Annotated in this window: 51 protein-coding genes, 3 pseudogenes and 1 riboswitch (2 of these 55 cut by a window edge); of the genes and pseudogenes, 21 read left to right on the top strand and 33 right to left on the bottom strand. The window is 52.0% G+C overall.

Annotated features, from left to right (window positions below):
- Window positions 1–567: the start of an ABC transporter substrate-binding protein gene (locus A8F97_RS04005; protein WP_033071725.1), read on the bottom strand. It extends 1,029 nt beyond the left edge of the window; 567 of the gene's 1,596 nt are visible here — the first part of the coding sequence; its start codon is at window positions 565–567; its stop codon lies off the left edge, out of view.
- 140 nt (window positions 568–707) lie between these two features.
- Here A8F97_RS04005 and pepT point away from each other — a divergent pair, with 140 nt between their 5' ends.
- Entirely contained in the window at window positions 708–1,937 is a 1,230-nt protein-coding gene (pepT, locus tag A8F97_RS04000; protein WP_014700535.1) for a peptidase T, read from the top strand.
- A 59-nt stretch (window positions 1,938–1,996) separates the two neighbouring features.
- On the opposite strand, the gene A8F97_RS03995 is transcribed toward pepT, so the two are convergent.
- The gene (locus A8F97_RS03995; RefSeq protein ID WP_014700536.1) at window positions 1,997–2,878 is read right to left on the bottom strand and encodes a helix-turn-helix domain-containing protein; all 882 of its coding nucleotides are present in this window, start codon (window positions 2,876–2,878) and stop codon (window positions 1,997–1,999) included.
- Between the two features lie 115 nt (window positions 2,879–2,993).
- On the opposite strand from A8F97_RS03995, the gene A8F97_RS03990 reads away from it, so the two are divergent.
- Together A8F97_RS03990 and A8F97_RS03985 are read left to right on the top strand one after the other, a co-directional pair.
- Window positions 2,994–3,893, top strand: a complete 900-nt coding sequence (locus tag A8F97_RS03990) for a DMT family transporter (RefSeq protein ID WP_014700537.1) — start codon at window positions 2,994–2,996, stop codon at window positions 3,891–3,893.
- Between the two features lie 107 nt (window positions 3,894–4,000).
- Window positions 4,001–5,324: pseudogene (locus A8F97_RS03985) on the top strand (IS4 family transposase).
- A 31-nt stretch (window positions 5,325–5,355) separates the two neighbouring features.
- Here the strand turns inward: A8F97_RS03985 and rhlE are convergent.
- The 7 genes from rhlE to A8F97_RS03950 form a co-directional block, all read right to left on the bottom strand.
- Window positions 5,356–6,786: an ATP-dependent RNA helicase RhlE gene (gene rhlE / locus A8F97_RS03980; protein ID WP_014700540.1), complete on the bottom strand. Its 1,431-nt coding sequence runs from the start codon at window positions 6,784–6,786 to the stop codon at window positions 5,356–5,358.
- 221 nt (window positions 6,787–7,007) lie between these two features.
- Window positions 7,008–7,820, bottom strand: a complete 813-nt coding sequence (locus tag A8F97_RS03975) for an IucA/IucC family C-terminal-domain containing protein (RefSeq protein WP_014700541.1) — start codon at window positions 7,818–7,820, stop codon at window positions 7,008–7,010.
- Window positions 7,810–8,673, bottom strand: coding sequence for an ABC transporter ATP-binding protein (locus tag A8F97_RS03970; protein ID WP_014700542.1), 864 nt, complete (start codon window positions 8,671–8,673; stop codon window positions 7,810–7,812). The genes A8F97_RS03975 and A8F97_RS03970 overlap by 11 nt, the downstream gene beginning before the upstream one ends.
- A 12-nt stretch (window positions 8,674–8,685) precedes the next feature.
- Window positions 8,686–9,717 carry a FecCD family ABC transporter permease gene (locus tag A8F97_RS03965; protein ID WP_033071726.1) on the bottom strand — a complete coding sequence of 344 codons (1,032 nt, stop codon included), beginning with the start codon at window positions 9,715–9,717 and terminating at the stop codon, window positions 8,686–8,688.
- The gene (locus A8F97_RS03960; protein WP_033071727.1) at window positions 9,710–10,699 is read right to left on the bottom strand and encodes a FecCD family ABC transporter permease; all 990 of its coding nucleotides are present in this window, start codon (window positions 10,697–10,699) and stop codon (window positions 9,710–9,712) included. The genes A8F97_RS03965 and A8F97_RS03960 overlap by 8 nt, the downstream gene beginning before the upstream one ends.
- Window positions 10,696–11,706, bottom strand: coding sequence for an ABC transporter substrate-binding protein (locus tag A8F97_RS03955; protein ID WP_033071728.1), 1,011 nt, complete (start codon window positions 11,704–11,706; stop codon window positions 10,696–10,698). Before A8F97_RS03955 ends, A8F97_RS03960 begins: the two co-directional genes overlap by 4 nt.
- Complete coding sequence (locus A8F97_RS03950) at window positions 11,696–13,801, bottom strand: TonB-dependent receptor (protein WP_033072066.1); 2,106 nt, start codon at window positions 13,799–13,801, stop codon at window positions 11,696–11,698. The genes A8F97_RS03955 and A8F97_RS03950 overlap by 11 nt, the downstream gene beginning before the upstream one ends.
- A 519-nt stretch (window positions 13,802–14,320) precedes the next feature.
- On the opposite strand from A8F97_RS03950, the gene hlyD reads away from it, so the two are divergent.
- The 4 genes from hlyD to A8F97_RS03930 are packed head-to-tail and all read left to right on the top strand — an operon-like array spanning window position 14,321 to window position 19,398.
- Window positions 14,321–15,349 carry a secretion protein HlyD gene (gene hlyD, locus A8F97_RS03945; RefSeq protein WP_033071729.1) on the top strand — a complete coding sequence of 343 codons (1,029 nt, stop codon included), beginning with the start codon at window positions 14,321–14,323 and terminating at the stop codon, window positions 15,347–15,349.
- Entirely contained in the window at window positions 15,342–17,084 is a 1,743-nt protein-coding gene (locus A8F97_RS03940) for an ATP-binding cassette domain-containing protein (protein ID WP_033071730.1), read from the top strand. The genes hlyD and A8F97_RS03940 overlap by 8 nt, the downstream gene beginning before the upstream one ends.
- A complete protein-coding gene (locus tag A8F97_RS03935; protein WP_033071731.1) occupies window positions 17,077–18,252 on the top strand; it encodes an ABC transporter permease in 1,176 nt (391 codons plus the stop codon). The genes A8F97_RS03940 and A8F97_RS03935 overlap by 8 nt, the downstream gene beginning before the upstream one ends.
- Before the next feature lie 9 nt (window positions 18,253–18,261).
- Window positions 18,262–19,398, top strand: a complete 1,137-nt coding sequence (locus A8F97_RS03930; protein ID WP_015730821.1) for an ABC transporter permease — start codon at window positions 18,262–18,264, stop codon at window positions 19,396–19,398.
- A 233-nt stretch (window positions 19,399–19,631) separates the two neighbouring features.
- Here the strand turns inward: A8F97_RS03930 and A8F97_RS03925 are convergent, their stop codons facing one another.
- From A8F97_RS03925 to moaA, 6 genes are all read right to left on the bottom strand, one after another.
- Window positions 19,632–20,339, bottom strand: a complete 708-nt coding sequence (locus A8F97_RS03925) for a Bax inhibitor-1/YccA family protein (protein ID WP_015730823.1) — start codon at window positions 20,337–20,339, stop codon at window positions 19,632–19,634.
- A gap of 112 nt (window positions 20,340–20,451) precedes the next feature.
- Entirely contained in the window at window positions 20,452–20,904 is a 453-nt protein-coding gene (moaE, locus tag A8F97_RS03920; RefSeq protein ID WP_014700552.1) for a molybdopterin synthase catalytic subunit MoaE, read from the bottom strand.
- A 2-nt stretch (window positions 20,905–20,906) separates the two neighbouring features.
- Window positions 20,907–21,152 carry a molybdopterin synthase sulfur carrier subunit gene (moaD, locus tag A8F97_RS03915; RefSeq protein ID WP_033071732.1) on the bottom strand — a complete coding sequence of 82 codons (246 nt, stop codon included), beginning with the start codon at window positions 21,150–21,152 and terminating at the stop codon, window positions 20,907–20,909.
- Window positions 21,149–21,643: a cyclic pyranopterin monophosphate synthase MoaC gene (gene moaC / locus A8F97_RS03910; protein ID WP_005972828.1), complete on the bottom strand. Its 495-nt coding sequence runs from the start codon at window positions 21,641–21,643 to the stop codon at window positions 21,149–21,151. The genes moaD and moaC overlap by 4 nt, the downstream gene beginning before the upstream one ends.
- A gap of 18 nt (window positions 21,644–21,661) precedes the next feature.
- On the bottom strand, window positions 21,662–22,180 hold the full coding sequence (gene moaB / locus A8F97_RS03905) for a molybdenum cofactor biosynthesis protein B (RefSeq protein ID WP_014700554.1): 519 nt from the start codon (window positions 22,178–22,180) through the stop codon (window positions 21,662–21,664).
- Window positions 22,181–22,214: 34 nt separating this feature from the next.
- On the bottom strand, window positions 22,215–23,204 hold the full coding sequence (gene moaA, locus A8F97_RS03900) for a GTP 3',8-cyclase MoaA (protein WP_033071733.1): 990 nt from the start codon (window positions 23,202–23,204) through the stop codon (window positions 22,215–22,217).
- Window positions 23,192–23,340: riboswitch (molybdenum cofactor riboswitch) on the bottom strand. It overlaps the preceding gene by 13 nt.
- Before the next feature lie 273 nt (window positions 23,341–23,613).
- Between moaA and yvcK the strand changes: the two genes are divergently transcribed.
- Window positions 23,614–24,522 (top strand): uridine diphosphate-N-acetylglucosamine-binding protein YvcK, encoded by a 909-nt coding sequence (yvcK, locus tag A8F97_RS03895; protein ID WP_014700556.1) that lies wholly within the window; start codon window positions 23,614–23,616, stop codon window positions 24,520–24,522.
- 5 nt (window positions 24,523–24,527) lie between these two features.
- On the opposite strand, the gene A8F97_RS03890 is transcribed toward yvcK, so the two are convergent.
- From A8F97_RS03890 to A8F97_RS24320, 4 genes are all read right to left on the bottom strand, one after another.
- Window positions 24,528–25,103 carry a hypothetical protein gene (locus A8F97_RS03890; RefSeq protein WP_015730824.1) on the bottom strand — a complete coding sequence of 192 codons (576 nt, stop codon included), beginning with the start codon at window positions 25,101–25,103 and terminating at the stop codon, window positions 24,528–24,530.
- A gap of 129 nt (window positions 25,104–25,232) precedes the next feature.
- The gene (locus A8F97_RS03885; RefSeq protein WP_014700559.1) at window positions 25,233–25,664 is read right to left on the bottom strand and encodes a VOC family protein; all 432 of its coding nucleotides are present in this window, start codon (window positions 25,662–25,664) and stop codon (window positions 25,233–25,235) included.
- 62 nt (window positions 25,665–25,726) lie between these two features.
- Window positions 25,727–27,739, bottom strand: coding sequence for an excinuclease ABC subunit UvrB (uvrB, locus tag A8F97_RS03880; RefSeq protein WP_014700560.1), 2,013 nt, complete (start codon window positions 27,737–27,739; stop codon window positions 25,727–25,729).
- 24 nt (window positions 27,740–27,763) lie between these two features.
- Window positions 27,764–27,931 carry a hypothetical protein gene (locus A8F97_RS24320; RefSeq protein WP_154665132.1) on the bottom strand — a complete coding sequence of 56 codons (168 nt, stop codon included), beginning with the start codon at window positions 27,929–27,931 and terminating at the stop codon, window positions 27,764–27,766.
- A 604-nt stretch (window positions 27,932–28,535) separates the two neighbouring features.
- Here A8F97_RS24320 and A8F97_RS25105 point away from each other — a divergent pair.
- Window positions 28,536–28,705: pseudogene (locus A8F97_RS25105) on the top strand (IS1 family transposase); the annotation flags it as partial.
- 21 nt (window positions 28,706–28,726) lie between these two features.
- Here A8F97_RS25105 and A8F97_RS03875 read toward each other — a convergent pair.
- From A8F97_RS03875 to bioB, 6 genes and pseudogenes are all read right to left on the bottom strand, one after another.
- Window positions 28,727–29,803 (bottom strand): hypothetical protein, encoded by a 1,077-nt coding sequence (locus A8F97_RS03875; protein WP_025918648.1) that lies wholly within the window; start codon window positions 29,801–29,803, stop codon window positions 28,727–28,729.
- A gap of 35 nt (window positions 29,804–29,838) precedes the next feature.
- Window positions 29,839–29,916, bottom strand: a pseudogene (locus tag A8F97_RS25100) (IS1 family transposase); the annotation flags it as partial.
- Between the two features lie 263 nt (window positions 29,917–30,179).
- Window positions 30,180–30,863, bottom strand: coding sequence for a dethiobiotin synthase (bioD, locus tag A8F97_RS03870; protein WP_015730826.1), 684 nt, complete (start codon window positions 30,861–30,863; stop codon window positions 30,180–30,182).
- Window positions 30,856–31,617: a malonyl-ACP O-methyltransferase BioC gene (gene bioC / locus A8F97_RS03865; RefSeq protein WP_014700563.1), complete on the bottom strand. Its 762-nt coding sequence runs from the start codon at window positions 31,615–31,617 to the stop codon at window positions 30,856–30,858. The genes bioD and bioC overlap by 8 nt, the downstream gene beginning before the upstream one ends.
- A complete protein-coding gene (bioF, locus tag A8F97_RS03860) occupies window positions 31,598–32,755 on the bottom strand; it encodes an 8-amino-7-oxononanoate synthase (protein ID WP_033071734.1) in 1,158 nt (385 codons plus the stop codon). Before bioF ends, bioC begins: the two co-directional genes overlap by 20 nt.
- A gap of 39 nt (window positions 32,756–32,794) precedes the next feature.
- Complete coding sequence (gene bioB / locus A8F97_RS03855; protein WP_014700565.1) at window positions 32,795–33,832, bottom strand: biotin synthase BioB; 1,038 nt, start codon at window positions 33,830–33,832, stop codon at window positions 32,795–32,797.
- 95 nt (window positions 33,833–33,927) lie between these two features.
- Here bioB and bioA point away from each other — a divergent pair, with 95 nt between their 5' ends.
- The 7 genes from bioA (at window position 33,928) to A8F97_RS03820 (ending at window position 42,004) form a co-directional block, all read left to right on the top strand.
- Window positions 33,928–35,232, top strand: coding sequence for an adenosylmethionine--8-amino-7-oxononanoate transaminase (bioA, locus tag A8F97_RS03850; protein ID WP_033071735.1), 1,305 nt, complete (start codon window positions 33,928–33,930; stop codon window positions 35,230–35,232).
- Between the two features lie 239 nt (window positions 35,233–35,471).
- A complete protein-coding gene (locus A8F97_RS03845) occupies window positions 35,472–36,266 on the top strand; it encodes a GH12 family glycosyl hydrolase domain-containing protein (RefSeq protein WP_033071736.1) in 795 nt (264 codons plus the stop codon).
- Window positions 36,267–36,489: 223 nt separating this feature from the next.
- Window positions 36,490–36,897 (top strand): CidA/LrgA family protein, encoded by a 408-nt coding sequence (locus tag A8F97_RS03840; RefSeq protein ID WP_014700568.1) that lies wholly within the window; start codon window positions 36,490–36,492, stop codon window positions 36,895–36,897.
- Window positions 36,897–37,595: a CidB/LrgB family autolysis modulator gene (locus A8F97_RS03835; protein WP_014700569.1), complete on the top strand. Its 699-nt coding sequence runs from the start codon at window positions 36,897–36,899 to the stop codon at window positions 37,593–37,595. Before A8F97_RS03840 ends, A8F97_RS03835 begins: the two co-directional genes overlap by 1 nt.
- Before the next feature lie 32 nt (window positions 37,596–37,627).
- Window positions 37,628–38,947 carry a PDDEXK-like family protein gene (locus A8F97_RS03830; protein ID WP_033071737.1) on the top strand — a complete coding sequence of 440 codons (1,320 nt, stop codon included), beginning with the start codon at window positions 37,628–37,630 and terminating at the stop codon, window positions 38,945–38,947.
- 258 nt (window positions 38,948–39,205) lie between these two features.
- Window positions 39,206–40,096: a cytidine deaminase gene (gene cdd, locus A8F97_RS03825; protein ID WP_014700572.1), complete on the top strand. Its 891-nt coding sequence runs from the start codon at window positions 39,206–39,208 to the stop codon at window positions 40,094–40,096.
- Between the two features lie 210 nt (window positions 40,097–40,306).
- A complete protein-coding gene (locus A8F97_RS03820; protein ID WP_014700573.1) occupies window positions 40,307–42,004 on the top strand; it encodes an NAD-dependent malic enzyme in 1,698 nt (565 codons plus the stop codon).
- A 55-nt stretch (window positions 42,005–42,059) separates the two neighbouring features.
- On the opposite strand, the gene gsiD is transcribed toward A8F97_RS03820, so the two are convergent.
- From gsiD to A8F97_RS03800, 4 genes are all read right to left on the bottom strand, one after another.
- Window positions 42,060–42,965: a glutathione ABC transporter permease GsiD gene (gsiD, locus tag A8F97_RS03815; RefSeq protein ID WP_033071738.1), complete on the bottom strand. Its 906-nt coding sequence runs from the start codon at window positions 42,963–42,965 to the stop codon at window positions 42,060–42,062.
- Between the two features lie 9 nt (window positions 42,966–42,974).
- Window positions 42,975–43,895 carry a glutathione ABC transporter permease GsiC gene (gene gsiC, locus A8F97_RS03810; RefSeq protein WP_014700575.1) on the bottom strand — a complete coding sequence of 307 codons (921 nt, stop codon included), beginning with the start codon at window positions 43,893–43,895 and terminating at the stop codon, window positions 42,975–42,977.
- Between the two features lie 109 nt (window positions 43,896–44,004).
- Complete coding sequence (gene gsiB / locus A8F97_RS03805; protein ID WP_183042262.1) at window positions 44,005–45,549, bottom strand: glutathione ABC transporter substrate-binding protein GsiB; 1,545 nt, start codon at window positions 45,547–45,549, stop codon at window positions 44,005–44,007.
- 25 nt (window positions 45,550–45,574) lie between these two features.
- On the bottom strand, window positions 45,575–47,476 hold the full coding sequence (locus tag A8F97_RS03800) for a dipeptide ABC transporter ATP-binding protein (protein WP_033071739.1): 1,902 nt from the start codon (window positions 47,474–47,476) through the stop codon (window positions 45,575–45,577).
- A gap of 475 nt (window positions 47,477–47,951) precedes the next feature.
- Between A8F97_RS03800 and moeA the strand changes: the two genes are divergently transcribed.
- The 4 genes from moeA (at window position 47,952) to A8F97_RS03780 (ending at window position 52,433) form a co-directional block, all read left to right on the top strand.
- Window positions 47,952–49,187, top strand: coding sequence for a molybdopterin molybdotransferase MoeA (gene moeA / locus A8F97_RS03795; RefSeq protein ID WP_033071740.1), 1,236 nt, complete (start codon window positions 47,952–47,954; stop codon window positions 49,185–49,187).
- A 2-nt stretch (window positions 49,188–49,189) separates the two neighbouring features.
- Entirely contained in the window at window positions 49,190–49,942 is a 753-nt protein-coding gene (moeB, locus tag A8F97_RS03790; protein ID WP_014700579.1) for a molybdopterin-synthase adenylyltransferase MoeB, read from the top strand.
- Window positions 49,943–50,047: 105 nt separating this feature from the next.
- Window positions 50,048–50,647, top strand: coding sequence for a nitroreductase family protein (locus tag A8F97_RS03785; RefSeq protein ID WP_014700580.1), 600 nt, complete (start codon window positions 50,048–50,050; stop codon window positions 50,645–50,647).
- A gap of 313 nt (window positions 50,648–50,960) precedes the next feature.
- The gene (locus A8F97_RS03780; RefSeq protein ID WP_015730833.1) at window positions 50,961–52,433 is read left to right on the top strand and encodes a sensor domain-containing diguanylate cyclase; all 1,473 of its coding nucleotides are present in this window, start codon (window positions 50,961–50,963) and stop codon (window positions 52,431–52,433) included.
- Between the two features lie 98 nt (window positions 52,434–52,531).
- On the opposite strand, the gene A8F97_RS03775 is transcribed toward A8F97_RS03780, so the two are convergent.
- From A8F97_RS03775 to A8F97_RS03760, 4 genes are all read right to left on the bottom strand, one after another.
- Complete coding sequence (locus A8F97_RS03775) at window positions 52,532–52,699, bottom strand: YqaE/Pmp3 family membrane protein (RefSeq protein ID WP_005972902.1); 168 nt, start codon at window positions 52,697–52,699, stop codon at window positions 52,532–52,534.
- A 194-nt stretch (window positions 52,700–52,893) separates the two neighbouring features.
- Window positions 52,894–54,903 carry a TonB-dependent copper receptor gene (locus A8F97_RS03770; protein WP_015730834.1) on the bottom strand — a complete coding sequence of 670 codons (2,010 nt, stop codon included), beginning with the start codon at window positions 54,901–54,903 and terminating at the stop codon, window positions 52,894–52,896.
- 108 nt (window positions 54,904–55,011) lie between these two features.
- Complete coding sequence (locus tag A8F97_RS03765; protein ID WP_227001580.1) at window positions 55,012–55,431, bottom strand: DUF2946 domain-containing protein; 420 nt, start codon at window positions 55,429–55,431, stop codon at window positions 55,012–55,014.
- An 87-nt stretch (window positions 55,432–55,518) separates the two neighbouring features.
- On the bottom strand, window positions 55,519–55,998 hold the full coding sequence (locus A8F97_RS03760) for a hypothetical protein (RefSeq protein WP_015730836.1): 480 nt from the start codon (window positions 55,996–55,998) through the stop codon (window positions 55,519–55,521).
- 355 nt (window positions 55,999–56,353) lie between these two features.
- Between A8F97_RS03760 and A8F97_RS03755 the strand changes: the two genes are divergently transcribed.
- Window positions 56,354–57,671, top strand: the 5' portion of a protein-coding gene (locus A8F97_RS03755; RefSeq protein WP_033071741.1) for a hypothetical protein. 104 nt of this gene lie beyond the right edge of the window; the window shows 1,318 of its 1,422 coding nt (coding positions 1–1,318); it begins with the start codon at window positions 56,354–56,356; the stop codon falls past the right edge of the window.

Below are 57,671 nucleotides of genomic sequence, written 5' to 3'. Positions count from 1 at the left end.
CATGGCGTCAGCATATTCCGCAGAGAGAATGGAAGCAAAGTACCAGGCTAAATCGGCAAGAAACGGGGCTTCCGCATGGGAAAGCGTAAAGCGCACCGTGTGGTCATCCACTTTCTCGATATTCTGAATCAGTGAACTAAAAGACAAGCTTTCAAAATTGGCATAAGTCCCTTTCGAGACATTGTGGTAGGGATGCTGCGGGTCTTTTTGCCGCATGAAGGAGAAAATGACGTCATCGGCGGTAAAATCACGCGAGGGTTTGAAGAATTTATTGCTCTGGAACTTCACCCCTTTGCGTAAATGGAAGGTATACACGCGGCCATCCGCACTGATATCCCAACTTTCCGCCAGACTCGGCACCAGTTCCGTGGTGCCGACTTTGAAATCCACCAGACGGTTATAAATCGGCACCGCACTGGCATCCACGCTGGTTCCGGAGGTATAAAGCTGCGGGTTAAAATTTTCCGGCGATCCTTCAGAGCAATACACCAAGGTATTCGCCGATGCCGCAGAGGCAACCGCCAGCGTCAACGCAGCCAATGTGAATCGTATTCCTGCTTTTTTCATCCCAGTCCTCGCTTGTTATTTATGTTCCACCACACCGCTATAAAAATCATGACGATAAAATGACAAATAAAACCCTCAAATGAAATAATTTCTACGTTAGGATAGCCATCATCGGTATTGCAGAACAAAAAGGATTCGTTATGACAGACAGTCTGGCTCATCAACTCAGCAACCGTTTTTACCGTTATCTCGCCGTCACCAGCCAAAGCGATGCCAGCTCGACAACGTTACCCAGCACACCGGAACAGCATGAAATGGCACGTCTGCTGGCGGACGAACTACGAGCACTGGGTTTGCAAGATGTCGTCATTGATGAGCACGCCACCGTGACAGCCGTGAAACCCGGCAACTGTCCGTCCGCACCGCGCATCGGTTTTATTACCCATATCGATACGGTTGACGTCGGTCTGTCACCGCATATTCACCCGCAAACGCTGCGCTTTACCGGTGAAGACCTGTGCCTGAATGCCGAACAGGACATCTGGCTGCGCACGGCGGAACACCCGGAAATTCTGCCGTATGTTGGGCAGGACATTATTTTCAGCGACGGTACCAGCGTACTCGGCGCAGACAACAAAGCCGCCGTTACCGTAGTGATGACGCTGATGGAGAATCTGACCGATGCGACACCACACGGTGATATCGTGGTGGCTTTCGTGCCAGATGAAGAAATTGGGCTACGCGGTGCGAAAGCGCTCGATCTCAAACGCTTCGATGTTGATTTCGCCTACACCATTGACTGCTGCGAGCTGGGTGAAGTGGTGTATGAGAACTTCAATGCGGCCTCGGCGGAAATCCGTTTTACCGGCGTGCCGGCACATCCGATGTCGGCGAAAGGCGTGCTGGTCAACCCGTTGCTGATGGCACACGATTTTATCAGCCAGTTCGATCGCCAGCAGACGCCAGAGCACACGGAGGGACGCGAGGGCTATGTCTGGTTTAACGATCTGACGGCAAATGCCAATGAAGCGAAGCTTAAAGCGTCTATCCGCGATTTCGACTTAGCGACGTTTGAACAGCGGAAGCAGCAGATCGCTGCGATCGCAGAGAAGATTGCCGCGCAGTACCCGACCGGCGGCGTGACCTACAGTCTCACCGATATTTACAGCAATATTAGCAATGCGATTACCGACGATCGGCGGGCTATCGACCTACTGTTTGCTGCACTGGACACGCTGGGCATTGAACCCAAGGTGACACCAATGCGTGGCGGCACGGACGGCGCGGCGCTGTCGGCCAAGGGGTTGCTGACGCCAAATTTCTTCACCGGTGCACACAATTTCCACTCGCGCTTTGAGTTTCTTCCTGTGCCATCGTTTGTGAAATCGTATGAAGTGGCATTGAATTTATGCCTACTGGCGGCGAAATAATCGCTTTTAGAAAAGAATGAGGCGGACGGTCGTCCGCCACTACAGGATAAAACCCACGTTTACTTCACCAACTTTCCCGCCAGCCTCAGCGCCGATGGCGTCAGGCCGTATTCCTTTTTGAATTGGTGGCTCAGGTGGCTGGAGGAGCTAAATCCACAGGCCAGCGCGATGTCCGTGATCGGCAACGCCCCTTGCCGTACCAGCCACTCAGCCCGGATCAACCGCTGCTTGAGAACATACTGATGCGGTGCCATCCCCACACTCTGACGGAACATGCGCGCAAAGTGAAACTCGCTAAGTCCTGCTTCTACCGCCAGCGCCTGTAGCGTTAGCGGTTGATCGAGATTCGCGTCAATTTGCATCTTGCTGCGCCGCAGCACCGCGGGTGCCAACCCGCCGCGCACCGTCGGCAGTTCCCATTGCAATTGGGTGTAACTGCGCAACACCTGAATCATCAACAGCGTTGCTGCGCTGCCCAAAACAAGCTGATTTGCTGGATCGTCCCAGCGGTTGCTAAGCAGAAACTGTCGATACAGCGACGTAATCAGCGGATCGTTACCAAATATACGCTCTTCTGTGCAGAACGATGCCGGGCTGCGATCCCAGGTTTGCTCAGCCAACTGTCGCAGATGAGCATCGTCAAAATACAGATGCACGAAATCAAGATCGCCACGGATATCCCAGGTCGATGCACTCTGTTTCGGCATCAGGCAGAAACGATCCGGCCCCCCGCCGTTATGCCAGCCGTCCGCCGTTTGATGGTAGCTCTCATAGCCACCGGCAATATAAAGGCTGAGCGTATGGTGTTCGGTATTTTCCATCGTGACGCGGTCGTGGCGGTTAAACCATGCAGCCAGCCGCACACCGGATGTCAATTCGACGGTGTCACGCAACTCGGTTTTGTGATGCAGCATGGTATCAAACGCTTTATAACGATGCATGGCTGCCTCCATTTTTCATTTAGCCGCAAGATTCTGTTATTCACCGCAAGGTGCTGAAAGCCCGCAACAAACGCATGCGCCATACTGCCGACATGAACTCATGCGGAATCACTCAATGAATACCCTACTCTACTTTTCTATCGTCCTGATTTGGGGGACGACCTGGATCGCGATTAGCCTGCAACAAGGCGACGTCGCGGCAGAAGTCTCCGTTTTCTGGCGCTTTGCGCTAGCATCGGCTGTTCTATTGGCGTTCCTGACCCTGACGCGCCGCCTGCGCCCGCTTTCTCCACGCGCCCACCTGCTGTGTATGGTACAAGGACTATGCGTATTCGGCGTCAACTTTCTCTGTTTTTACCACGCCATCGCCTGGATTTCGAGCGGGTTGGAATCCATCATTTTCTCGATGGCTGTGCTGTTTAATGCCTTTAACAGCCGTCTTTTCTTCGGACAGCCGCTAACACGCAACGTGGCGATCGCCACACCGCTAGGGCTTATCGGCATCATCGCGCTGTTCTGGCATGACCTGACGCTAATCGACGCACAGCCCTATCTGCTGTGGGGGGTGGGATTGAGCATTCTGGGCACATACTGCTTCTCGCTCGGCAATATGATCAGCGCTCAGCATCAGCGACAAGGGCGAGATGTATTGACAACCAACGGTTGGGGCATGGGATATGGGGCGCTCTGGATGGGGCTGTTTAGCCTGATTCAGGGGTATCACTTCGCCCCGGAGTACAGTACCAGCTATCTGGGATCACTGTTCTATCTGGCTATCTTTGGTTCAGTCATCGGCTTCGGCGCTTATTTCACCCTGATCGGCCGCATCGGTGCCAGTCAGGCAGCTTACACCACGCTGCTCTTTCCGCTGGTGGCACTGTCGATTTCGACGCTATTTGAAGACTACCACTGGCGACCCAACGCGCTTATCGGCCTGCTGCTGATTCTGGCGGGCAACGCGGTGATGTTCTATCGCCCACGCCATCCAACTACGCAACCTGCCACGGTAAAATAACGTGATAAAAAAGGGAGCCAGTGGCTAATGCCGATCGTTTAAGGATCGGTTGAACGATCCAGTGGCTAGTGTAAAAGGGTTCATGTCTCTACATGGACCCTTTTAAAATGGAACTTTCTCAGGCTCTCGGCATTATTAATCTTACCGCACCAGATGACGTTCAAACTCTTGCCGACCTGCTTTCCCCTGACCTCATCCAGCAAGCTTTTTCTCTCACTGATACCGTGACACTGCGCAAGCGCAAGCTTTCTCTTGAGTCCATGGTCTGGTTGGTTATTGGCATGGCGATTTTCAACAATAAGTCGCTTTCCCACATTGTTAATCTGATGGATATCGCTGACCGCACCGGAAGACCTTTTACAGCGCCCAGTTCCGTTGTCTCACGCCGAAAAACGCTGAGTGAGGATGCCGTTCGGGTGCTCTTCGAGCTCACGCAGCAACATTGGCATGAAGAGGCCAGACATCCGCTCTGGCACGGACTGACCCTGAATGCGGTTGATGGTGTCGTTTGGCGCACGCCGGATACGCCAGATAACGCGCATACTTTCGGTAAAGCGAGTAATCAGCATGGTGAACGAGGATATCCGCAGGCGCACATGGTCTGCCTGATGGAACTGAGTAGTCACCTGCTGCGTGCCAGCGTCATGGATAGCTACGATGTCAACGAGATGCGCCTGGCTGCCAGATTGGCAGCGCAAGCCCCAGATAACAGTGTCACGCTGTTCGACAGGGGATTTTGGTCAATAGGGCTGCTGAATAACTGGCACAACGCGGGAGAAAACCGGCACTGGCTGCTTCCACTTAGGAAGGGAACCCAATATGAGGTAATCCGCAGATTAGGTAAGCAGGACGAGTTGATCATGCTGAAAACGACGGTACAAGCCCGCAAACAATGGGCCGGACTGCCAGATGAGTTAATAGTTGCGGTTAATCAGACGTAAAGTAAACGGCGTAGAGCGGCAGGTAGTGACTTCCATGACTGATGCGATGCGTTACCCGGCAGTAAGCGTGGCAGAATTGTATAAACACCGATGGGAAATCGAACTGGGTTACCGTGAAACTAAACAGTTTTTAATGGGTAATAGGTGGACGCTACGAAGCAAACTGCCGGAAATGGTGAAACAGGAGCTACGGGGAATACTGCTGACATACAATCTGGTTCGCTATCAAATGGTAAAAATGGCGTTCAGTCTTAAGGGGGAATACCGGCCCTATCAGTTGAGCTTCAGCGGAGCTATATCAGAAATATTAAGACTCTTGATCAGCCTCCCATGGGTATCACCGGGAGCCATCCCGGGCCAACTGAAACAGTTTTACAGCAATGCCGCAATGCTGATATTGCCACCGAGACAAGAACGGGAATATCCTCGGGAGGTCAGAGAAAAACGGTCAAAATATCCGTTAAAAAACAATGCCAGTCACCTTAAGTGACTGGCATTAAGCCAATGGCTCCCTTTCGATGTTATTTGTTCACTGGCTTGCTGCGGTTTTGCGGACGCGGCGCGCGGCGCTGGCCTTCGCTATTGCCTTTTCCGCCAGTACCCCACGGGCTATCGCTATTACCGCCCGCTTTACGCGGCTGGCGATTACCCTCGGCTGAACGGCGTTCGCCCTGACCTTGGCTACGTTCGCCACGCTCGGACTGACCGCGCGGCGCGCCAGACTGCGCACGAGGTGCCGCGTTACGCGCACCGCCACCGCCACGGTTACCTTGACGGCCATTCACAATCGGTTCTGCCTTGATGGACGGATCCGGCTCGTAGCCTTCGACAGCAATACGCGGAATCTCACGTTTCAGCAGACGTTCGATGTCACGCAGCAGTTTGTGTTCATCGACACACACCAAAGACAGCGCTTCGCCCGTTGCTTCCGCACGACCGGTACGACCAATACGGTGAACGTAATCTTCCGGCACGTTTGGCAGTTCATAGTTCACCACGTGCGGCAGTTGGTCGATATCCAGACCACGCGCAGCAATATCCGTCGCGACCAGCACCCGAATGCTGCCGTCTTTGAAGTTTGCCAACGCACGAGTACGCGCGCCCTGGCTTTTATTGCCGTGGATAGCCGCAGCGGTGATACCGTCTTTTTCCAGCAGTTCAGCCAGGTGGTTAGCCCCGTGCTTGGTACGGGTAAAGACCAGCACCTGCTGCCAGTTATTTTCACCAATCAACTGAGATAGCAGTTCACGCTTGCGGCGCTTATCGACAAAATGTACGTGCTGCGTAACCAGTTCAGACGGTGTATTACGACGCACGACTTCAACCGAGGCTGGATTAGTCAGCAATTTGTTCGCCAGCGCTTTGATCTCATCCGAGAAGGTCGCGGAGAACAGCAGGTTTTGGCGTTTAGCTGGCAGCTTCGCCAGTACACGACGAATATCGTGAATGAAGCCCATATCCAGCATACGGTCCGCTTCATCCAGCACCAGAATTTCGATCTGTGACAGGTCAACGGCGCGCTGATGTTCCAGATCGAGCAGACGCCCAGGCGTCGCCACCAGAATATCCACACCGCCGCGCAGCTTCATCATCTGCGGGTTAATACTCACGCCGCCGAATACGACCAGTGAACGCAGGGGTAAATATTTACTATACGCCTTCACGTTCTCATCAATCTGCGCTGCCAATTCGCGGGTTGGCGTCAGGATCAGCGCGCGTACTGGACGACGACCTTTCCCTTTATGCTGCGCTTCACGACTGGTCAACAGTTGCAATAGTGGCAGCGTAAAACCTGCCGTTTTGCCCGTTCCCGTTTGGGCGCTGGCCATTAAATCGCGCCCTTCCAGCACGACAGGGATCGCCTGACGCTGAACAGGTGTAGGATCGCGATAACCCTGCTCTTCAATCGCACGCAGAATATCGGCACTCAGGCCGAGAGAATCAAATGACATAAAAAGAACAACTCCAGATCCGCTCTGACCGGACAGCAGCCGGTGTAGTTTTCAGAGGGTCAATAAGACGGGTTTGGCGGGCCACTATTAACGTAACAACTTACGTAACACTTCACGTAACAACGACATACGCAACAACCACGGTGAACGAGCACAACTACGGTGCATGACTGCCGACGATTGTAGCAGAGATTCTGACCACTAAGGGATTTTTATCTGTGTCAGCCCGTTTTTCTGGTAGGGCGCAATAAGGGGCAGTTATTGCAATATTCCTGCGGCTGCGATGCCTTGTAATAAAAACAGCAGGTGCGGCGAAAGCGCACTTCACGAAAGCTCACCGAACGCCCCGCGACAGGAACCCGTGTTTTCGCACGAAAGAACGGTTTCAGCGGATTATCATCACAGCCAAAACATTCGCCGGGCGCAGCCAGCAAGGCGTCAAAGTCCTGTTGCACCTGTTGTGCCAGCGTCATTCCCGGTGAGCACACCGCCGCCGGATCGTCCCACTCAATGCGCTGTTCGTATAATGAAAATACCCGTACCGCGACGTTTTCCCACAGAATGCGCAGTGGCGCGCCCGACACCGCAGATAGCGAATGCAAGATCGGCGACAGGTGTTGAGCAAATAGCGTGTCGAACAGACTATCGCGCCACGCCTCCCGCCGCCCTATTTCTGGTTGAGACACCGTAAGATCGTAAAGTGGCATGGTCGATGTCCATAGACGCTGGTGTCCGAATTCCAACACGCTGTTATCCAGCGTCATGTTCAGCCCTTTGTTATACACCGACATCGTGTACAGGCTGGCGGCTGTGGTTAAGAACCCTATCCGCTTCGCCAGTAGTGACGCGGTAATCTTGATCGACGGTGACAACAACGGCGGCGTCAACGTTTCCAGCAGCCAGCGGCAATAATCAGGTTCCAACACCCTACGGCTCGGGCAACTGTCATAGCCTGCCCGCAGCGAAGCATCCGTTAATTGCAGCGTGCCGGAGAGCATCGCCCACTGCGGTGCCGTCAGGCGGTTAGCCGACATCAGTCGCAGCCTCCACCGCCTCGCGCCCAAATGGAATGCACAACGGTGTACCGAAAAATGGATCGTCGATGATGCGACAGTTCAGGTTAAACACCGTTTTTACCGTAGCTTCGGTGAGAATGTCGCGTGGATTGCCCTGCGCAAACACCGTCCGGTTATGCACGGCCACCATGTGATGCGCGTAGCGGCACGCCAAATTCAGATCGTGCAGCACCATGACGATGGTTTTCTGCTGCTGAGCGTTCAGTTCCCGTAGCAAATCCAGCACCTCCATCTGATGCGCAAGATCGAGATAGGTCGTCGGCTCATCCAGCAACACGATATCGGTATCCTGCGCCAGCGTCATGGCGATCCAGACGCGCTGGCGCTGCCCGCCGGACAGAGAATCCACCGCGCGATCCTTTAATGCCAACACGCCCGTGCTGCGCAGCGCTTGAAGCACTTTTTCCTCGTCGGTTTCCGACCACTGTTTCAGCCACGATTGGTGCGGATAGCGCCCCATTTTCACCAGTTGATAGACCGTCAAGCCTTCCGGTGCTGTTGGCGTTTGCGGCAAAATCGCCAGCGATTTCGCCACTTCAACGGTAGATTGCCGATGGATATCCGCCCCGTTGACAATAATCGTCCCGCTGGTCGGTTTCAGCAGGCGGGCGAATGACTTCAATAATGTACTCTTGCCGCAGCCGTTACTCCCCACCAGCACTGAAATTTTCTGGGCTGGCAGCGCAATATCCAGTGCGTCAATCACGATCTGCTTATCGTAACGTAGCGTCAGCGAGTGGCTGGCAATTGCGTCGCGGGAACGACTGTTCGCGGGAAGCGTACTCTTTGAAGACACATTATCTGAAAACATAACCAGGCGATCTCAATAGCGTTGCCGAAGCAATAGATAGATAAAGAAAGGCGTTCCTAGGACGGAGATAAAGATGCCAGCAGGTAGATCCAGCGGCAGGAACGCGGTGCGGCCAAGTAAATCGGCCACCATCACCAATAAACCGCCCGTCAGCGCTGACACCAGCGCCAAGCCGGGGAATGAACGGCTTGCCAGCTTTTTCGCAATATGCGGTGCCAACAGGCCGACAAATGCCATCGCACCGGCATAAGCAATCGCTGCCCCTGCCAGCGCGACGCTTAGTGTTAACAACGCAAGCCGGATACGCCCGACAGACTGACCGACGCCGCAGGCCAGCGCATCATCCAACTCATGCACGTTGACATGCCGCGCCAGCCCCGCCAAAAACGGTGCGCCAAGCAGCAACCAACCCGCCAGCGCCGACACATGCTGCCACTGTGCGCCGTAAATACTGCCCGTCAGCCACACATAGGCCGTCAATGTCGTTCCGATCGGGCTAAACACCAGCATCATCGTGACCGCCGCGCCCATGATGGCGGACAGCCCAACCCCAACCAACACCAAGCGCAGCGGCGATGCGCCCTGCTTCCAGGCCAGTAGGTAAATGGCAATCGCGGTAACCCACGCCCCACCCATTGCCGCCAGTGGAAGCCAACGCTGGCTTATCGCCGTCGCCAGAAACGAGAGGAAGAATACCGCTGCCGCCGATGCGCCGCTGGTAATCCCGAGAATATCCGGCGAGGCCAGCGGATTGCGCACGATGCTTTGCAGAATCAAGCCGGATATCGCTAGCGCGCCGCCGACCAGCAGTGCCAGCAGCGCACGCGGCAAACGCAGATCGTTGACGATAAAACGCACGCCGCTGTCTGCTTTTCCCAGCAGCGCTGACATCACCTGCGTGGGAGACAGCACCACCTGCCCTAATGACAGCGACAGGAACACGACGGCTAGCAACACCAGCAGGAGCGACAGCGCCACCGCAGACGTGCGGCGATCAATCTGACGCGAGACCATTCCCACGCGCACGGTATACACCTTATCCATACCGCATCCCCCTTCTCGCCAGATAAATGAAGAAAGGCGCGCCCAGCAGCGCAGTCATTGCGCCAACCGGCACTTCCTGCGGCACGATCAGCAGACGCGAAGCGACATCCGCCAGCAGCAACAGCGTGGCACCGAAAATCGCGCAGCCGGGCAACAGCCAGCGGTGATCGGCAGACAGCACGCGACGCACAATATGCGGCACGATCAGCCCGACAAAACCGATATTTCCGGCTATCGCCACCGCGCCGCCCGCCAGCCCGATCACGCACAGCCCGGACAACGCACGCACCAGCGCGGTACGCTGTCCCAGCCCTTTGGCGATCTCGTCGCCCGCCACCAGAATATTCAAGTGACGTGCCAGCAGCAGCGCGAGGAAGAGTGCGATAACAAAGTATGGCAGCAGCGGCAACAACATCGACAGATTGCGCCCAGACACCGAACCGGCCAGCCAGAACAGCATGCTGTCCAACCCGTCCTGATTGATCACCAGCAGCGCCTGCGTAAACGAGATAAACAGTGCGCTAATCGCGGCACCAGCCAGCACGATGCGTAAGTGACTGGAACGCGCATTGCCGAGCGTTCCCAGCGCATACACCATGACGCCAGCCACAGCCGCGCCCAGATAGGCCGTCCAGGCCAGCGCTACCTGCGAGGAAAAGGTCAACAGCGAGGACAGCAGCACGACAGAAAACATGGCTCCAGCATTAATGCCGAATATCCCCGGCGATGCCAGCGGATTACGCGTCAACGCCTGCATTAAAGCACCGGCAACAGCAAGACTGGCACCAACAACGACGGCAATCACCGTCCGTGACAGGCGAGTCGTCAACACCAGTATCTGATCGATCTGCTGCGGATCGTAATGGAATAGCGCGTTGAACACCGCACCAAATGAAATCGTGGTCTGTCCCAGCATCAGGCTGGCGACGATACTCAGCAGCAATAATGCGATACCCGCTGCCGTCACGATGCTCTGTCTCATCGTGTCGTGCTCTCCCTTGCAATATTGCTTTTTTTACCCGCAGGAGCGGCAAACTGTCGTTCGATATCATCCAGCATATGATTCGCCCCCAAAATACCGCCAGACAGGCTCCAGGCCACGTTATCCACCGGATACACCTGTTGCTGCCGAGACGCCCGCAGCCGCTGCCAGAGCGGGTGAGCCTGCCAATCCCGGTAGTTCTGTGCCACCGCCGGCTTGTCTGAGCGTAGTAAAACAAAGAACAGATCGGCGTCCACCACCGGAATGCTCTCCTTGCTGGTGAGTTTTTGCATCACGCCCGACGTATAGCTTTCGGGCCGCGACCAGACAAAACCGATTTCCGCCAGTACCGATCCGGCAAAGCTGGCGGGCAAATAGCTGCGCATATGATCTTCACGAAATTCGAGAATGGACACGCTGAGCGGCCAGCGCGCGCCGAACCGGGTTTTCAACCGATCACGCAGCGCATTCACACGCCGATCCCAGTGGGATAAAATCTCGTTCGCCTTATCTTCTCTGTTCAGCGCGACGCCCATCATCCGGACCGTATCCTTAAATTCCGACACCCTATCCAGCGCAATCGTCGGCGCGATCTGCGACAGCAGACCGTAAATTTTCTCATGCCGAAAGGTAGACGCCACGATGAGATCGGGCTTGAGTAACGCGATAGTTTCCAGACTAGGCTGCGTTTCCAGCCCAACCAGCGCCACGTCCTGCAAAGCCGGACGCAAATAGCGGTAAATCGGCTTCTCCGTCCACGATTCCACCACGCCAATCGGCTTGATACCCAATGCGACAGCGGAGTCGGTCGCACCCTGAAACAGCGTCACGATGCGCAGCGGTGTCCCTGTCACAGTGGTCACGCCCAGCGCATGCTGAATCTGACGCGATGGTTCTGCCGCCTGCACTAACGTCACCAGCAGAAAAGGCAACAACACGGCCAGCGTAAAACGCTGCCGTGTTGCTGAATTGAGAACGGAATTAAATCGGTTAAGCTTAGAAATCAATCGAATAACCCAGCGTTACCGCGCGGCCGCGCCCGGAGAAATAGCGCGTATCGTTAACAAGCCCCGCCTGCGAATAGTAGGTGATGTACTGTTTATCCAGCAGGTTCGCCACCGCCACGTTGAGGCGACCATACGGCAGCTTGTAACCCACGGCAGCATCCATCAATAGGTAACCATCAAACGCCATACCCGCATCGTCAAAACTGCGGCCAAAGGCATAATTCGCCTGCACGAACGAACTCCACTTATCATTCCAGTTCGCCGACCAACTGGTAATCAAGCGATCCGGTGCAATATTCAGGCCGTTGAATTTTTTATCCACTTTGCCATCTTTATTGTCGTCATACTTTCCTTCGCTGTGCGCATAGGAAGCATTAACTTTGTGCTGCTCGTTGATCTGATAGCCCGCGGTCACTTCAACACCGCGAATCTGTGTGCGCCGGCGTTCGGACAAAAATACGCCACCACTCTCCGTCACGTTTTCGCCCAGTTTCGATTTGGACTCATAATAGCTGGCTTCAAAATCAAACTTATCCCGCTTAAAACGGAACCCTGTCTCTACGTTATCCGTCACAACAGGCTTAAAACCGTCAAAGTTTTTCAGACTAACGCCTGAACGTTTGATGGTCCGCAACGCACGCCCCACATCCGGCATACCGAACCCTTCCGAGTAGTTGGCAAACAGACTCAGCGAATCCGTCGCCGCATAGACGATACCCGCGTTATACAGCGTTTCATTAAATTTCGGACTACCGCCTTGTACTGTCACGCCATTGTTAGACGCCAGCGTTTGATAGTCGCCGACCTTCAGCTTGGCGATTTCATGACGAATTCCCGCGTGCAACGTGACGTTATCCAGCAGTTGATATTCACCCTGAATAAACGGGGAATAGTTGGTGTATTCCGTTTCCGGCACATAGGTACGCTTGGTCAGGTAGAGGTCTTGTTTACCCTTATCGTACAGGGTATCGAAACCGACCGTGACTTTCAGGGTGTCGTCCAGTAAATCGTCCTTGGTCAGCGCCAGCTTGGTGCCGTATTTATTGGCTACTGAGCGAGATTGATCGTAAAGCGTTTTGTCTGGAGCAATCGACGTATCCTGAAAAGAAGATGAATTCGTCGCGCCAAATAATGCTTCATAGCGCTGGTTAAAAAGCAGAGCCGACAGTTTCATTCCTGCAAGATCATGGTTTTCGTAAGTAAAGCCGGTCGTCCATATGCTGTTATGGGGTGCTTCACCCCGTGGTGTACCCCGTACTGACGTCGTCGGGATCCCCTGGCTACGGATACCATCCACGCTCAGATAGTTATTCTCATTTTTAATGTTATAGCGGTTCACGCTCAGTTGAATGCGCTGATAGTCATCCAGCCAATACCCGACTTTTGCTAATAAGTCGTAAGCGCGGGAATCCATGGTATCGCCCTGGGTATTATCCACACCGACAGGCCGATTGTTGCCGTCCAGATACAGCCCCTGATTCTCATAGCCAATCGCGAACAGATAATCGAGATAATCCTCGCGTCCATCCACCCGATAGGTGGTTTTATAGCTGGCGGTTTCGCCGCGAATCTTTTCCGTCGGGATCGTGGTTTGCACGTTGACGTGCTGATTAAATGAGCCATTTTCCGGTCGACGAGTAATGATATTAATCACGCCCCCCGTCGCACCCATGCCGTTGGTGGCATTCGCGCCGTGGATGACTTCGATGCGCTCGACCATCGAGTAGTCTATCGTGTGCATCTCACGCCCGGTCGGACGTAACGGGTTGGACTGAGGAATGCCGTCGATCATCACCAGAGCAGCACGACCGCGGAAGGTTTCACCGCCGCCGCTCATTTTCTGACGGCTAGGGGAGAACGAAGGCAGCAGATTGCTTAGAATTTGCGACGAGTCGGAGGTGACCTGCATCTGCTGCTCGATTTGCTCTTTGGTAATCACCGTGACCACCTGCGGCGCTTTCTGCTGCTGGATATTCGAGCGTGAGGCGGTAATCACCATCTCATCACCGCTCGAATCACCCTTTTTGGTCGTGTCATCCTGTGCATACGCCGGAGCAATCAGCACGCATGGCATCAATGCAAGTAAAGTGCGCATCTGGTTCACTGTCCTTCCCCTTTGGTTAAATATCCAACCGTGAATAAAAGCCATTGCCTATGACAGACCACTCACCGCAGCACAGACAAAAAAATGCCAAAATGCTTCGCCTTACGCGAAACACTTTGGCGGGTTGCTATCGGTTCTGACAGTGAATGCTGGGGTTATCCCCCTGTGGCATAACCTCAATGCTGCCAAACCACGATATCAGTACCAATAAAAATGTAATTGCTAATAACAATTATTATCATTCAATTGAATTAATTACAATAGCTACAGTTAATTTTCAACTCCTTAACAAAAATAAGGTGTTATGCCGGATACGAGCGGTCATACGTGAGAACCATCGATTGGAGACCTGTATTTTTGTGAGGCAGATCGCTATAAATCGCCATAAACCTCTGTAACCCGTCATATGATTAAGATCTTATAGAAATAAGAGACGACGCGTCCTTTGAACGGCCGGCGGGATCGCTACCGTTGACAAGCTCACCGCTGATAAACAAGGAATTATGCGTGATGAACAAGAGAAAACTGGCGCTCGCCGCCCTCGTTCTTGTCCTGCTCGGTGCAGGTTACGGTTTCTATCACCACCAACAGCAGCAGGAAAAACCACTCACGCTCTACGGTAATGTGGATATCCGCACCGTCAATCTGGCCTTCCGCGTCGGCGGCAGAGTCGCTGAATTGAAGGTTGACGAGGGAGATACCGTACAAGCAGGCCAGCCGCTGGCAACGCTCGACGCCGCGCCTTACATGAATGCACAGCATCAGGCACAGGCGAATCTCGCCAGCGCGCAGGCACAGCTTCAACTGGCACAGGAAGGCTACCGACAGGAAGAGATCGCGCAGGTACGCTCTCAGGTTGCCCAAAGCCAGGCTGCCTATGACTATGCCAACAGTTTCTATCAACGTCAGCAGGGACTGTGGGATAAACGCGCCATTTCCGCCGACATGCTGGATGATGCCAGAACGGCACGTAATCAGGCGCTAGCAACACTACAGGCAGCGAAAGACAAATTAACCCAGTTTGAGCGCGGCAACCGGCCACAGGAAATCGCCGCGGCACAGGCGACGGTAGCACAGGCCGAAGCAGGACTGGCACAAGCTGAATTAGATAGGCAGGACACTGAACTGCTTGCACCGTCTCCCGGCGTGATCCTCACCCGTGCCGCCGAAAAAGGCAGTATGCTGACGGCGGGCAGCACCGTTTTCACCCTCTCTCTAACTCGCCCCGTTTGGGTACGCGCCTATGTCAGCGAGAAAGAACTCGGTCGCGTTGTACCCGGTAGCCAAATGCTGATTTACACCGATGGCCGTCCAAACCAGCCTTATCATGGCAAAATCGGTTTTGTCTCGCCAAGCGCCGAATTCACGCCAAAGAGCGTTGAAACCGAAGATCTTCGCACCGATCTGGTTTATCGCCTGCGTATTGTGGTTAACGATCCCGATGACGGCTTACGACAAGGGATGCCGGTCACACTGCGTTTTGAGGACGTGCGCAACGAGGAGACCAATCGCGCCAATGAGCCCGTTCGTCATGACTGATTCTCCCACCCAGATTGCGTTGGACAGGCTGGAGAAGCGTTTTGCCGGACAGGAAAAACCCGCACTTGCCAGCCTTACCGCCGAGATTCGCAGCGGTGCTGTGACCGGATTGGTCGGGCCTGACGGCGCGGGGAAAACCACCCTGCTGCGTATGCTGGCGGGATTGTTAACACCTAGCCACGGCTCGTTACGCGTCGCCAACCTTGATCCCATCAACGAGGATCGTCAGCTCCATGCCATTTTGGGCTACATGCCACAAAAATTCGGCCTGTATGAGGATCTGACGGTGATGGAAAACCTGACGCTATATGCCGACTTACGCGGTATCACCGGCGATGTGCGCAAAGGCACCTTTGACCGCTTGCTGTCATTTACCGACTTAACCCGCTTTACCGACAGACTGGCAGGCAAATTGTCCGGCGGTATGAAACAAAAGTTGGGGCTGGCCTGTACGTTACTGGGGCAACCTAAGGTGCTTCTGCTGGATGAACCGGGCGTAGGCGTCGATCCCATTTCTCGCCGTGAGCTGTGGCAGATGGTGCACGAACTGGCCGACGACGGCATGTTAATCTTGTGGAGTACGTCTTACCTTGATGAGGCGGAACAGTGTCGGGATGTGCTGCTGCTGAACGAAGGCGAACTGCTGTATCGCGGCGCGCCACGCGATCTGACCGCACGCATGGCGGGACGCTGTATTCTGGTTGACACAGGAACGCGACGACATCGGGATGTGTTGCAGGAAGCGCTGCGTCTGCCGCAGGTCAGCGACGGCGTGATCCAGGGGCAATACGTCCGGCTGATGCTAACACCCGATGCCGATCGGACAGCGCTACTCTCCGCTTTGCATCTGGACGCCAACAGCCTGCACGATACCGATCCGCGTTTTGAAGATGCGTTTATCGATCTGCTGGGCGGCGGCCCGGCCAGTGATTCATCGCTGGCGAGCATCATGCCGCAGATTGATATCAGCGGCGGTGAAACGGTGATTGAAGCACAAGCGCTGACGAAAAAATTTGGCGATTTCGCCGCAACCGATCATGTCAGTTTTCACGTAAAACGCGGTGAAATTTTCGGCCTGCTCGGCCCGAACGGAGCGGGAAAATCAACGACTTTCAAGATGATGTGTGGCCTGCTAATACCGACTGACGGCAAGGCGCTGGTGCTCGATATGGATCTGAAAACCAGCTCCGGCAAAGCACGCCAGCATTTGGGCTACATGGCGCAAAAGTTCTCGCTCTACGGCAACCTGACCGTCGAACAAAACCTGCGGTTCTTCTCCGGCGTCTATGGGCTCAAGGGTAAAGCGCAGCGCGATAAAATAGCCGGTATGACCGAAGCCTTCAACTTCCAACCGATTTACCGCCAAACGCCGGACGCCCTGCCACTGGGCTTCAAGCAGAGACTGGCACTGGCCTGTGCGTTGATGCACGAACCCGACATTCTGTTTCTTGACGAACCCACCTCCGGCGTCGATCCGCTGACCCGGCGCGAATTCTGGATACACATCAATGGCATGGTTAATCGCGGTGTCACCGTCATGGTCACCACCCACTTCATGGACGAAGCCGAATACTGCGACCGCATCGGGCTGGTATATCGCGGCAAACTGATCGCCAGCGGCACGCCGGACGAGCTGAAACATCAGGCCGCCAGCGCACAAACGCCATCGCCGACGATGGAAGAAGCGTTTATCGCGCTGATTCAGGCATACGACGGGGAAGCGGAACATGGTTGAACAGAATAGCGTTGAGCAGGATAAAACGAACCAGCACGGCAGCACGCATTTTTCCGCTCGTCGTCTGCGGGCACTGTGTCTGAAAGAGACGCGCCAAATCTTGCGCGATCCCAGCAGCGGACTGATCGCGTTCGTAATTCCGCTGCTGTTGCTGTTTATCTTCGGCTACGGTATCAATCTGGATTCCAGCCGCCTGCACGTCGGTATCCTGATGGAGCAGCAGAGTGAAGACGCGCGCGATCTGGCGAATACGTTTGCAGCCTCACCGTTTATCACGCCGACCATCAGCAATAACCGCCAGCAGTTGATTCAACAAATGCAGGCAGGCAGCATCCGTGGTCTGATCGTGATCCCAACTGATTTTGCCGAACGGCTGGCGCGACCGGGCGATCGTGCGCCGATACAAGTCATCACCGACGGCAGCGAACCCAATACGGCAAACTTTGTTCAGGGATACGCAGAAGGCATCTGGCTGCTGTGGCAACAGCAGCGGGCGGAAGATCGCGGCAACACGTTCGAACAACTCATTGAGGTGCAATCACGCTATTGGTTTAATCCGGCCGCCATCAGCCAGCATTTCATCATTCCCGGCGCGATTACTATCATCATGACGGTGATTGGAGCTATCCTCACCTCGCTGGTCATTGCCCGTGAATGGGAGCGCGGGACAATGGAAGCCTTGCTCTCTACGCAGGTCACCCGTGCCGAGCTGCTGCTGTCCAAACTCATCCCGTATTACGTCCTTGGGATGATCGCCATGACGCTGTGTATGCTGGTCGCCACCTTCATCATGCAGGTGCCCTATCGCGGATCGTTACTGCTGCTGTTTGTTATCAGCAGCCTGTTTCTTGCCAGTACGCTAGGCATGGGGTTGCTGATTTCCACCCTCACCCGCAACCAGTTCAACGCTGCGATGGTGGCGCTAAATGCAGCATTTCTGCCAGCTATCATGCTGTCCGGCTTTATTTTTGAAATCGACAGCATGCCGGAATTTGTCCGGGGTGTGTCGTACATCATTCCGGCACGTTACTTCGTCAGCACACTGCAAACGCTGTTTCTCGCGGGAAATATCGGTACGGTGCTGATAACTAACCTGCTGTTTCTGATTCTCTCCGCGATTGTCTTTATTGGCCTGACGGCCTGGCAAACCCGGCGCAGGCTGGATTAGGGAGCGATTATGCTGCATCGTCTGTGGACGTTGATTATTAAGGAACTGCAATCGCTGCTGCGCGATCCACAAACGCGCTCCATTCTGGTACTGCCCGTTATCCTTCAGGTTTCCCTGTTTCCTTTCGCAGCGACGCTCGACGTCACTAACGCAACCATTGCAATTTACAGCGAAGATAGCGGCCCCCACGCCATAGAATTGACGCAGCGCTTTGCCAAGGCAAAGTCCTTTTCTCACGTGCTGATGTTACATAGCCCGCAGGACGTGACACCGACGCTGGATAACCAGCGAGCACTGCTGATTCTGCGTTTCCCGCCGCAGTTCTCGCGTGATATTGCCAGCGGGAACAGCGCCTCACTTCAGCTTATTCTGGACGGCAGACGCTCCAACAGCGCACAGATCGCCGCCAACGATGTGCAGCACATCGTGCGTGACTATCAGTTGGAATTGCTGGCGGCTAGATCGGCTCAAAGCAGTGCGAATCAGAACAGTTCAAACACAAACAACAGCGAGCTGGTGGTACGCCACTGGTATAACCCAAATCTTGACTATAAATGGTTTGTGGTGCCGTCGCTGATTGCCATGATTGCCACTATCGGCGTGCTGATTGTTACGGCGCTCTCCGTCGCGCGCGAGCGGGAACAGGGCACGCTGGAACAGTTGCTGGTTTCGCCACTATCGACTAGCCAGATATTCATTGGCAAAGCCGTGCCTGCGCTGATAGTCGCCACGTTTCAGGCCACGATCGTACTGCTGGCAGGCATATTGATTTTCCATATTCCCTTCGCCGGATCGCTGCTGCTGTTTTACACCACAATGCTCATTTACGGCCTGTCGCTGGTCGGCTTTGGCCTGCTGATTTCCTCGCTCTGTGCCACACAGCAGCAGGCGTTTATCGGCGTGTTCGTCTTCCTGATGCCGGCGATCCTGCTTTCCGGCTATGTCTCACCGGTTGAGAACATGCCGATCTGGTTGCAGCACATCACCTGGATTAACCCTATCCGTCATTTCACGGATATCACCAAGCAGATTTATCTCAAGGACGCAAATTTCAGCATTATCTGGGGCAGTTTATGGCCGCTGCTTATCATCACGTTAACCACAGGTTCAGCAGCTTACGCGATTTTCCGGCGGAATATCGCGTAATAGCAGATAAGGGAAAAAGATAACCAAGTGGCGTAAAAAATTGTGCTGAGGTGGCGTGGCCGCCGTGTGAGCGGCACAATTAACGCCAAACAGCCATAGGTCAAGGAGCTGCGGCAACTGAGCGCTCCTTGTCGGGCGTGTGATGAGACACAAAAAACGCTATGTTTGACACGCCCGAAACCTTTGCACTGATTCACATAACGCAGTGAAGCATTTAGGTTACAGCCTTGTCCTTAACGACGATTACCGAAAATACGCAGCAGCATCAGGAACAGGTTGATGAAATCGAGGTACAGGGTCAACGCACCCACGATGGCGTATTTACGGAAGCTGTCTTTATCATCAACGGACAACTGTTCGCCAATGTTTTTCAGCTTCTGGGTGTCATATGCGGTCAGACCGACAAACACCACCACACCGATATAAGTCACTGCCCACATCAGCGCTTCGCTTTTCAGCCACAGATTCACCAGCGAGGCCAGAATAATCCCGATCAGCGCCATAAACAGCATACTACCAAAGCCGCTTAAATCACGCTTCGTCGTGTAGCCGTACAGGCTCATCGCCCCGAACATCCCCGCCGTAATGACAAAGGTGCTGGCGATAGACTCAGTAGAGTAAACCGCGAAAATGCTGGATAGCGTCAGTCCCGTAAGCGCGGAATAGAGCATAAACAGCGACGTGGCAACCGCACCACTCAGGCGTTGCACCATGCCAGAAATGACAAAGACCAGCCCCAGTTGGGCAATGATCAGTCCGAAGAACGTAACCCGGCTGGAGAAAACAAAATCAAACACGGCTGGCGTATGCGCCGCATACCAGGAGACGAACGCCGTCAGCAGCAGGCCGCAGCCCATCCAGCCATAAACCTGTGCCATATAGGCCTGGAGACCAGACTGCGAGCGTTCAACGATTGAACCCGAGCGTGGATATCTATCCATGATGTTACCTTTGCATAAAGTTATCTGATTAACGCGGCGCGAACCGCCTGTTTGGGGGATCGAGGCTGAAAATGCTCTCCCCGCCATCCTTTTATCCTAACACAGAAATCAACTACCAGCGTTGCGCAGCCTGTTTATCGCTGTCGCGTGATTCAACCCAATGATCCCCTTCCGGCGTCGCCTCCCGCTTCCAGAACGGCGCGCGCGTTTTCAGGTAATCCATGATGAATTGGGCAGCATCAAACGCCGCGCTGCGGTGGGCGGCACTGACGCCGACAAACACAATTTCATCCCCCGGATAGAGTGCGCCTACCCGATGAATCACACTCACACGCGGCAGTTCCCAGCGTTCGCGCGCCAGATCGACAATCTCCGCCAGCGCCTTTTCCGTCATGCCGGGATAATGCTCCAGCGTCAACGCGCTGACATTTTTTGCCAGATTGTGATTACGAACCTTCCCAGTAAACGTCACCACCGCACCGTCTTCATCACACTGCGCCAGCCACTGATATTCATCACCTACGTTGAAATTCTCTTCGCCGACCTGAATGCGCGTCTCTGCCACGATCAACCTCCGGTTACCGGTGGGAAAAAGGCGACTTCGTCACCGTCCTGCAGCGGTTGCGACAGCTCAACCAGTGATTGATTGACCGCTGCGAGCAGCTTGCCGGATTCCAATGCTAATTCCCAACGAGCGCCACGCTGGCACAACGCCTGTCGCACGTCCTCCACGGTGGCATAATCGGCAGGCAGCGACAGACTTTCTGTGTCGATCAGCTCACGCACCTGTGCAAAAAACAGAATCTTAATCATGATCCCTCCGCCGTAAAGTCGCCAGATTTGCCGCCGCTTTTCGCCAGCAGGCGCACCGGCCCAATCACCATATCTTTCTGCACGGCCTTGCACATGTCATAGATAGTCAGCGCGGCAACAGAGGCAGCCGTCAGCGCTTCCATCTCCACGCCGGTTCTCCCTGTCAGGCGGCAGACGGATTCGATGCGAACCCGATTGTGCTCCGGCTGCGCTTCCAGTTCGACGGCAACTTTGCTCAACAGTAGCGGGTGACAGAGCGGAATCAGCTCCCAGGTACGCTTTGCAGCCTGGATCCCGGCGATGCGCGCGGTAGCGAACACATCCCCTTTATGGTGGCTGCCGGCAATAATCATCGCTAGCGTCTGCGGTGCCATTTCAACGAAGGCTTCCGCGCGCGCTTCGCGCACGGTTTCAGCTTTGGCGGAAACATCCACCATCGCGGCTTCGCCAGCGGCGTTAATGTGGGTTAGTTGTGGCTTAGATGATGACATAATGAACAAGGCTTACCGTTAAGAGGATTTTTTCACGTGCGGATAAAAATTGCACGGTTTCTGACGCGCATCCAACTGTTCCTGAATGATACGTTCCCATGCCGTTCGACAGGCGCGCGTCGAACCCGGCATCGCGAAAATCACCGTCTGATTAGCCAGACCGGCAAGCGCACGGGATTGCAGTGTCGCCGTACCAATATCTTCATACGACACCATCCGAAACAGTTCACCGAAACCTTCAATTTCCCGATCGAACAAGACGCTAATGGCTTCCGGCACCACATCACCCGCCGTAAAACCCGTCCCGCCATTAATCAGAATGCCCTGCACCTCGTCGCTGGCAATCCACGCCGAAATCTGTGCTCGAATCTGGTACAGGTTCTCTTTCACGATGGCGCTGGCGACAATGCGATGTCCTGTCGACTGTGCCGCTTCGCGCAAATAATCTCCGGAGGTATCGTCTTCCGCCGCACGGCGTTCGGAAACGGTCAGAACCGCAAGATTGAGAGAAACGAATTCGCTGCTAACTTTGCTCATGTCAGGTTCCTTTAAGAATCAGTGATGTCGCGGATTAACCGCCGATAAATGACAGATTTTGCGTCATGCCGCTATTGCCGTCATGCAGGAAGTGAGTCTGCTTCTTCGTCGACAACCCGCCCGAAATACGCATTTTCAAATCATCAAGATGGCGATCGTCAGCCAGCAAATCACGCAGTGGGATACCCTGTTCGCCAAAGAGGCACAGATGCAAATTACCGATAGCAGACACACGAAGACGGTTGCAGCTCAGGCAAAAATCTTTCTCATACGGCATGATCAGCCCGATTTCACCCTGATAATCAGGATGGTAAAACACCTGGGCTGGGCCATCGCTGCGTGCGCGTTGCTGCTGTTGCCACCCTTGCTGCAACAGTTGTTGGCGGATCACCTCGCCGGAAACGTGGTGGCGACGAAAGAGTTCTCCTCCTTCACCGGTTTCCATCAGTTCAATAAAGCGGAGTTGAATCGGACGGTGTTTAATCCAGTCGAGAAAGGTTTGCAGGCTGCCCGCGTTCACATCACGCATCAACACGGTATTGACCTTTACCTTGGCAAAACCGCAGTTAAATGCCGCATCAATGCCGTCCATTACCTGGCGGAATTTATCCTGCCCGGTAATCGCATGAAACTGGCGTGCATCTAAACTGTCGACACTCACGTTCAGCGCCGTGAGTCCAGCATCACGCCATTGCGCAGCATCTCGCGCCAGACGATAACCGTTAGTGGTCACCGCCAGCGTGCGGATCGCCGGATTTTCTCGGATTGCAGCAATGATGTCGACGAAGTCACGACGCAGAGACGGCTCACCGCCGGTAAGGCGGACTTTTTCCGTCCCTAATTCGGCAAAAGCGCGGCTGACACGACGAATCTCATCGAGTGACAAAAAACGATGTGGATTGGTGCCATTGGCCTGATAACCATCCGGCAGACAGTAGGTACAGCGAAAATTGCAGACGTCTGTGATAGACAGACGCAAATAGTAAAACTTGCGCGCAAACGCATCAGTCAGTTGACTCACCATAAACACCTTTCCAAATACGGGAGATGCAGGCATTTCTACCTCGCACCCTGGTGACCGCGAAGGCCACGGCCGAAGCACCGTATCACGCGCGATAAGCGCATCACTTAGGCACCAAGGCTAGGAGTTTGATTCTCATCGTTTATCCGTTAACCCGCAGCGGAATAACCGATGAAGAACCGTGATTTCATTGAGCAGTCTACTGCGAAAAAGCACAGCTAACCACTCTCAAAATCGGTATATAAATAAATATATAACGTATTTTCAATATCTTATGTTGCACAGCATACGGAAAAATACGCGACAGAAATTGTCTTAGGTCATGCCTGTGTGAGGATTTTTCGCCTTTTAAGGTAAAATCGGCTACCTTAGCGGCGATCGTCACTCGTTATTCATTATTAATAAGGTTTCTATGCGCAATCGCACGTTGGCCGACCTTGACAGGGTTGTCGCATTAGGAGGCGGACACGGTTTAGGTCGTGTTATGTCTTCGCTCTCTTCCCTGGATTCACGGCTGACTGGCATTGTCACGACCACGGATAACGGTGGTTCTACTGGCCGTATCCGTCGCTCCGAAGGCGGCATTGCCTGGGGCGATACCCGCAACTGTCTGAACCAACTGATCACTACACCCAGCGTGGCATCTGCGATGTTTGAGTATCGGTTTAACGGTAACGGCGAACTTGCCGGGCACAATCTGGGTAACCTGATGCTAAAAGCACTCGATCACCTGAGCGTGCGTCCATTGGAAGCCATCAACCTGATTCGCAATCTGCTCAAGGTGGATGCCTTTTTAATTCCGATGTCCGAGCATCCTGTCGATTTAATGGCGATTGATGAACAGGGCAACCCTGTTTATGGCGAAGTTGAGATCGATCAGTTGGCAGCCTTACCGCAAGATTTGCAACTCTACCCGACCGTACCGGCCACGGGCGAGGCCATTGATGCCATCACCAAAGCCGATCTCATTTTGATCGGCCCTGGCAGTTTCCTGACCAGCCTCATGCCACTGCTGCTGTTGAAAGAGCTGACACAAGCACTCCGCCACACGCCCGCGCCCATGGTATATATCGGCAACTTGGGCAGTGAACAAAGCAATCCGGCTGCCCGTTTGACGCTGGTGGAGAAGCTGTCCTGGATCGAACACAAAGTGGGAAAACCGGTGGTTGATGCCGTCATCGTCGGTCCGAAAGTCGATGTCAGCCAGATTAATAACCGTCTGGTTGTACAGCAGCCGCTGGCTGCAGAGGACGTGCCACACCATCACGATCGCGAACTGCTGCGTCAAGCCATAGACGTCGTACTGCAAAGGCTGGGATAAACTGACTACCGCGGGATATTCGGGCTTTCACAACGCTCCATGTTCACCAACATTGGGGTATTCATGCTGATGAACGGGCGGTATTCCTCGTATATTTTCGCCGCCTGAGCGCGACTGCCAATCTCATGCAGAATTGCTTCAGCCTGGAAATAGCGTTTCAACATATCGGCGTCATTGCACGGTGGAAGATGAGCAAGGTTTACGCCTAAATCAGAGAACTTGCTCATCAAAGCAGAAAGCTCATCGCGTACTTTGTTGATTCTTAATTCAGGCTCCAGCGACTTAACCGAAAGCGCGACGTTCTGCTCACGCAGGTCAAGCCGCCCTTCACGCTCAGTTATTTGTCGAATCTGGCTATTAAGCGTCTCTTCACGCGTTGCTAACTGCTGTTCACGAAAATCTACAACCGATGTTTGCTTCACCAACGCGAGTTCCCTTTCACGAATTTGATTAAGCTGCTCATTGCGATAATCCTCAAACTGCATTTTTTGCTGATAGTTGTATATCGTCCAACCAGACAACGCCGCAACAACAATAAGAAATGTTTTGGCGTTATTTTTGATTAATTCCCTATCAATCATCTCTTAGAACCTCGTCTTGCTTCAGGAGTCAGCCGTTCCCAGATGTCGTTAGCGACTGCCGTATTTTCTCATGTTCCCCCCTGACAATGAGGCATCGCATCAAAAAGGAAACATTAATCGCGGCTCCCTTCAATCCCGCAACCACGGCGTATAAGTCACACCAATCAGCATCCCCTCGGGGCTCAGGAAGCGGGTAACCTGCTGTCCCCAAGGTTCAAGACGGTTTTCAACCAGCAGCACATAGCCCTGTACTTTCAGCGCCGCTGTCGCTTGCACCATATCCGCGACTTCAAATTCCAACCAGCTTTGCGGTTCAGGAAGATCCTTTGGCCAACTTGCCTGCCCGAAACAAGATTCGCTGGCCTGTGACAGCGGCCACAGGGCGAAATGCTTCACCCCGTCCATCACATCGGTCACCAGATAGTCGCTCCCTTCCGCTACCGGTTTCAGCGGTAACTTCAGCGTATCGACATAGAGCATATGACTGGCAGTCAGTGATTTCACAATAGGTCCGAAACCCGCCACAAATAATACATCTACGCCCGGTATAATAGGGTTCATAATGATTCCTTAACCGTATGCCACATCGTCATGATGCTGCGATCGTGAAGAGGCAGCGAGCACTAAGAGACGGCAATAAATTGTGCGCGTAATGCCTGCACTTCATCGCGCAAGGCGGCAGCCTCTTCGAATTCAAGATTCTGCGCGTGCGTTAACATCTTACTTTCCAACTCGCGGATTTTCAGCTCCAGCGCCTTCGGCGTCATGAGTTCATAACGCGCTGCGGGTTCTGCCGCTTTACGGTTACCTCGCCCTTTGCCTTTACTCGCCGATTGACCCAGTTGCAGAATATCGGAAATTTTCTTATTAATTCCCTGCGGCACAATCCCGTGCTCGGTGTTGTACGCCTCCTGCTTCTCGCGACGCCGCTCTGTTTCGCTAATCGCTTTCGCCATTGACGCTGTAATTCTGTCACCGTAAAGAATAGCCTTGCCACGCAGGTTACGCGCCGCGCGGCCAATCGTCTGGATCAGGGAGCGTTCAGAGCGCAGGAAGCCTTCTTTGTCAGCATCCAGAATCGCCACCAGCGACACTTCTGGCATATCCAGCCCTTCACGCAACAGGTTGATACCGACCAGCACATCGAACTCACCAAGGCGTAAATCCCGGATGATTTCCACACGCTCGACGGTATCAATATCCGAGTGCAGATAGCGCACCCGCTCGCCGTGCTCTTCCAGATATTCCGTCAGGTCTTCCGCCATCCGCTTGGTCAGCGTCGTCACCAGCACACGTTCGTTAATCACCGCACGCAGGCGAATTTCGGAAAGCAGGTCGTCCACCTGTGTCGCGACAGGCCGTACTTCAATGAGCGGGTCGAGCAATCCGGTGGGCCGAACCACCTGATCGATAATTTCACCGCCCGATTTTTCCAGCTCATAGTTACCCGGTGTCGCAGACACATAGATCGTCTGCGGGGCCAACGCTTCAAATTCTTCAAACTTCATCGGTCGGTTATCCAGCGCCGAAGGCAACCGGAAACCGTATTCGACCAGCGTCTCTTTACGCGCACGGTCGCCGCGATACATCCCGCCGATCTGGGGCACGGTGACGTGGGATTCATCAATCACCAACAGCCCATCCGCAGGAAGGTAGTCAAACAGCGTCGGCGGTGGCTCACCGGGGCCACGACCTGAAAGATAGCGTGAGTAGTTTTCGATACCGGAGCAGTAACCAAGCTCGTTCATCATCTCCAGATCAAACTGCGTGCGCTGGCTCAGGCGCTGCTCTTCCACCAGCTTATCGTTGGCCAGTAACACCTTTTTACGATCGGCCAATTCAACTTTAATGTCTTCCATCGCCTGTAAAATACGCTCACGCGGCGTGACGTAGTGCGTTTTCGGGTAGATGGTATAGCGCGGCACCGTTTGAAGAACATGCCCCGTCAACGGATCAAACAGCGACAGCCGTTCCACTTCTTCATCGAACAATTCAACGCGCAGCGCTATTTCGTCAGACTCCGCAGGGAAAATATCGATCACCTCACCACGCACGCGAAACGTACCGCGCTGAAATGCCTGATCGTTGCGGGCATATTGTAATTCTGCCAGACGCCGCAAAATAGCACGCTGGTCGATCAGCATCCCCTGCGTTAGATGCAGCATCATTTTCAGATAGAGATCGGGATCTCCCAGACCGTAGATAGCGGACACCGAGGCCACAACGATCACATCGCGCCGCTCCAGCAGCGCTTTTGTCGCTGAAAGACGCATCTGTTCGATATGTTCGTTAACCGACGCATCTTTCTCAATAAAGGTGTCTGAGCTTGGAACGTAGGCCTCTGGCTGATAGTAGTCATAGTAAGAGACAAAATACTCGACAGCATTATCAGGGAAGAACTCTTTCATTTCGCCGTACAGTTGAGCGGCTAGCGTTTTATTCGGCGCCAGCATCATTGTCGGCCGATTGAGATCGGCAATCACGTTGGCTATCGTGAACGTTTTACCTGAACCTGTTACTCCGAGCAGCGTTTGGTGTGCTAACCCGTCCTCCAGGCCTTCTTTTAAACGACGAATAGCCTCGGGCTGATCGCCTGCCGGTTTAAAGTCGGAATGCAGTGTAAATACTTTACTCATCGTTAAGCACGCTACTTATCGTTATTACTCATCGCTAAATACGATGTTCGTGGATGGACGCACGGAGGCAGGTAAAAGATACAGACTGACGATTTCTGGCACGGCAATGATGTCGTCAGAAGTACCGCTATCGTACTCACTACCTGTGACGCACGATGCTTTATTCTGAATGCCAATGATGAAATTTGCCACCGTCATGATACTGGATATAAAAACAGCATCAAGGAAATTATCGCCGGATTGGATGATTAATCGACAAATCAATTTGCTAGCACATCCATCTGGAATCTACCAGATAAAATAATCATGATTTATCCCCAGATTAGGTAAAAATGTAACATACAGGGATGACCAGTGATGTTAATTTATGCAACGACGCACTATTGATGTTCAAGATGCTTGATTTTACTTAAGCATATGATAATAAATAGATTAACAAAAGCGTGGAGAATAGCGTCAACCTAGCGTCAACCCGCGCCAGCTCTCGCTTAGGACGCGTTGTCTATCCATAATGCACATAGTTATCCACAGAAATGGTGGATAACTCCCACAACCCCGCATCAGCCCTGAGTTAGGGAAATACCCGCTTCATTCACGATCCCTCCTGATATGGATTTTCTTCACATGCTTTCTGTGATTTATCGCATAAGTATTAGACGGAAAAAGACTAAAAACAGCCGGAGGCTCCCATGCCACCATTCAGGCACCTCGTGGGGTAGAGAAGAATTCAAGAAGGTTTTATCTATTGATCTATACCTGTATTCAAAAAAAAACCGATCAGCCTCCTTCAATACAAAAAACGGGTGGCGTACTGGCCTACACCTTTGATCCACGAACAGATGAAGCCTGTCATGAATTGCTGACGCTGAGAACCAAAATAAAAGGGTTGACCCCTCGCTTGCCACATTCTGCAGAGCGACACGAAAGGTCATCGGAGCCTTCATTGAAAAGTACATGCTCTACTAATTAGTAGGTGTTACTGACAATTCATCTTTTTATTTTAATAATATGATTTAAATCATCATTAAGCTCATCAAGCTTCATTTTCATTCTTATACTTTCAGCCTTATTTAATATAAAGCTCATTTTATAATAAGGATATGAGTCCATACATGATAAGCGATATGAACTTATATTGTAACCATCGAAAATAAACGCTCTGTAATCATTATCCGAGACTTTAATAAACCTGGCCTCTTTGTCACTACCAAATGTTTTGTATCCACCAGCACAATAGAACCCCTCTGAAGAATCAAATTCTATTGATTGCCTAATGAAATAACTATCAACAGCCACATGATGTTTAAAATAACAAAGAAAAATAATAAATACCAATAACATAAAAGGCATGGAAACGGGTATTGAATCGTATTTTATACATAACTTAACATTTTTCCCAACGGTTGTATTAAATTGTCTATCAATCACCTTACTTTCAAATAAAGTTATAAACATATAAATAAAACCAGAAAAAACAAATGATAAGACAATCATTAATATAATAAAATAAGCATATATTATAGTTCGAGAAGAAGCGTCACCATAAGTCAAATCCATATAGTTCATCGTGCTATTTTTCGCCCAAGAAAGTATACAATAGGCGATAAAAATTGATATGAATTGAGCACCCCAAATAATCACCCCCTTATCTTTTTCGAAATACCAATTAGAGTTAGAGATATAAAAGTAAATTGAAACAAACATTAAAGAAGCAGAAATAACAAGGAATGACATTGCAATATTATAATAGCCCACCACTTCTGTGAAAAACAAGAAGAACAGTGTTAAAACCCCTGCCACATATATCAATACAAGAGACCTTTTATATCTACTCCATCTTCTCACTCTTTTCCCTCTACTCGTACCAACGCCAGACACATTACCTATTATCCAGAAACGGGGAAAAATAAAAATTGAAATAACAATCAGCGTAATTATGAGGATAAATAGTGGTAGAATTTTAGAATCAGGGGGAAATAATAGAGACAAGGCTAAAAAGGCAAACAAGACATAATGACTATAAATTGATTTAGGCGGTGTTATCTTCTTATCTACACTGTACATATTACGATCACCATAAAAATTAGATTATTCAGGAATAATATTTTTCGGACTGGCCTTTTTATTCTGGCTCTCTGCGTTAGATTATTACGTTCAATACCCTGAGTAAATATTTTCCGATCAGATGTTTCTCTCCTTCGGTACTGATCCTATTCCACGAATAGTGGACACGTGGCTAAGCCCCAACACAAAAGGAGTTGTCATTAATAAGTAATACGCGCTTTTGATGTTCCCGAATGCCCAATGTTAATGTTCAGGGCCACTTTTGCCTGGCCCTAATCCGTCGGGAGAAAAAAACTGAAAACTATGAGGCGATGTTGCATTTTTTCTGTGGCATTGTTGTCTGGAATAAACGCTATTGGGATCGGCTCTAAGAGGCCTACGGATAGGCTAATAACCCAATATCAATATACTGCCCCAGATCATGTTGATGAAGAGTCGATAAATAAGGAATTTCACCCAGCATCGGTGCAGGCAAGCGCTGTTGCAAGGTGTGGAGATACGGCTGATGCCATTTTCCTCGCGGCATGATGTCGTTAGCGATCCAGCCGCCAAGGTGCAAACCGGTATGTTGAATCGCCTGGGCGGTAAGCATCGCATGGTTGATGCAGCCCAGTTTGATACCGACCACTAAAATCACCGGAAGCTGTTCCTGCACCACCCAGTCAGCAAACGTCTCCTGCTCCGACAGCGGCGTAAACCACCCGCCAGCACCTTCGACTAGTACCCAATCAGCTTGCATTTCTAATGCACGTAACCCTGCCGACAACACTGAAAGATGAATCGGCCGCTGCTCCGCCGCACTGATAATATGCGGTGACGTCGGTTCCATAAACGCCAGCGGGTTCACCATTGAGTAATCAAGATGAATACTGCTATTGGCCTGAAGCGCCAACGCGTCGCTGTTGCGAATGCCGTCAGCCGTCATCTCACAGCCGGACGCCACAGGTTTGTAGCCCGCGGTTCGGTATCCTGCCTGACGCGCCGCCTGAAGCAGCGCCGTACTCGCAACGGTTTTCCCGACTTCGGTATCTGTGCCCGTCACAAACCAGCGTTTAATCACGATAAATCACTCCATAAACCAGTTGATAGCTGAGCGGATAGCCGCCCTGCTCTTGCGGATAGCAAGCGGACAATGCAGCCAGACGGGCTCGACTCAATAGCCCAGGCGTGCGCCCGTCATGCAGCCAGGTCGCCCCAATCCCCTTTAGCGATTTCATCAACGCTAGCACATCGGGAAAAAGGCACACTTCACGCTCCTGCACCAAATCATGTCGATAAGGCTGACAGGCCGCGTCAATCGCAGAGAGCGGCAGAAAGTGATTCGTCCGCTGCGTGTCGTCCAACCGCTGCCACGCCTGTGACAGTTCGCTTAAAGAGCCGTCCGCCAGCGTGGTAAACGCAATCACGCCGCCCGGTCGCGTCACTCGGTATAGCTCTGCCAACGCACGCGGTAACGAGTTGCACCACTGCACGGCCAGATTGCTGTAGCTGATATCCACACAACAATCCGCCAGCGGCAGATTTTCGATATCCCCTTCCTGATAACGATCCGCAGCGTGCCGCTCACGCGCATGTGCGAGCATCGCCGCCGATAAATCCAGCGCGGTGACCGTTTTTCCCATCTGACGCCAGTGGTGGCTAAAATGCCCGGTTCCGCACCCCGCATCCAATACCTCTACACCGCGGTGTGGCGGCATCAGCGTCAGTAGGCGTTCTCCGCTAGTGCGTTGCAGTTCGGCAAAGCGGTCATAACATCCCGCCGCCCGCCCAAACGCCTGCGCAATCGCCTGTTTGTTATAGTTTTCTGTCAGCATGGTGCAACACCGTAAGCAAGCGGCTGATATCTTCCGGCTGATGTTCCGCCGTCAGCGTAATTCGCAGACGTGCACTGCCAGGTGGCACCGTCGGCGGCCGCATCGCACTAACCCACACGCCTTGTTCACGCAGATGGGTCATCAATGCCAGCGCCCGCGCGTTCTCGCCAACAATCAGCGGCTGGATCGCACTCTGTGAATCCATCAGTTGGTATGACGAGTTGGAAAAGCCCGCGCGAAACTGCGCGATGTTACGCCGTAGCGCATCACGCCGTGCGTCACCCTGCCGGACACAATTGACCGCCTCGCTCATCGCACAGGCCTGTGCTGCTGGCATCGAGGTGCTGTAAATCAAATGACGGGCAAATTGCAGGAAATACTCGGCCAACGGTTCCGCACACAGCACCGCTGCACCGCTGACGCCAAACGCTTTACCGAACGTAACGATCAGTAGCTCAGGCTTGATGCCCTGCTGCCAGCAGCTCCCACGGCCTTCTTCACCCAGCACACCAATTCCGTGTGCATCGTCCACCATCAACCAGGCATCGTGTGCCCTGCACTGTTCCTGCAATGCAGACAGTGGCGCGGTATCGCCATCCATGCTGAACACACCTTCGGTCACCACCAGCGTCTGGCCGTCTGTCGGTTTCTCCAGCAACGTTTGCAGACTATCAGCCTGATTGTGTTTAAAGCGCCGCAGCGTCGCCGGTGACTGTGCGGCCGCTTCCAGCAATGAAGCGTGGCTGAGTTTATCGGCCAAAATCCGGTCTTCCGCCCGTGCTAGCGCAGCCACCACGGCCTGATTCGCGGCATAGCCGGAAATAAACAGCAGCGCACGCGGGTAACCCAACCAGTCGGCAAGCTGAGTTTCCAGCGCGGCATGCGCATCGGTATACCCCGTTACATGGCCGGAACCGCCGCTGCCAATACCGTATTGCTCTGCACCCTGCTGCCAGGCACGCACAATCTCGGGATGATGGCTCAGCCCCAGATAATCGTTACTGGAAAAATTCAGATAGCAGCGATCGTCCTGCATCAGCCAGCGTCCGCTACCGCCTTGATTAGCCAGCCGCATGCGATAAGCATCATCATGCTGACGCTGTACCAACGCGGCTTCAATACGTTGCTGCCAGCTCATGATTCACTACGCCTTATCCCGTGGTTTGCGTACCACGCGTTATACCGCAGCATTATAAAACTGCTCGCTATCCGCGTTAATCAACTGTTCTGCCAAGCGCTGCTGCTGTTGGTTGTCCCCAAATTCGGTTCCTGTTTGCTGTGGGTTCAGACCTAACTTGAGGAACAGCGCCAGATCTTTGTCTTCTTTCGGGTTTGGCGTGGTAAGCAGTTTGCAGCCGTAGAAAATGGAGTTCGCACCGGCCATAAAACACATCGCCTGCGTTTGCTCACTCATCTGCTCACGTCCGGCGGACAGGCGCACATAGGAGGCCGGCATCATGATGCGCGCAACGGCAATAGTCCGAATAAAATCAAACGGATCGACATCCTCGTTATCCGCCAGCGGCGTTCCTTTTACTTTAACCAACATGTTGATCGGCACGCTTTCCGGCGGCGTTGGCAAGTTAGCCAGTTGCACCAGCAGCCCAGCGCGATCGCGCACGGTTTCACCCAACCCAACGATGCCACCCGAGCAAACTTTAATGCCCGCACCGCGCACTTTATCCAGTGTGTCCAGACGTTCCTGATACGTGCGGGTGGTGATGATGCTGCCGTAAAACTCCGGCGAGGTATCGAGGTTATGGTTATAGAAATCCAGCCCCGCAGAAGCCAGACGTTCCGCCTGATCGTGGTGCAGTGTCCCCAGCGTCATGCAGGTTTCCATCCCCATCGCTTTAACGCCTTGTACCATCTGTTCCAGATAAGGCATGTCGCGCTCGTGCGGGTTTTTCCACGCGGCGCCCATACAAAAGCGCGTCGATCCCGCAGCTTTCGCCTGACGGGCCGAATCCAAAACCTGTTCGACCTGCATTAACCGTTCAGTATCAATCCCTGTCCGATAGCGGGAGCTCTGCGGACAATATTTACAGTCCTCAGGACAGGAACCGGTTTTTATCGACAGTAACGTGCTGACCTGTACCTGGCGGGGATCAAAATGCTGGCGGTGGATCTGCTGGGCTTCAAACATCAGTTCCAGAAACGGTTTATTAAATAAGTCTTGCGCTTGCTCAAGCGTCCAGTACATGCGGTCAGCCATCTCGGCATCTCCAAACTAAAAACGTTTCGCCAGTGTAAATTAACCCGATATACTGTCAACCAAATAGAATCACTTTTGGTTTACGAAAGATCATCATGAGCCCGGAAGACCTCACTTTTGACCAGCGCCATATTTGGCACCCCTACACGTCGATGACTACACCGCTGCCCTGCTATCCGGTCATAGCAGCCAGCGGCATCGAGCTACATCTGGACGACGGACGTCGCCTGATTGATGGGATGTCATCGTGGTGGGCGGCGATCCACGGTTACAACCACCCGGTAATCAACCAGGCGGTACAGACTCAGCTCAGCCAGATGGCGCATGTAATGTTCGGCGGGATCACTCATCCGGCAGCGGTTGCGCTGTGTCGTCAACTGGTGGACATCACACCAGATGCGTTGGAATGCGTTTTTCTGGCGGATTCAGGCTCGGTGGCCGTCGAAGTGGCGATGAAAATGGCGCTACAGTACTGGCAAGCGCGTAGTGAAACCCGCCAGCGATTTCTCACTCTGCGTCACGGCTATCACGGTGACACTTTCGGGGCGATGTCCGTGTGCGACCCACAGAACTCGATGCACAGCCTGTATCAGGGCTATCTGCCCACTCACCTGTTTGTCGATGCGCCACCCTGTGATGCTACCAACGAAGGCGGTTTTGCCGACAAGTGGCAGGAAGCCGATATCGCGCCATTACAGGCGATGCTGTCGGTGCATGCTCATGAGATCGCCGCCATCATTCTGGAACCCATCGTGCAGGGCGCAGGCGGAATGCGCTTTTACCACCCGGCCTATCTGCGCCGAGTACGCGAGCTGTGCGATCAATTCAGCGTGTTGCTGATTGCCGATGAAATCGCGACCGGATTTGGCCGCACCGGTAAACTGTTTGCCTGCGAACATGCGGGAATTTCACCGGATATTATGTGTCTGGGAAAAGCGCTTACCGGCGGTTATATGACACTCTCCGCCACGCTGACCACCCGGATGGTGGCCGAAACCATCAGCAACGGTGCAGCAGGCTGTTTTATGCACGGCCCTACATTTATGGGCAATCCGCTAGCCTGTGCCGCAGCCAACGCTAGTTTGTCGCTGCTGGCAGAAAACCGTTGGCAAAATCAGGTACAACATATTGAGCAGCAGTTGCGAGAAGAACTACGCCCCTGTGCAGAGTCTCCGCTGGTGGCTAACGTTCGCGTACTCGGCGCTATCGGCGTGGTGGAAACGCAGCGTCCGGTCAATATGGCGCGGCTACAGCGCTTCTTCGTCGAACGTGGCGTCTGGATCCGCCCCTTTGGCCGGCTCATTTATCTAATGCCGCCCTTTATCATTCAGCCTGATGAACTGCGTAAATTGACCGACGCCGTCTGCGCAGCCATCCATAACGCATCGTTATTTGAATAACCAGTAGCCCAAAGCGCGCACTTACGTGCGCCTTAAAATAACACCCTGATTTTATTTCACATTATTCATATTTATTACGACTTTAATCATTTCCCCATGAATTGGATTATTCCGACAGAGTGGAAATAACATAACCGGTTAAACTAACCACATCTCAGACTTGATCATAGTCACGTGATAACGATGTGTTAACTTTCAGATTAAAACACCTCAAGAATATATTTAAAAAGAGATTTATTATGCAGACTGTGAATACCCAGCCACACCGTATTTTCCGCGTATTATTGCCCGCAGTATTTTCTTCCTTGCTACTCTCATCACTAACAGTGTCTGCTGCCAGTTCATCAAACGATGCGGATAAACTCTATTTCGGTAATAATAAACATTACCTATTCAATAACGTATGGGGAAAAGATGAAATAAAAGGATGGCAGCAAACGATTTTCTATAATAGCCCAATTAGCATGGGGTGGAACTGGCACTGGCCAAGCAGTACCCACAGTGTTAAAGCCTATCCTTCACTGGTGAGCGGTTGGCACTGGACGGCGGGCTATACGGAAAATAGCGGGTTGCCGATACAATTATCCAGTAATAAGAGTATCACCAGTAACGTTACTTATTCTATCAAGGCTACGGGTACTTACAACGCCGCTTACGACATTTGGTTCCACACTACCGATAAAGCCAACTGGGACTCGTCGCCTACCGACGAATTGATGATTTGGCTAAATGATACCAATGCAGGCCCTGCGGGTGATTATATTGAAACCGTTTTCCTCGGCGACAGCAGTTGGAACGTATTCAAAGGCTGGATCAACGCGGATAATGGTGGAGGTTGGAATGTCTTTTCCTTTGTCCATACTTCCGGCACCAACAGTGCATCACTCAATATTCGTCACTTCACCGACTATTTGGTGCAGACAAAGCAATGGATGAGCGATGAAAAATATATCAGCAGCGTTGAGTTTGGCACCGAGATCTTTGGCGGCGATGGGCAGATCGACATCACCGAATGGCGCGTAGACGTAAAATAGCGCGTCTGGCGTTGCTATTCCTCCCCGTTCAGCCGCAATAAACACGTTAACGTAGAGCTGAAACGGATTGGTCTCATCGACGTTCTCTTTTCATTTTCAGTTCAGACAGACGTTGCCCGTTCTTTAGGCGGGTTCGCCTTCCCCCCACAACAAAATTCGTGAGCTGTGGCACGTAAATTTCATTAGCGTTATGATAATCCCCTCGGCTAATCAGGAATGTCCCATGCGTAATACGTTCACCGTTTGCTGGCAGTATTTACGCGCTTTCGCATTGATTTATCTCTGCCTGTTGGCAGGCAATGCGGTATCCGCGTTACTTCCGTTCACTATCCCCGGCAGTATCATTGGTATGCTGGTCTTGTTCACCCTGCTCTGTTCGCAGATCCTACCCGCGCGGTGGGTGAAACCGGGCTGCCACCTTCTTATTCGCCATATGGCATTGCTATTCGTTCCCATTGGGGTCGGCGTCATGAATTATTACGATCTGGTCAGCCAACAGTTTGGCCCTATCGTGGTTTCCTGTCTGATCAGTACCTTTATTGTGATGTTAGTTGTCGGTTTTAGTACCCAGATTATGCAGCGTGAACGCGCCCTAGCCAGCGATAGCACGCCCCCGAAGGATAATGAATAATGTTCAGCTATTTATGGTGGTCACTGCCGCTTACTCTGCTGGTTTTTTTCGCCGCGCGTAAGCTGGCCGTGCTGACCAAGCTCTCCCTGTTGAATCCGCTGCTGGTGTCGATGGCGATTATTATTCCGCTGCTGCTGGTGTTGAAAATCCCCTACGAGCATTATTTTCAAGGCAGCAAAGTCCTTAACGACCTGCTGCAACCCGCAGTAGTCGCGCTAGCGTTTCCACTTTATGAACAGTTGCACCAAATTCGCGCCCGCTGGAAGTCGATCATCAGCGTGTGCTTCATCGGTAGCCTGACGGCGATAATCTCCGGTACGCTGGTGGCGCTGTGGATGGGGGCATCGCCGGAAATTGCTGCCTCAATACTGCCGAAGTCCGTCACCACGCCCATTGCGATGGCGGTAGCCAGCTCCATCGGCGGCATTCCCGCTATCAGCGCCGTCTGCGTGATTTTTGTTGGTATTCTCGGTGCGGTATTCGGCCACAGTCTGTTTAGTCGGGTCGGCATCAAAACCAAAGCCGCACGTGGGTTGTCGATGGGCACCGCTTCGCACGCACTCGGTACGGCACGCTGCGCCGAAGTGGATTATCAGGAAGGCGCGTTCAGTTCACTGGCGCTGGTTATATGCGGGATCATCACGTCGCTGATTGCACCGTTAGTGTTCCCTCTATTACTGAATATCGTTGGTTATTGAATTTTTCATAAATAAAAATGGAGCAATAAGATATGGAAATGCAGGAATTTTACGACTTTCTCATGGACGATCGGTTGTTAGAATTACGAGAAAAACTACGCACTTCAGATAATATCTTTGATGTCATCAACCTTACCGAAAATCAAAATTCCAGCATGCTCGCGTGGTGCCTGAACCCCAATGAAGGACACTGTCAGGGCGATGCCGTCATCAAAGACTTTCTGACCGCGGCTTATCAGGCTGGTTATGAAACAAATAAATCCGCCAATAAAAAATTCTTTGCAAAATGGACGCCGGGCAGTATTCAGTCGACGAGTTTTGGCTCAGCTTTTATGACGCGTGAATTTAGTATTAGTGACAGCGAAGGTTCGAAACGCCGCCTCGATCTCTTTTTAATCGACCCTAAGAATAAGTTCATCGTCACCATTGAAAATAAAGTCGGTGCGGAATTATCGGGTGCTCAACTTGATGATTACTACAAGGCTGTGCAAAGTACCTTCTCTAATAAAACGGTGTTTAAAGATTACGGTTTTGCCTACGTGGTGCTAGATAAAAAGCTGGAAACCTACAGCGAGGAAAAACTAGTAAAACTGGGCGATAAATGGGCATTATTAAGCTACCAATGGCTGGAGCAGGCCGCTCGGCGTGCTCGTCTGCAATTACAAAATAACAACGCTGCGGCACAGCTACTCATGGCCTACTGTCAGAAACAGGCACAGTGGCAAGATCCAAATGAAAAACATATTTCTGAACTGTCCGCTCAGCTAGCCGCACAGCATGAATCGGTGATTGATCGCCTATCTCAGCTAAAAAAATTAAAACCGACAGATTGGAAACCGACGCACCTGGAAGGGGTTGAGGGTGAAGCCCTGCTTTTTATGCAGCAAAACGATCAACTGTGCGATCAACTCATTCAGGCTAAAGGCATTTCCGGTATTTTGGTTACCCTGCGCAAATCATTCCCACTGTTGGCAGAAGATCATTTGGAAATAGGCAGAACCTGGTTGAATGTCACGATGCCCGCCATACTCGCGCTGAGGCACCCAGATAATGGCTATTGGCCAATTTATGTCAGTGTCGTTCGTGAAAATGGCCCTAATTCTCCGTTTACCCTTTCGTTGGTTTACTACGAAGACAACATATCGAAAGAATTGTGCGATGTTCCAGAGCTACATCGGTTATTGCGCTCTCACTATCCCAATCTGGAAAAGAAACAACGCCGACAGTGGAAAATTGCGGCCAAAAAAGAAGGTATCTCAACACAAACTATTGCCGAGGAAACGGTGACGTTTCTTCAGGATGTTGGAAAACTGCTGGAAACAGCCAGAGAGAAAAAGATCGTTCTTAATTAAGCCAGCGAGTATAGCGGTACAAAGCGCACAACAGAGCATAACAAGCCTCGGTTGTACGCTTTTTTGTCTCACCTATTGCAGTTGTAGGAGAGGAAACCGATGTAAGGGAAGCCGCACAGGGGATAAAAATTGAGATACATCTCGCATTTAATGATCAAGTTGCAGTCATTTCATTCAATAAAGAGATTTTGATCACAATTTATTGTTACTCTGCTTTCTAACATGACGTCATTGACGGGCAAAAAAGAGTAAACCGACATGCATCCACGATTTGAAAACGCCTTTCAGCAATTACCAGCCAACCTGCAAACCGCACTCGGTCCCGTGCTCGATAAACCAGATTTTGCCGCGATGCTAACCGCTGACGACGTGAATGCCATCTGCGAAGCCAGCCAATTAGATACCGATGCGTTGGCCTTTGCGCTATTACCTCTGGCAGCCGCCTGCGCACAAGCCTCCATTTCGCACTTTCAGGTTGGTGCGATTGCGCAAGGGCTCAGCGGAAATTTCTACTTTGGCGCAAACATGGAGTTCACCGCCGTTCAGCTTCAACAAACGGTTCATGCGGAACAGAGTGCCATCAGCCACGCCTGGCTGCGCAATGAACGTGGATTGCGGGCGGTGACCGTGAACTACACGCCATGCGGCCACTGTCGCCAGTTCATGAATGAATTGCGCAATGCGGCGTCGTTACGTATTCAACTGCCGGGTCGCCAGCCTGCGGTGCTTAGTCACTATCTGCCCGATGCCTTTGGCCCCATCGATCTGAATATTGATACCCTGCTGATGGATGACATCAACCACGGCGCAACGTTGCAGAATGTGAATGCGCTAGCGCGTCAGGCACTGGATGCCGCTAACCGTAGCCACGCGCCTTACAGCAAAGCGATTAGCGGAATCGCGTTGGAAACCGCGAGTGGCAACCTTTATGCTGGCCGCTATGCAGAAAATGCGGCATTCAATCCCAGCCTACCGCCCTTGCAAGCCGCATTAAATCTGATGAACCTTGCCGGCGAAGATCCTCGAACCATTACACATGCCGCCGTCGTTGAACGCCGCAATGCGACTGTCAGCCACTGGACGATCTCACAAATCATGCTGGCCGAACTGGGTTGCACCGACGTTGAGTACCACTTTATTGAGGAATGATGGCGGCGAGAAGCACAAAAAATCAGCGTCGTGAAGGTGAAAAAAAGAGAGGTGAATCGATAAAGCCTGTATTTTGATTAATATGCAAGCCATCTGTAACTATTTAAATTAACATTTCCTGTACATATTCTCTGGGTAATTTAAGATCCGCAGCAGTTTCTCATCGACAACACCTGAATTTCTTTTCTGTTACCCGAAGAGTAAAAAGTCATGGAATTAGAATACGAAAGCAAACGTCCTCTTTACATCCCCTATGCTGGTCCGATCTTGCTCGAATTTCCCCTGCTGAATAAAGGCAGCGCGTTTACTGAAGAAGAGCGTGCTGATTTTAACCTCGCAGGTCTGCTGCCAGAAGCGGTTGAAACCATCGAAGAACAGGCAGAACGCGCCTGGCGTCAGTATCAGGAATTCAAACACGATATTGAAAAACACGTTTACCTACGCAACATTCAGGATACCAACGAGACACTGTTCTACCGTCTGTTGGACGGTCACCTCAATGAGATGATGCCTATCATCTACACCCCGACCGTCGGCGAAGCCTGTGAACACTTCTCTGATATCTATCGTCGCGCCCGTGGCCTGTTTATTTCCTACCCTAACCGCGCCAATATCGACGATATGCTGCAAAACGCCACCAAGCAGAACGTGAAAGTCATCGTTGTCACCGATGGTGAACGTATTCTCGGTCTGGGCGATCAGGGTATCGGCGGGATGGGAATTCCAATCGGTAAGCTGTCGCTGTACACCGCCTGTGGCGGCATCAGCCCAGCCTACACCCTGCCTGTCGTTCTGGACGTGGGTACAAACAACCCGCAGCGCCTAAACGATCCGTTGTACATGGGCTGGCGTCATCCGCGCATCACCGACGACGAATACTATGCATTCGTTGACGAGTTCATTCAGGCCGTGAAACGTCGCTGGCCGAACGTGCTGTTGCAGTTTGAAGACTTCGCGCAGAAAAATGCGACTCCGCTGCTGAACCGCTATCGCGATGAAATCTGTAGCTTTAACGATGACATTCAGGGCACCGCCGCCGTCGCTATCGGCAGCCTGATTGCCGCCAGCCGTGCAGCAGGCACACAGTTACGCGATCAGACCGTCGCCTTCCTGGGTGCAGGCTCCGCTGGCTGTGGTATCGCTGAGCAAATCATCGCGCAAATGAAGTCCGAAGGGCTGAGTGAAGAAGAAGCTCGCGCACGCGTCTTCATGGTTGACCGCTTCGGTCTGCTGACGGACAAACTGCCAAACCTGCTCGATTTCCAGAGCAAACTGGTACAGAAAAGCGAACTGCTGGCTGATTGGGATTGCAGCAGCGATGCAATTTCACTGCTGGAAGTGGTGCGCAATGCCAAGCCGACCATCCTGATCGGTGTATCCGGCCAGCCGGGTCTGTTTACGGAAGAAATCATCCGTGAAATGTACAAACACTGTGCTCGTCCTATCGTGATGCCACTGTCTAACCCGACATCTCGCGTGGAAGCTCGTCCAGAAGACATCATTCGCTGGACAGAGGGCACCGCGCTGGTTGCAACCGGTAGTCCGTTCTCTCCGGTTCACTATCAGGATAACGTCTTCCCTATCGCACAGTGCAACAACTCCTACATTTTCCCAGGTATCGGGTTAGGTGTACTGGCATCGGGAGCCAAGCGTATCACTGACGGTATGTTGATGGCCGCTAGCCGTGCGTTGGCTGACTGCTCGCCGCTGGCGAATAACGGTGAAGGCGCTCTGCTGCCGGATCTGTCCGATATCCAGCAGGTGTCTAAGCGTATCGCGCTGGAAGTGGGTAAAGCCGCGCAACTGCAAGGTGTCGCGGTTGTGACCTCTGCCGATGCCTTGCAAAAAGCGATTGACCATAACTTCTGGCAGCCACAGTACCGCAGCTACAAACGAACTTCGTTCTAAACGCTAACGGTCTGACTATTGAAAAACGCGGCACTCGTTGCCGCGTTTTTTTTATTCAGCTTTTCAGTTTCGGGTCGAGCGCGTCGCGCAGGCCATCCCCCAGTAAATTAAACGCCAATACCGTCAGAAAGATCGCCAAACTAGGGAAGATGGCAACATGCGGGGCAATCACCATATCCGATCGTGCTTCGTTCAGCATCGCGCCCCACTCGGGCATTGGCGGCTGAGCACCCAGTCCTAAAAATGACAGGCTGGCGGCGGTGATGATCGACATCCCAATGCGCATCGAGAAAAACACCACGATGGAAGACACTGAGCCGGGTAAAATGTGTCGAAAGAGGATCGTCCGGTCGCTAGCACCGATACTGCGAGCAGATTCGATGTAGGTAAGTTGCTTCAGTACCAGCGTGTTGCCCCGCACCAGACGGGCAAAAGCCGGGATGCTGAAAATCGCGACGGCGACAACCACATTCGCCATTCCACTGCCCATAATCGCCACAACGGCAATCGCCAGCAAAATGCCGGGGAAAGCAAATAACACATCGCCTATACGCATGATGATTCGGTCCGTCCATCCTTCGTAGTAGCCCGCCAACAGCCCCAATGTCGTGCCGATAATCATCCCCACCAGCACCGAGAGAATGCCCGCCGCCAGCGAGATCCGCGTCCCCATTAGGATTCGACTAAAAATATCACGCCCTAATGAATCGACACCCAACCAGTGTGCCGAAGAAGGACCTTCGTTCAGGCGTTCATAATCGAAATAGTTCTCGGCATCATAGGGCATCAGATACGGAGCCAGAAACGCAACCGCTATCAGCAACAGCACAAACAGACCTGCGACGACCGCCACACGTTGCTGAAGAAAGCGCCGCCAGAATTCACGCCACGGCGTACTAACGGGTTTATCCCTCATGACAGGGAGCGTCGCCAGCATCGCTTCACGTCGCCAGTGTCTCATTCCCTTTCCTTATTTATAACGAATGGTTGGATTAATCGCGGCATACAACATATCAACCAGCAGATTGATCAGAATAAACTCCAGCGAAAACAGCAGCACCTCGGCTTGAATCACCGGGTAGTCGCGCATCTCCACGGCATCCACCAGCAACCGCCCTAAGCCCGGCCAGTTGAAAACCTTCTCCACGACGATGGAGCCACCGAGCAGGAAGCCAAATTGCAATCCCATCATCGTGACCACCGGAATCAACGCATTGCGCAGCCCGTGCTTCACCACAACCAGCGATTCGCGCACACCTTTTGCCCGCGCTGTTCGCATGTAGTCTTCCTGCAACACATCAACAAACGACGCCCGGGTAAACCGCGCCATCACCGCCGCCACCGCCGCCCCCAACGTCAGCGAGGGCAAAACGTAGTGCAGCCAGGTATCCGCTCCCACCGTCGGTAACCAGCCTAACTCAACGGAAAAGACCTGCATCAAGAGCATACCGAGCGCAAAAGCGGGGAAAGAGAGGCCAGATACCGCCAGCGTCATCCCGATTCTGTCCGGCCAGCCGTTGCGCCATACGGCAGACACGATGCCGATCGCCATGCCAAAAATCACCGCCCACGCCATACTGCAAACCGTCAGCCAGAACGTCGGCATAAAACGCATGGCGATCTCTTCCGTGACGGGCCGTTTCGACACTATCGACGTTCCCAGATCCCCCTGCAGGATATTGGTGAAGAAGTGCCAGAACTGGTGCGGTAGCGGTTTATCCAATCCCAAGTCCTGCCGTACCATCTCGATAACGGCGGCGTCCGCTTCCCGTCCGGCGGCCAAACGCGCCGGATCGCCAGGTAACAGATGAACGAATAGGAACACCAGCACCATAACAATCAGGAGCGTGGGGATCAGCCCCAGTAGCCGTTTAATAAAATAATTCAGCATGAACGGTTTTCCACAAACATGCGTCAGACTCTCCTATGAGTGGACGTGTATTAACCATGGCGGGTAACCTCATGGCCACCCGCCTCCCTGGTCATACTTTTGCAGTGCGTTATTCCGTCAGGTCAGCATCCTCAAAGCTAAATAAGGTATCCGGCATCACATAAAATCCGGTCAATTTCTTACTATTAGCCGACACTAAACGCTCTGTCGCCAGAAAAATCCACGGCGCATCGGCCCAGATTTTGTCCTGTGCATCCTTATACAGTTTCTGTTTTTCCGCTCGCTCCGTCGTTTTCAACGCATTGGACAGATCCGCATCAACCTGCGGGTTGCTGTAAAACGCTGTGTTGAACTGCGCGGGTGGCCAGGAAGCGGTAGCAAACAGTGGCGACAGCGCCCAGTCTGCCTCGCCCGTCGATGCCGACCAGCCGGTGTAGAACAGGCGGACGCCCGTTTCTTTCACACCTTTACCTTCCACTTCAGCCGCGCGTTGCCCTGCATCCATCGCAGTCACCTGCACTTTCACGCCAACCTGGGCCAGTTGCTGCTGCGTGAACTGCAAGACTTTCTGCGCCGTGCTGTGGTTATGTGATGACCAGAGCGTAGTGGTGAAGCCGTTCGGGTAGCCCGCTTCTTTCAGCAGCTCGCGCGCTTTGGCCGGATCGTAAGGCCACGGGTGATATTTTACTGAATAATCAATGCTGCTCGGCAGTGGCCCTTCTGCTGGTGTCGCATATCCGGAGAATGCCACTTTAATCAGCGCTTCTTTGTTAATGGCGTAGTTCAACGCCTGTCGTACTTTCGGGTTATCAAACGGTTTCTGCGTGACATTCATGCTGATGTAGCGGTGCAGAATCGACGGTGACGCCACCAGAGCCAGCTTGTCATTTTTCTCCAGCACCTTGGCCTGTTCGAACGGTATCGGGTAAGCAAACTGCGCTTCACCCGTTTGCAGCAGTGCCGCACGCGTGTTGTTATCCACTACCGGACGCCAGGTAATGCTATCTAGCTTAGGTAGCCCAGCCTTCCAGTAGCCGTTGAACTTCTCAACTTTGACAAAATCGGTCTGATTCCAGGCCACAAAGCGGTACGGACCCGTCCCTACCGGATGGAAACCAATCTCCTTGCCGTACTGCGTTAATGCCGCCGGCGAGATCATCACCGCCGCCGGGTGCGCCAGATTGTTAACAAACGCCGAGAACGGCGTCTTCAGCGTGATTTTCACCGTCAGTTCGTCTACTACGTCGGTTTTTTCGATCATCCTGAACAGGTTATACCGCTTCAGACGACTGTCTGGATTGCTGGCACGATCCAGATTCACTTTGACAGCGGCGGCATTAAACACCGATCCATCGTGAAATTTCACGCCCGGGTGCAACTTGATGGTATACGTCAGGCCGTCTGGACTCACGTCATAGCGATCCGCCAGCACGTTCACCAGCTTCATATTTTTATCGAAACCAAAGAGCCCCTGATAAAATGACTTCGCCACCGTCTGTGATAGCGAATCGTTGGCATCATACGGATCCAGGCTGGTAAACGTGGAACCTACGGCGATAACCGCATCTTTAGCTGCCCAGACGGGTGAGGCCGCCATGGCTGCGGTTACTCCTACGGCCACGAACCAGCGCCGCTTTATCGTCATTACGCTCATGCTACGTTCTCCTTGTGAATCCCTGTTAATAAGCACCGGCAATCGGATGGTGCGCAACAAAGTGTCGCTCACCAACCTGAACCAAGGGCGCTGTGGTGGGCTCATCGCCAATCACCCGGATCGGGCTGGGTATTTCATCAACCAGCAGAACCTGCTCACGCTGGCGGCGTGAGGGATCGGCAATCGGCACAGCCGACATCAGTTTGCGGGTATAAGGATGCCGGGGACGTTCAAACACATCTTGCCGTGGGCCAATCTCGACAATTTGCCCCATGTACATCACCGCTACGCGATGGCTGATACGCTCAACTACCGCCATATCATGTGAAATAAACAAAAACGCGATGCCAAACTCACGTTGTAGTTCCAACATCAGATTGATGATTTGCGCCTGAATCGACACGTCCAGCGCGGATACGGCCTCATCCGCAATCACCACTTTAGGATTCAGCGCCAGCGCTCTGGCGATACAAACGCGCTGACGCTGGCCGCCGGAAAATTCATGCGGATAGCGTCGGGCATGTTCCGGCTCCAACCCCACGCGCGACAATAGCCACTCAACCCGCTTTTCTGCCTCCTGCCGACGGCAAATGTTGTGTACCAGCAGTGGTTCCATAATTGAGAACCCGACCGTCAGACGAGGATCCAGAGACGCATAAGGATCCTGAAAAATCAGTTGAATATCACGCCGCAAACGCTGTAATGCAGACCCTTTCAACTGATGGATACGCTGACCATTAAAGATAATGTTGCCCTTCTGGCTTTCAACCAGTTGGAGCAGCGCACGGCCAGTGGTGGACTTGCCACACCCCGATTCGCCAACCAGCGAAAGCGTTTCGCCCGGCCAGAGATCGAAGCTGACATTTTCCACCGCATGCACCTGCCGTGTCACACGGTTCAATAACCCGCTACGAATCGGAAAACGCGTCACCAGATTGCTAACCTGCAAGATCGGCCCCGCCTGCGCGGGAACCGTGTCCTGCGGCGCGCTGTCCACGATAGGCAGCATATCTTGATTCAGTAGCGGAAATTTTGCCGGAAACGGTTGCCCGCGCATGGATCCTAATGCCGGAACTGCCGCCAACAGCCCCTGCGTATACCGATGCTGTGACGCGGTAAAGATCTGCCCCACGCTTCCCGCTTCAACGCTTTCCCCACGGTGCATCACCAATACGCGCTCAGCCACTTCCGCCACCACGCCCATGTCATGAGTGATAAAAATCACCGCCATGTCCATTTCACGCTGTAGCACACGGATAAGTTGCAGGATTTGCGCCTGAATGGTGACATCCAGCGCGGTCGTCGGTTCATCGGCAATCAACAGCGACGGTTTGCAGGAGAGCGCCATTGCAATCATGACCCGTTGGCGCATGCCGCCGGAGAGCTGGTGGGGATAACGATCCAACACATTACGCGCTTCCGGAATTCTGACCAGATCCAACATCCGCAAGGTTTCTGCACGCGCAGCCTGCCGGTTCATCCCCTGATGCAAACGAATCGACTCGGCTATCTGTTCACCGACCGGGAAAACGGGATTGAGCGACGTCATCGGTTCCTGGAAAATCATCGCGAGATCTGCACCGCGTAACCTTCGCATCACTCGCTGACGGGCACCACGAAGGTCCAGTACGTGTCCATCACGGCGCCGAAAGAACATATCCCCCTGATGGATCACCCCACCCGCGTGTTCGACCAGACGCATCAATGCCAGCGACGTCACCGATTTGCCCGACCCCGACTCCCCGACAATAGCCAGCGTTTCGCCCCGATCGACAGAGAACGTCAAATTGCGTACTGCATCCACCCGCAGTCCCTGTTGTTCGAAATAGACACTCAGGTTGCGCACCTCCACTACCCGTTTCTCAGGCAAAACCAGCCCCGGAACAGAGGAAGACAACGAGGCATAATGATCCTGTGTGAACGACATGAACGGCGAATCTCCCTATAAATGCGGCTGGAACCAGCGCAACGCGGTCAGGAACAAATTATCAGCGATTTTCGACTATATTTAGCGCAAGGTATGATGTAAAGCGGAAACTGAAATCAGTGCAATGAAAAATTTCTTTTTATAACATTAAGTTAACCACTATAAAGCGACGTAATAAAGCACGATATCTCCCGCAGATGCACTCACTTCTGCCCGAAATAGGTCAAGTTGAGGGAAAAAAACGGCGGCGTTGAACCCTATCTGGAGGCTCAGCCTCTAATCGGGGTTCACACGCCAAAAGCCGGATTCCTTGACTTGCATACATTCACCCACGTTACGAACTCTGACATAATTAATACTGGCATAAGAAACGGGTTTCCGCTCATGAGCGACATGTTGGTGGAACATACCGTGCTAATGAAACACGCCATATGAATGAAACAATCTGTATTGATGAAAAAACGGTGGAGTGAAGATGGAAAGCGTTAACTCAGGTTTACTGACTCTTGAACAAGCTCTGGAAAACATGTTTTCTCAGGTTCCTTCCCTTACCGAGACAGAACGCGTATCCCTGTTCGACGCCGCAGGACGGATCACCACCCATGCTATCGCCTCGCCGATTAACGTCCCGCCTTTCGCTAATTCCGCGATGGATGGCTATGCGGTGCGCTGCGCCGATTTGTCGGTTACTACACCGCTACCGTTAGCAGGAAAAGCCTTCGCTGGCGCCCCCTTCACGGGCGAATGGCCCACGGGAACCTGCATTCGAATCATGACCGGTGCACCGATTCCCGCAGGAACCGACGCCGTGATCATGCAGGAACAGGCCGAAGTTAGCGAGACTGGCATCCGTTTTCCCCATGAGGTCAAACCCGGTCAGAATATTCGTCTGGCAGGAGAAGATATTCAGGCGGGTGCCACTGTGCTACCCGCTGGCTGCAAACTGGGCGTGGCCGAATTGCCGCTGTTGGCTTCGCTGGGAATTGCGCAGGTTGACGTGGTACGCCGCCTTAAAGTCGCGGTGTTTTCAACCGGAGATGAACTGCAACCGGTTGGCGAGCCGCTGGAAGATGGTCAAATTTATGACACCAACCGTTTCACGGTCCGTTTGATGCTGGAACAACTGGGCTGCGATGTACACGATCTGGGCATCATCCGTGACGATCCAGACGCGCTACGCGCCGCATTCCATGAGGCAGACCAACGTGCCGATCTGGTGATTAGCAGCGGCGGCGTTTCCGTTGGCGAAGCGGATTACACCAAACAAATGCTGGATGAACTGGGTGATATCCATTTCTGGAAGCTGGCAATCAAACCCGGCAAACCCTTCGCCTTCGGCAAATTACACCACGCCTGGTTCTGCGGTCTGCCGGGGAATCCGGTGTCCGCTGCGCTGACATTCTATCAACTGGTTCAGCCGCTGCTGGCTCGCCTGTCTGGCTATACACAATGGCACCAGCCGCCGCGAGTGCGCGTCAAAACCACCAGCGCACTGAAAAAGACGCCGGGGCGCACCGATTTCCAGCGCGGCATTTTCAGCAGAAACGCGCAGGGAGAGCTGGAAGTAAGAACGACCGGACATCAAGGTTCGCACGTTTTCAGCTCGTTCAGCCTCGGTAACTGTTTCATCGTGCTTGAACAAGATCGAGGCCGCGTCGCCGCTGGCGAATGGGTAGAAATCGAGCCCTTCAACGCCTTGCTGGGGCACTAAGTATGTTGCCGGAACTGAGCGATGACGAAATGCTACGCTACAATCGACAGATTGTGTTGCGCGGCTTTGACTTTGACGGACAGGAAAAACTAAAAGCCTCGCGTCTGTTGATTGTCGGACTGGGCGGCCTCGGTTGTGCCGCCGCACAATATCTGGCTGCGGCGGGCGTCGGTCACTTGACGCTGCTGGATTTTGATACCGTCTCTTTGTCTAACCTGCAACGTCAGGTTCTACACCGCGATACCCGTATCGGGATGGCAAAAGTCGAATCGGCACGCCTGACGCTGTCCGAGATGAATCCGCATCTTTCGCTCGACACGGTTGATGGCAATCTTGATGACGAGGCGCTGAAAGAACAGGTCAGCAAGCATGATGCCGTGTTGGACTGTACCGACAACGTCGACATTCGCAACCGACTGAATCGTATTGGCTTCCAGCTCAAGAAACCGCTGATTTCCGGTGCAGCAATTCGGATGGAAGGCCAAATCAGCGTCTTTACCTATCAGCCTGATGAACCTTGCTACCATTGTCTCAGCCGTTTGTTCGGTGCCAATGCGCTGACCTGTGTCGAAGCGGGCGTCATGTCGCCGCTGGTCGGCACCATCGGGAGCCTACAGGCGATGGAAGCCATTAAATGCCTAACGGGTTACGGTAAACTCGTCACCGGACGGTTACTGATGTTTGATGCGATGACGCTGCAATTTCGTGAAATAACGCTGCCAAAAAACCCACGCTGCGAAGTCTGCGGCGGGTAACCGTGAAGTGGGAAAGATTCATATCCGGCACATAAACCGTTGAACACAAGAAACATCAGTGACACAGTATCAAAGTTAGTCATCACGTAAACTGAGGAACACACCATGAGTAATGCTTTTTTGCAATCAATCAAGGCCCGTCGTTCAATCTATGCCATCGGCAACAAATTGCCGATACCAGAAGATCAGGTTACCGCGCTCATTACCGAAGCCGTTAATGAAAGCCCCTCCGCTTTTAATTCGCAAAGCTCCCGCGTTGTCATTCTGTTCGGCGAGCAACACCACAAGCTGTGGGATATCGTTAAACAGCAACTGAAGAAAATTGTGCCTGCGGACGCGTTTGCCTCGACAGAAAACAAACTGGCCTCCTTTGCTGCCGGTGCGGGAACCGTCCTGTTCTTTGAAGACACCAGCGTGATTGAAGCGCTGCAGGAAAAATTCGCACTTTATGCCGATAACTTCCCGGTTTGGTCAGAACACTCAACCGGTATCGCTCAGGCCGCCGTGTGGTCCACGCTGGCGCAGGAAAAAATCGGTGCCTCACTCCAGCATTACAATCCGCTGATCGACAATGACGTCAAAGCACAGTGGGATCTGCCTGCCAGTTGGAAGCTGCGTGCTCAAATGCCATTCGGCTCAATCGAGCAGCCTGCAGGTGAGAAAACCTATATCGCCTTTGAAGAGCGTTTCCGCGTATTTAAGTAATCCGCTTGAATCATCTTTATAAACAAACAGGACACCGCGTGGTGCTCTGTTTGTTTCCAAGTCTATGTACAGCATAAAAACGTGGAAGGGATAATCAAACCGACAAAAGCACGTCCACAATCCAAAACCTTACGTTTCAGCAATCTGCTCTAATACTTCCATCGTGGAACCACTATACTGAACCCGATGCGTCAGTGATTCGTTTGCCCAATTGTGCCACACCGTCATTCCAGTAAAATGTTGCACCACAATTTTTAGGTGAAAACAGAGGCTTATTCACCTACCTCATCAATGGTTCTCTGGGGAGATTATTTTGCAGACTGGATTCATCAATAATTCACGCTGGCTGGACAAAACGCGCGCAATCATAATACTTGGCTCCATGCTGCTCGCCGCCTTTCTCGTTATCAGTTGGACTAGTTATGAAGTGGCTAAGGAATCACTGGAAGAAGAAATCGAAGAAAATACCCTGCCGCTGACCAGTGATAACGTCTATTCAGAAATCCAACAAGACTTGTTGAAACCTATTTTTATTTCGTCGCTGATGGCACACGATACCTTTTTACGCGACTGGGTGCTGAACGATGAAAACGATCCGCAAGCCATGTTTCGCTACCTGAGAGAAATCGATCGTCGCTTTGATACCGTATTTTCTTTCTTTATTTCGGATAAATCCAAGCGCTACTACGACCCACTACGCATCCTGAAAACTGTCTCAGAGGATTCACCAGACGATCGGTGGTATTTTCAACACCGAACGCTATCGGACGAGATGCCTTATGCCATCAATATCTCGTTTGATCCTGAGAATCGCTCGCGCCTTGATATTTTAATCAATCACAAAGTCGTGGATTACGACGGCAATTTTATCGGTATTACCGGCGTAGGTATTCCCGTGGAGCGGGTTAAACACCTCATTAATAAATATGAGCAACGCTATAATCGAACGATCTATTTCGTTGATAAAGAAGGCAACATTACCTTACATGGCGAAAGCTATAGCCGTCCGGTCAAGATCCAGCAACAACCGGGGTTGAGCAATATTTCGACCATGATCCTAACCGCTCCCGGTGGCGCTTATGAATATCAATCAAACGGGGAGCATATTTTCCTTAACACCCGGCTACTCCCCGAATTCGGTTGGTATTTGATGGTAGAGCAAATCAGCCACCCCAGTGAAAAGCGACTGTTATCCACGCTGCTAAAAAACCTGGGTATCAGCGCGTTCGTCAGCATCCTTTTCTTATTTCTGCTATGGCTGACCATTGGTGGATACCAGCGCCGTCTGGAACAAATGGCGACAACCGATAAATTAACCGGTCTCATGAACCGTCAGGCATTTGATTATTTATTCCATCGTCTCGGTACAAAAAGTGTCTTACAGCACAAATCGCTTTCTATTCTTCTCATTGATATTGATCACTTCAAGAAAATCAATGACCAGTATGGGCACAATGTAGGGGATCTGGTTTTACAAGAAATTTCCGCTCTCTTGTCCACTAATACCCGCTCCAGCGATCGGTCCTGTCGTTGGGGAGGTGAAGAGTTCGTCATTCTGCTCGACAATTGCGATATCAACGCCGCACAACAACGCGCCGAGGCACTCCGCCAGAGTATAGAAATAACCCACCTTCCCTACCGTGAAGGAACCATTAAGGTGACCGTCAGTTGCGGTGTTGCTGAATATCGGGCTGGCGAAACACTCAGCATGCTGATAAACCGCGCCGATATCGCGCTTTATCAGGCCAAACAGCAAGGGCGAAATCGGGTAGTGCAAGCAGTGTAATATCATCCCACTACCAATTTACTGTTTTAAAAAATAGCGGGGAGGCACATTGGCCTCCCCGCTATTTCGTGATGATCGTCATTCAGCTTTTTCAACCATTAAATCCCATCGTCTTTTGTCTGCACCCAAAATGCATGCACCAAGCCGGGAAAATAGCCTAACAGCGTCAGAATAATATTCAGAATAAATGCCCAACCAATTCCTTTCCCCAATAACACGCCCAGCGGTGGCAGAAGAATAGTCAGTACGATGCGCCAAAATCCCATATCAACCTCCGTAACGTGATAATTACTTATGAAAATAGTTCAGCACCCGGGATTTGTCAGCACGCGTCGAAATAATTGAGACTAATCTTCACTGAGAGAATGAAAGGGCGTATTTCACGCAAGCTATCGCTCCCAAAACGGCACCGTAATCCAGCAAAGAATGGCTACGGTGCCGTTTATTCATTACAACGACATCAGAAGGTAATATTTACCTTCGCCCAGTAGGTTCGGCCCGGTTCATTTACGGACGTGTTGGCTGAATAACCGAAACTGCTATTGCCAGCAAGGTTAAGGTGTTCACTGTAGGTCGTGTTAAACAAGTTATCGACACCCGTACTCAGTTTGACATATTGGTTAACGCGATATGCCGCATTGGCTGAGAAGATCGCAAAGCCAGGGCTATGCTCAAAATCTTTCCCGACAACATTACCTTCGCTAATCGCGACCCTATCTTGCTGACTCACCAGACGCAGTAAGCCCGTGCTGCTCCAATTCCCTTTTTCCCACGATAATCCCAGTCGTGCTTCCAACGGTGGAATTTGCGGCAGCGGCCGATGGTCATCGGTATTCTTCGCCCAGGAATACGCTAGACTGGCGTCCGTTTTCCAGCTATCCGTTAATTTATAGCTGAATCCCGTTTCTCCCCCCATGATGGTCGCACTAACATTATCCGCCTCGCTGACTCTGGCATTCATCGGATCATAGCGGAACAGGATAAAATCATTAACCCGTCCCACATAGGCAGAAACCCAACTACTCAGACGCTCGCCGCTGTACTGCGCCCCGATATCGAGCTGGGTCGTTTTCTCAGTTTTAACATGATCGAATGCATTCTGCGTTCTGCCCGGCCCATAGGTTGGCGAAAAAATCTCCCAGTAGTCAGGAAAGCGCTCGGTGTAGCCAACGCCTGCATACAGCATTAATGGGCTATTGGCCAACGTATGCTCAACACGGATAAAACCTGCGGGCAACGTATCATGACGCTCGCTCGCGCCAGTGCCCGTGCCATTCTCGACCTTGGTTTTATCAAGGCGGGTTCCCCCGATGACTTTACTCTGCCCAGAGGCCTGCCAGATAAGCTCGCTGAAGACGCCATAGGTGTTAAATTGCGCATCTTTCTTCCAGCCATCATTTCGCCAGCGGCGATGCGTATTCGTTTGCATATCTGCCCCACTTTTCAGCTCGTAGTCGGACCATATCCACGTCGCCATCATCCGTCCACCAACCGTTTTTCTATCCAGTTGGCTGGCCATGGGCATACTCATCATCCCCATACCGCCCGGTGAGCGCAGCGTGAAATTATCCATCACGTGGTCGGCATAGTTGTAGTACGCACTCGCCTCAAGCTTATCGAACACGCCCCCTAGATTTGATTTCTCGGCGCGGATACCCAAACTCTCACGCTTAAATTGCGAACCATCCATGCCACGCCCGGCGTAGCGTGCTTCTCCATCGCCTTTGCCTGCGGTCAACTCCAACAAGGTGTCGCTGTCTGGCGTCCAACCGAGCGCTACATCCGCATTCCATTTATCCCACTTTGATGCCACACGTTTTCCGTCACCATCGTTATAATCGCCCGACTGTGATTTATTACCAATGAGCCGAATATATCCCTCTTCGCTCCCGAGGCTGACATCAGCATTTTCATCATGACGATCGTTTGATGCCACCAGCACGCTGGCATTGCCCTGTATTCCTGGCTTATCAAAACGTGGCGGCGTCCGTTCAAACCGCACGGTTCCCGCTGAATTTCCGGCCCCCCACAGTACGGTCTGTGGCCCTTTGGTAAACGTTAACAGATCATAGCTTTCGGGCGAGATGTACGAACTCGGCGCATCCATGCGTGACGGGCAGGCTCCCAACATCTCTCCATTATTGGAAAGAATACGCAGTCGCGATCCAAACATACCTCGGAAAACAGGATCGCCATTTGTTCCGCCGTTGCGTATTTGTGAGAACCCCGGAATAGTTTTCAGATAATCCGAGCCATCGCTGGCTGGTACGGGCTGGCGCGGCGTTTTCGGCGAGGTCACCAGCGTGAGCGGGGAAATATCGGGGGCAGTCACCACCATCACGGCATCATCATTGAGCGTGGCGTGAGAAGTGGAATGATCGTGAGTGCCTTGAGCCATCACGGATAAAGACGATAACGCCACCAGCACCAGAGAAGCGGCGGGCGTGTATACCAGTTCAATTTTTTTCATCGTGTTGCCTTACGGTTTCTTATGCCATAACGACGCACGGCAAAACACCTATGGAGAGATTGCTCGACCATAAGGGAGTACGCCGACAGATATCGTTAATTAAAAAAATCAAAACAAAGAAACCGCCTCAGGAGGCGCACGAGCACGCTGTGAGCAATAAGGTCGGAATAACGTTGGGCAAACAAAATCAGGAAAATGCGTCGGTCGGTGAGCGGATAATAGCAGCCAGAGCAACGGCAATACGACCGAAAGAATCAGCGGCAAATGCACCAGCAGTTGGCAATATCCGCAGGCAATATCCTCCATCGGCGCGAGCCCGACGCTAGACATCATCAGATTATGTGGCGTACCGCCGTGATGGCATGCATCATGCTCATGTGCACCATGATGCTGCTGCGACATAGGCATAGCGTGAGCCGATACCTGACAGGCTGATAGCTGCACCAGTGATTTTGAAATCAGAGGAGCAATAAACAGCATCATCATAGAAAAAATGGCCAGCCAGGCGGCTACTCGTTTAACGCTCACGCCGAATGATTCGCTACCGTACTCCATTGATAAGATAGCCGAAGTGTATCGCACTCGCCGCCAAATTGTTACATTTGGCCTTATTCATTACACGGAGAGAGTAACCTTTACTGCTTTATCCTGAAAACGAAGCAAGGCATCAGCAGCTCGTTGCAGGCTTTCTGCGCTCGCCTTTTCATTACGCGATAACGCCCCATCAATGCCTTCTTGAATTTTAGAGAACACGTTCATCGGTTGGCGTGACGAAACGGGTGCAGTGCCGTCGTAAACAACTTTAGACAATGCTGTTGGAGCCATAAAACCCAATAGTGATGAGGATTCATCAAGATCCATCTGCCTACTCTGAATCAGGCTGTTTACAGTTTCATTCAGCTCTTGTGGCGTCATATTTGTGAAATCGTATTGCTTAGTCTTGGCAGAAGAAGCCGGGGCGTTATTTACGCTCGTTTCCTGTGTTTTCCCTGCCAAAATAGCAGCAAACGAAGCTCGACTACTGGTCTGAACCGTTGAATTAGCAATCGAAGCTCGATGCGTAAAAAGGTTATTTTCTCCACTCTCAATTTTCATATCTTTCCCTCTCTGTCGTTGCAAACATTAAATGCCTCTAGGCAAACGTGATGCCAGCGCCCTAGTATAGGATTTTCGATGAAAACATCCTTTTTTAATTGGTGGAATAGCGTCGTCATTCTCAGCTTGCTCAAATGTTCAGCTACGCAAAAAGAGTAGGGATTCTGGAAAGGTTCCACACTTACCCTATGGAACTCAATGGAACAAATGAAGCTCGCCTTTGTAGGTTCTCTCACTCAACGTATGTGCACCTAAAATTGGTACATATTACTGTGAAGTGGATGAATGACTGGCTTTCAAATTTACTCTTCGGGTAACATCTTTGCGTCTATGGATTAGTGAAAAGGAATTAAAAATGAATCTGTTAACCGCAATTCCTGTAGGGTTGATGCTATCTTCCCCGGCTTTCGCCCTTCCCTCCCCACAAGAAATGTTAAAAAGCGTAGACTGGGTTCCCGATAGCACGGTTCAGGTAGGAAAAAGCATTAATGTGCTTTATCGCATAGTAATGCACACTGGCGAAGTTAACGAATCATGGTTGAGCGCTGACTGTACAACGGATAAGAAAACGCTGTTATTTTCTACAGTTACCTCATCAACCCGGTCAGATATTCGAGTCTATGGAACAAATTCCCTTCTTCGTTACATCCCCGGTGTACCTTTTGAGCCAGATGAAAAAAGTTTACTCAAGACAAAGCCCGAATTGGATGTTTGCCATCAAACTATTCCAGCCCCGCAATGGGTTGCTCTCTCTATTAGAAATGACCTAAAAGATCAATATTTTGTTGACGTTAGCAAGAGTAAGCGCGAAGGAGAAATACTTAAAATACGTTTGGCAACCGACTATGCCTTAACCTATAAAGATAAAAAATATGCCGCGCCATATTCTATCAAGATTCAGGACATGATCCTGAACTGTAAAAACAACCAAGGTAAAGAGATAAACAGTTATTTCATAGATAACCAAGGATTTATTACAGATTACACAGCGACGACTGAAGATAATTTCATTTCCCTTGGTCAAGAAAAAGTTGAGATATCAAAAAAACTTTGCGCCATTCGCGATATTCATCAACTTAAAAGCACAGGGACATTAATACTTCGCGAAAAAGCACTGGCGGATAATCAACTCACGTTACCCAATTTTGAAAAAAATGATCCTGCGTACTTACAAAGTTATCCTCTTGCCAAAGAAGTAACGACGGTCATTGAGAAAGCGTTAGCCAATGCTCCCCAACCTAAGGCCTTCCAGCAACTGGCTTATACTCAAATATCACCCGACGACGACGAAATGAATATTAGCATGCACTCAGCCACGATAATCGCTCGTCAACCGGATGGGACAACATTGACGCTGGATAAATTAACGCTTGGTGGTGTTCCATTTTATACACAACATCAACGCTTATTTAATATTGTTGAATTAAAAAAATGGGATTCCATCGCCCCCTCCCCCGTTGTTAGCCAAAAACTAGAGAATACCTTCTCCCTTCCCCCAAAAGAAGGGACCGAATATCACTGGAAAAGCATAGGCAGCGATAATAAATCAACAAGCCAGCAGTGTCAGGCTGATAAAAAATGGTCCAATGCTAAAGATATGAGTTCAGCGTTCACAGGGCGTTATCTTGAAATAATTTGTACGGATAACCGTGGAGATGGCGTGCCAATGAGCA

The organism is Pectobacterium parmentieri (assembly GCF_001742145.1).
Taxonomy (GTDB): Bacteria; Pseudomonadota; Gammaproteobacteria; order Enterobacterales; family Enterobacteriaceae; genus Pectobacterium; species Pectobacterium parmentieri.
Note: the sequence above shows the minus strand (reverse complement) of the source record. Positions and strands in the feature narration are given on the sequence as shown.

Bases quoted from the DNA above. Each gene is read 5' to 3' on its own strand.
- pepT (WP_014700535.1), top strand. From the start codon at position 708: ATGACAGACAGTCTGGCTCATCAACTCAGCAACCGTTTTTACCGTTAT.
- A8F97_RS03995 (WP_014700536.1), bottom strand. From the start codon at position 2,878: ATGCATCGTTATAAAGCGTTTGATACCATGCTGCATCACAAAACCGAG.
- A8F97_RS03990 (WP_014700537.1), top strand. From the start codon at position 2,994: ATGAATACCCTACTCTACTTTTCTATCGTCCTGATTTGGGGGACGACC.
- rhlE (WP_014700540.1), bottom strand. From the start codon at position 6,786: ATGTCATTTGATTCTCTCGGCCTGAGTGCCGATATTCTGCGTGCGATT.
- A8F97_RS03975 (WP_014700541.1), bottom strand. From the start codon at position 7,820: ATGTCGGCTAACCGCCTGACGGCACCGCAGTGGGCGATGCTCTCCGGC.
- A8F97_RS03970 (WP_014700542.1), bottom strand. From the start codon at position 8,673: ATGTTTTCAGATAATGTGTCTTCAAAGAGTACGCTTCCCGCGAACAGT.
- A8F97_RS03965 (WP_033071726.1), bottom strand. From the start codon at position 9,717: ATGGATAAGGTGTATACCGTGCGCGTGGGAATGGTCTCGCGTCAGATT.
- A8F97_RS03960 (WP_033071727.1), bottom strand. From the start codon at position 10,699: ATGAGACAGAGCATCGTGACGGCAGCGGGTATCGCATTATTGCTGCTG.
- A8F97_RS03950 (WP_033072066.1), bottom strand. From the start codon at position 13,801: ATGCGCACTTTACTTGCATTGATGCCATGCGTGCTGATTGCTCCGGCG.
- hlyD (WP_033071729.1), top strand. From the start codon at position 14,321: ATGAACAAGAGAAAACTGGCGCTCGCCGCCCTCGTTCTTGTCCTGCTC.
- A8F97_RS03940 (WP_033071730.1), top strand. From the start codon at position 15,342: ATGACTGATTCTCCCACCCAGATTGCGTTGGACAGGCTGGAGAAGCGT.
- A8F97_RS03935 (WP_033071731.1), top strand. From the start codon at position 17,077: ATGGTTGAACAGAATAGCGTTGAGCAGGATAAAACGAACCAGCACGGC.
- A8F97_RS03930 (WP_015730821.1), top strand. From the start codon at position 18,262: ATGCTGCATCGTCTGTGGACGTTGATTATTAAGGAACTGCAATCGCTG.
- A8F97_RS03925 (WP_015730823.1), bottom strand. From the start codon at position 20,339: ATGGATAGATATCCACGCTCGGGTTCAATCGTTGAACGCTCGCAGTCT.
- moaD (WP_033071732.1), bottom strand. From the start codon at position 21,152: ATGATTAAGATTCTGTTTTTTGCACAGGTGCGTGAGCTGATCGACACA.
- moaC (WP_005972828.1), bottom strand. From the start codon at position 21,643: ATGTCATCATCTAAGCCACAACTAACCCACATTAACGCCGCTGGCGAA.
- moaB (WP_014700554.1), bottom strand. From the start codon at position 22,180: ATGAGCAAAGTTAGCAGCGAATTCGTTTCTCTCAATCTTGCGGTTCTG.
- moaA (WP_033071733.1), bottom strand. From the start codon at position 23,204: ATGGTGAGTCAACTGACTGATGCGTTTGCGCGCAAGTTTTACTATTTG.
- yvcK (WP_014700556.1), top strand. From the start codon at position 23,614: ATGCGCAATCGCACGTTGGCCGACCTTGACAGGGTTGTCGCATTAGGA.
- A8F97_RS03890 (WP_015730824.1), bottom strand. From the start codon at position 25,103: ATGATTGATAGGGAATTAATCAAAAATAACGCCAAAACATTTCTTATT.
- A8F97_RS03885 (WP_014700559.1), bottom strand. From the start codon at position 25,664: ATGAACCCTATTATACCGGGCGTAGATGTATTATTTGTGGCGGGTTTC.
- uvrB (WP_014700560.1), bottom strand. From the start codon at position 27,739: ATGAGTAAAGTATTTACACTGCATTCCGACTTTAAACCGGCAGGCGAT.
- A8F97_RS03875 (WP_025918648.1), bottom strand. From the start codon at position 29,803: ATGTACAGTGTAGATAAGAAGATAACACCGCCTAAATCAATTTATAGT.
- bioC (WP_014700563.1), bottom strand. From the start codon at position 31,617: ATGCTGACAGAAAACTATAACAAACAGGCGATTGCGCAGGCGTTTGGG.
- bioF (WP_033071734.1), bottom strand. From the start codon at position 32,755: ATGAGCTGGCAGCAACGTATTGAAGCCGCGTTGGTACAGCGTCAGCAT.
- bioB (WP_014700565.1), bottom strand. From the start codon at position 33,832: ATGGCTGACCGCATGTACTGGACGCTTGAGCAAGCGCAAGACTTATTT.
- bioA (WP_033071735.1), top strand. From the start codon at position 33,928: ATGAGCCCGGAAGACCTCACTTTTGACCAGCGCCATATTTGGCACCCC.
- A8F97_RS03845 (WP_033071736.1), top strand. From the start codon at position 35,472: ATGCAGACTGTGAATACCCAGCCACACCGTATTTTCCGCGTATTATTG.
- A8F97_RS03840 (WP_014700568.1), top strand. From the start codon at position 36,490: ATGCGTAATACGTTCACCGTTTGCTGGCAGTATTTACGCGCTTTCGCA.
- A8F97_RS03835 (WP_014700569.1), top strand. From the start codon at position 36,897: ATGTTCAGCTATTTATGGTGGTCACTGCCGCTTACTCTGCTGGTTTTT.
- A8F97_RS03830 (WP_033071737.1), top strand. From the start codon at position 37,628: ATGGAAATGCAGGAATTTTACGACTTTCTCATGGACGATCGGTTGTTA.
- cdd (WP_014700572.1), top strand. From the start codon at position 39,206: ATGCATCCACGATTTGAAAACGCCTTTCAGCAATTACCAGCCAACCTG.
- A8F97_RS03820 (WP_014700573.1), top strand. From the start codon at position 40,307: ATGGAATTAGAATACGAAAGCAAACGTCCTCTTTACATCCCCTATGCT.
- gsiD (WP_033071738.1), bottom strand. From the start codon at position 42,965: ATGAGACACTGGCGACGTGAAGCGATGCTGGCGACGCTCCCTGTCATG.
- gsiC (WP_014700575.1), bottom strand. From the start codon at position 43,895: ATGCTGAATTATTTTATTAAACGGCTACTGGGGCTGATCCCCACGCTC.
- gsiB (WP_183042262.1), bottom strand. From the start codon at position 45,549: ATGAGCGTAATGACGATAAAGCGGCGCTGGTTCGTGGCCGTAGGAGTA.
- A8F97_RS03800 (WP_033071739.1), bottom strand. From the start codon at position 47,476: ATGTCGTTCACACAGGATCATTATGCCTCGTTGTCTTCCTCTGTTCCG.
- moeA (WP_033071740.1), top strand. From the start codon at position 47,952: ATGGAAAGCGTTAACTCAGGTTTACTGACTCTTGAACAAGCTCTGGAA.
- moeB (WP_014700579.1), top strand. From the start codon at position 49,190: ATGTTGCCGGAACTGAGCGATGACGAAATGCTACGCTACAATCGACAG.
- A8F97_RS03785 (WP_014700580.1), top strand. From the start codon at position 50,048: ATGAGTAATGCTTTTTTGCAATCAATCAAGGCCCGTCGTTCAATCTAT.
- A8F97_RS03775 (WP_005972902.1), bottom strand. From the start codon at position 52,699: ATGGGATTTTGGCGCATCGTACTGACTATTCTTCTGCCACCGCTGGGC.
- A8F97_RS03770 (WP_015730834.1), bottom strand. From the start codon at position 54,903: ATGAAAAAAATTGAACTGGTATACACGCCCGCCGCTTCTCTGGTGCTG.
- A8F97_RS03760 (WP_015730836.1), bottom strand. From the start codon at position 55,998: ATGAAAATTGAGAGTGGAGAAAATAACCTTTTTACGCATCGAGCTTCG.